At 63.1% G+C, this 43,007-nt stretch carries 33 protein-coding genes and 1 rRNA gene; 18 read left to right on the forward strand and 16 right to left on the reverse strand.

The annotated features are described in order from the left end of the window. Positions 1–103: 103 nt before the first annotated feature. The 9 genes from ACE039_RS16875 to ACE039_RS16915 form a co-directional block, all read right to left on the reverse strand. A complete protein-coding gene (locus tag ACE039_RS16875; protein ID WP_105558523.1) occupies positions 104–778 on the reverse strand; it encodes an amino acid ABC transporter permease in 675 nt (224 codons plus the stop codon). Positions 779–820: 42 nt separating this feature from the next. Further along, positions 821–1,498: an amino acid ABC transporter permease gene (locus ACE039_RS16880; protein ID WP_233214170.1), complete on the reverse strand. Its 678-nt coding sequence runs from the start codon at positions 1,496–1,498 to the stop codon at positions 821–823. A gap of 21 nt (positions 1,499–1,519) precedes the next feature. Continuing rightward, positions 1,520–2,266, reverse strand: coding sequence for an amino acid ABC transporter ATP-binding protein (locus ACE039_RS16885; RefSeq protein ID WP_485822875.1), 747 nt, complete (start codon positions 2,264–2,266; stop codon positions 1,520–1,522). A 29-nt stretch (positions 2,267–2,295) separates the two neighbouring features. Next, complete coding sequence (locus tag ACE039_RS16890) at positions 2,296–3,150, reverse strand: transporter substrate-binding domain-containing protein (protein WP_105558525.1); 855 nt, start codon at positions 3,148–3,150, stop codon at positions 2,296–2,298. Between the two features lie 10 nt (positions 3,151–3,160). Continuing rightward, positions 3,161–4,108 carry an N-carbamoyl-D-amino-acid hydrolase gene (locus ACE039_RS16895; RefSeq protein ID WP_485822876.1) on the reverse strand — a complete coding sequence of 316 codons (948 nt, stop codon included), beginning with the start codon at positions 4,106–4,108 and terminating at the stop codon, positions 3,161–3,163. A gap of 10 nt (positions 4,109–4,118) precedes the next feature. Beyond that, on the reverse strand, positions 4,119–5,609 hold the full coding sequence (gene hydA / locus ACE039_RS16900; RefSeq protein WP_485811870.1) for a dihydropyrimidinase: 1,491 nt from the start codon (positions 5,607–5,609) through the stop codon (positions 4,119–4,121). A gap of 28 nt (positions 5,610–5,637) precedes the next feature. Next, positions 5,638–6,417: an SDR family oxidoreductase gene (locus ACE039_RS16905; RefSeq protein ID WP_448710735.1), complete on the reverse strand. Its 780-nt coding sequence runs from the start codon at positions 6,415–6,417 to the stop codon at positions 5,638–5,640. A gap of 11 nt (positions 6,418–6,428) precedes the next feature. Continuing rightward, positions 6,429–7,355 (reverse strand): dihydrodipicolinate synthase family protein, encoded by a 927-nt coding sequence (locus tag ACE039_RS16910; protein ID WP_448710734.1) that lies wholly within the window; start codon positions 7,353–7,355, stop codon positions 6,429–6,431. A 121-nt stretch (positions 7,356–7,476) separates the two neighbouring features. After that, positions 7,477–8,418: a LysR family transcriptional regulator gene (locus ACE039_RS16915; protein WP_105558529.1), complete on the reverse strand. Its 942-nt coding sequence runs from the start codon at positions 8,416–8,418 to the stop codon at positions 7,477–7,479. 137 nt (positions 8,419–8,555) lie between these two features. Between ACE039_RS16915 and ACE039_RS16920 the strand changes: the two genes are divergently transcribed. The 3 genes from ACE039_RS16920 (at position 8,556) to hrpA (ending at position 14,677) form a co-directional block, all read left to right on the forward strand. Beyond that, positions 8,556–9,236, forward strand: a complete 681-nt coding sequence (locus tag ACE039_RS16920; RefSeq protein WP_448710733.1) for an aspartate/glutamate racemase family protein — start codon at positions 8,556–8,558, stop codon at positions 9,234–9,236. A gap of 7 nt (positions 9,237–9,243) precedes the next feature. Next, positions 9,244–10,653 (forward strand): FAD-binding oxidoreductase, encoded by a 1,410-nt coding sequence (locus tag ACE039_RS16925; RefSeq protein WP_485822877.1) that lies wholly within the window; start codon positions 9,244–9,246, stop codon positions 10,651–10,653. Positions 10,654–10,744: 91 nt separating this feature from the next. After that, positions 10,745–14,677 (forward strand): ATP-dependent RNA helicase HrpA, encoded by a 3,933-nt coding sequence (gene hrpA, locus ACE039_RS16930; RefSeq protein ID WP_485822878.1) that lies wholly within the window; start codon positions 10,745–10,747, stop codon positions 14,675–14,677. 39 nt (positions 14,678–14,716) lie between these two features. Here hrpA and lpxO read toward each other — a convergent pair whose 3' ends face one another. Then, entirely contained in the window at positions 14,717–15,616 is a 900-nt protein-coding gene (lpxO, locus tag ACE039_RS16935) for a lipid A hydroxylase LpxO (RefSeq protein ID WP_485822879.1), read from the reverse strand. Positions 15,617–15,744: 128 nt separating this feature from the next. Here lpxO and dnaE point away from each other — a divergent pair, with 128 nt between their 5' ends. The 7 genes from dnaE to ACE039_RS16970 are packed head-to-tail and all read left to right on the forward strand — an operon-like array spanning position 15,745 to position 24,909. Further along, positions 15,745–19,236 (forward strand): DNA polymerase III subunit alpha, encoded by a 3,492-nt coding sequence (gene dnaE / locus ACE039_RS16940; RefSeq protein ID WP_485822880.1) that lies wholly within the window; start codon positions 15,745–15,747, stop codon positions 19,234–19,236. Next, positions 19,236–20,336: a glycosyltransferase family 4 protein gene (locus ACE039_RS16945; protein ID WP_485822881.1), complete on the forward strand. Its 1,101-nt coding sequence runs from the start codon at positions 19,236–19,238 to the stop codon at positions 20,334–20,336. Before dnaE ends, ACE039_RS16945 begins: the two co-directional genes overlap by 1 nt. Continuing rightward, positions 20,333–21,181: a polysaccharide deacetylase family protein gene (locus ACE039_RS16950; RefSeq protein ID WP_485822882.1), complete on the forward strand. Its 849-nt coding sequence runs from the start codon at positions 20,333–20,335 to the stop codon at positions 21,179–21,181. The genes ACE039_RS16945 and ACE039_RS16950 overlap by 4 nt, the downstream gene beginning before the upstream one ends. Continuing rightward, on the forward strand, positions 21,178–21,930 hold the full coding sequence (locus ACE039_RS16955; RefSeq protein WP_310032349.1) for a glycosyltransferase family 2 protein: 753 nt from the start codon (positions 21,178–21,180) through the stop codon (positions 21,928–21,930). The genes ACE039_RS16950 and ACE039_RS16955 overlap by 4 nt, the downstream gene beginning before the upstream one ends. Continuing rightward, entirely contained in the window at positions 21,927–23,051 is a 1,125-nt protein-coding gene (locus tag ACE039_RS16960; protein WP_485822883.1) for a glycosyltransferase, read from the forward strand. The genes ACE039_RS16955 and ACE039_RS16960 overlap by 4 nt, the downstream gene beginning before the upstream one ends. 9 nt (positions 23,052–23,060) lie before the next feature. After that, positions 23,061–23,786 carry a polysaccharide deacetylase family protein gene (locus ACE039_RS16965; protein WP_485822884.1) on the forward strand — a complete coding sequence of 242 codons (726 nt, stop codon included), beginning with the start codon at positions 23,061–23,063 and terminating at the stop codon, positions 23,784–23,786. Further along, positions 23,761–24,909 (forward strand): glycosyltransferase family 4 protein, encoded by a 1,149-nt coding sequence (locus tag ACE039_RS16970; protein ID WP_310032343.1) that lies wholly within the window; start codon positions 23,761–23,763, stop codon positions 24,907–24,909. The genes ACE039_RS16965 and ACE039_RS16970 overlap by 26 nt, the downstream gene beginning before the upstream one ends. A gap of 12 nt (positions 24,910–24,921) precedes the next feature. On the opposite strand, the gene ACE039_RS16975 is transcribed toward ACE039_RS16970, so the two are convergent. Genes ACE039_RS16975 through ACE039_RS16985 form a run of 3 tightly spaced genes read right to left on the reverse strand, consistent with a single transcriptional unit; the run spans position 24,922 to position 26,961 of the window. Beyond that, positions 24,922–25,218: a YkgJ family cysteine cluster protein gene (locus ACE039_RS16975; protein WP_485822885.1), complete on the reverse strand. Its 297-nt coding sequence runs from the start codon at positions 25,216–25,218 to the stop codon at positions 24,922–24,924. Next, positions 25,209–25,973: a YdcF family protein gene (locus tag ACE039_RS16980; protein ID WP_105558542.1), complete on the reverse strand. Its 765-nt coding sequence runs from the start codon at positions 25,971–25,973 to the stop codon at positions 25,209–25,211. Before ACE039_RS16980 ends, ACE039_RS16975 begins: the two co-directional genes overlap by 10 nt. A gap of 16 nt (positions 25,974–25,989) precedes the next feature. After that, a complete protein-coding gene (locus ACE039_RS16985) occupies positions 25,990–26,961 on the reverse strand; it encodes a glycosyltransferase family 9 protein (protein WP_485822886.1) in 972 nt (323 codons plus the stop codon). A 106-nt stretch (positions 26,962–27,067) separates the two neighbouring features. Between ACE039_RS16985 and msbA the strand changes: the two genes are divergently transcribed. The 4 genes from msbA to ACE039_RS17005 all read left to right on the forward strand — a co-directional run bounded on the left by msbA (position 27,068) and on the right by ACE039_RS17005 (position 32,873). Then, positions 27,068–28,843, forward strand: a complete 1,776-nt coding sequence (gene msbA, locus ACE039_RS16990) for a lipid A export permease/ATP-binding protein MsbA (protein WP_105558544.1) — start codon at positions 27,068–27,070, stop codon at positions 28,841–28,843. 117 nt (positions 28,844–28,960) lie between these two features. Next, positions 28,961–30,766: a monovalent cation:proton antiporter-2 (CPA2) family protein gene (locus ACE039_RS16995; protein ID WP_485811874.1), complete on the forward strand. Its 1,806-nt coding sequence runs from the start codon at positions 28,961–28,963 to the stop codon at positions 30,764–30,766. 136 nt (positions 30,767–30,902) lie between these two features. After that, positions 30,903–31,133: a hypothetical protein gene (locus ACE039_RS17000; protein ID WP_105558546.1), complete on the forward strand. Its 231-nt coding sequence runs from the start codon at positions 30,903–30,905 to the stop codon at positions 31,131–31,133. A 273-nt stretch (positions 31,134–31,406) separates the two neighbouring features. After that, a complete protein-coding gene (locus ACE039_RS17005; RefSeq protein ID WP_485822887.1) occupies positions 31,407–32,873 on the forward strand; it encodes a sensor domain-containing diguanylate cyclase in 1,467 nt (488 codons plus the stop codon). A gap of 19 nt (positions 32,874–32,892) precedes the next feature. On the opposite strand, the gene ACE039_RS17010 is transcribed toward ACE039_RS17005, so the two are convergent. Beyond that, entirely contained in the window at positions 32,893–33,594 is a 702-nt protein-coding gene (locus ACE039_RS17010) for a DUF3053 domain-containing protein (protein WP_310032325.1), read from the reverse strand. A 173-nt stretch (positions 33,595–33,767) separates the two neighbouring features. After that, positions 33,768–34,370, reverse strand: coding sequence for a hypothetical protein (locus ACE039_RS17015; protein WP_448709856.1), 603 nt, complete (start codon positions 34,368–34,370; stop codon positions 33,768–33,770). 1,021 nt (positions 34,371–35,391) lie between these two features. On the opposite strand from ACE039_RS17015, the gene ACE039_RS17020 reads away from it, so the two are divergent. The 3 genes from ACE039_RS17020 to ACE039_RS17030 are packed head-to-tail and all read left to right on the forward strand — an operon-like array spanning position 35,392 to position 38,604. After that, on the forward strand, positions 35,392–36,384 hold the full coding sequence (locus ACE039_RS17020) for a glycosyltransferase family 2 protein (protein WP_485822888.1): 993 nt from the start codon (positions 35,392–35,394) through the stop codon (positions 36,382–36,384). Next, entirely contained in the window at positions 36,381–36,719 is a 339-nt protein-coding gene (locus ACE039_RS17025; protein WP_485811877.1) for a DMT family transporter, read from the forward strand. The genes ACE039_RS17020 and ACE039_RS17025 overlap by 4 nt, the downstream gene beginning before the upstream one ends. A gap of 31 nt (positions 36,720–36,750) precedes the next feature. Continuing rightward, positions 36,751–38,604: a hypothetical protein gene (locus ACE039_RS17030; RefSeq protein ID WP_485822889.1), complete on the forward strand. Its 1,854-nt coding sequence runs from the start codon at positions 36,751–36,753 to the stop codon at positions 38,602–38,604. Positions 38,605–39,001: 397 nt separating this feature from the next. On the opposite strand, the gene rng is transcribed toward ACE039_RS17030, so the two are convergent. Continuing rightward, positions 39,002–40,465 (reverse strand): ribonuclease G, encoded by a 1,464-nt coding sequence (gene rng / locus ACE039_RS17035; RefSeq protein WP_485811879.1) that lies wholly within the window; start codon positions 40,463–40,465, stop codon positions 39,002–39,004. A 1,103-nt stretch (positions 40,466–41,568) separates the two neighbouring features. On the opposite strand from rng, the gene ACE039_RS17040 reads away from it, so the two are divergent. Further along, a 16S ribosomal RNA gene (locus tag ACE039_RS17040) occupies positions 41,569–43,007 on the forward strand; the annotation flags it as partial.

Here is a 43,007-nt window from a genome sequence, read left to right on the forward strand (position 1 = left end):
GCTCGCGCCGCCGGGGGCGGCGCTACGCGGAATTATATGGCCGCAAGGCCCCCTCACCGTTGCAACGCGTGACAGGATTTGTTGCGTGACGCCCACGCCGCCCTCAGTGGCCGGGCAGGTGCCGGTGCTCCAGCCGGCTCAGCAGGCGTACCACCGGCCACAGCAGCACCAGGTAGAACAGGGCGGCCAGCACGATCGGCGACGGGTTGTAGACCAGTGACTGGGCGTCCCGCGCCACCCGCAGCAGCTCGGGCAGCGCGACGGCGCTGGCCAGCGTGGTCAGCTTGACCACTTCAAGCGTGTTGCTGATCAGATCGGGCATGACGTTGCGCGTGGCTTGCGGAATCTGCACATGCCAAAGCGTTTGCCAGCTGGACAGCCCGGTCGATCTGGCCGCTTCGATCTGGCCGCGCGGCACGCTTTCCAGGCCGGCCCGGAACACCTCGCCATAATAAGAAGAATTATTCAGCATGAAGCCGATGGCCACGGCGAGCAGCTTGGGCAGGTCCATGCCCAGGAACGGCGCGCCGAAGTAGATGAAGATCAGCAGCACCAGCGGCGGCAGCGCACGGAAAAAATCGATATAGACCGCCAGCAGCACCCGCGCCCAGCGCCGCTTGAGCGTGATCGACAGCACGCCGATCAAGAGGCCCGAGGCCAGCCCCACCGGAATCACCATTGCCGACAGCAACAGCGTGCGGCCCAAGCCTTGCAGCAGGTAGGGCGCGACATTCTTGTAGATATTCAGATTGAAAAAATTCTGCAGGATTTCATCCATGCCATTCCCCTTGGTCCGTGTAGCCGGCTCGGTGCTTCGACTTCAGTGCTTCCACTTGAAGCGCGTTTCGGTCCATCGTCCCAGAATCACCACGGGCAAAAAGATCAGCAGGCAGGCGATGGCCGCCAGCGTCAGCGGCGTGGCGTTGCCCGCGTTGCTGCTGGCCGATTGCGCGTTATTGAGCACCTCGCTCAAGCCCACCACCGACCCCAGCGCCGTGCTCTTGGTGATGGCGATGACACGGTTGGTCAGCGGCGCGACCGTCAGCCGCATGGCTTGCGGCATCACCACATACACCATGCTTTGCAGCCAGTTCAGGCCCGTCGAGCGGGCGGCTTCGGCCTGGCCGCGCGGCACCGACAAGATGCCGGCCCAGAAGATCTCTTCGGCAAATGCCGCCAGCACCAACGACAGCGAGAGCCAGCAGGCCATGAAGGCCGACATCGACAGGTTGATGTAGGGAAACGCAAAGAACAGCAGCATGATGACGACCAGCGGCGGCAAGGCGCGCAGGATGTCGGCAAAGCAGATGATCAGGAAGTTCAGCGGCCGGATGCGCAGCGCGCGCACCACGGCCAGCACCAGGCCCAGCGCCACGCCGGTGGCCGCCACCGCCACCCCCAGTTGCAGCGTGATCCACATGCCGGACAGGATGTCCGGCAAATACCGCCAGGCGACTTCCGCGTTGAAGAAAGAAAACAGCAGGGCTTTCAGATCCATGGAATGCGTACCGGATGCGCGCTAGGCGGCATGTTCCGCCATGCGGGCAAGGAATGCCTGCGTGCGGGGTTGACGGGGGGCGCCAAAGACGTCCTGCGGCGGGCCTTGCTCGACGATCACGCCGCCGTCCATGAACACGACGCGGTCGGCCGCCGCTTTGGCGAATCCCATTTCGTGGCTGACCACCATCATCGTCATGCCGTCGTTCTTCAATTCGCGCATGACGTTCAGCACACTGCCCACAAGCTCGGGGTCCAGTGCGCTGGTGGGTTCGTCAAACAGCACCACCTTGGGCCGCAGCGCGAGCGATCGTGCAATCCCCACACGCTGCTGCTGGCCGCCGGACAGTTGGTCGGGAAACGACAACGCCTTGTCGGCCAGGCCGACGCGGTCCAGCGCCTCCATGCCGCGCCGGTCCGCTTCGGCCCGCGCCAGCTTCTGCACCTTGCGCAGCGCCAGCGTGATGTTGGACAGCACCGACATGTGGCGGTACAGGTTGAAGTGCTGAAACACCATGCCGATGTTCTGGCGGATGCGGTTCAGCGGCGCGGCGGGCGCGGTGATTTCGTCGCCATCGACATGGATGCTGCCGGCCGTGGCCTCTTCCAGCCGGTTGCAGCAACGCAGCAGGCTGCTTTTACCCGAGCCGGACGGACCGATCATGAAGACCAGTTCGCCCCGCTTGACCTCCAGGTCGATACCCTTGAGCACCGCGTTGTCGCCGTAGGACTTGTGCAGGCCGGCGATTTTCAGGATGGGAGTGTCCATCGTGTGGCTCCTGGTTTGCGGGCGTGGGTTCAGCTGCAACGCAGTTCGACGGGCGTGGCGTCGTAGCCGGGCAGATCGGGCACGCCCTGGCCCGGCGTGACGGTCACGGCGGCGGCGCCGGCCGGAGGGGTGAAGCCAAACCACTTCTGCGCAAGCTTGGACACGGTGCCGTCCTGCTTCAGGCACTTCAGCGCGGAAGACACGCGGTTGCGGCCTTCCTTGTCATCCAGCCGGAACGCCAGCGCCCAGACCAGGCCCGTCTTGATGGTGTAGCTGGTGCGCACGGCGGGGTTCTGCTTGGCCGCCCACGCCGCGACGGTGTTGCCGGCCAGGTTGGCGTCGGCGCGGCCGGACTGCACCGCCTGCACGGCATCGGCGTTGGACGCATAGACGTCGTACTTGAAGCCGTATTTGGCGGCGTTGTCGCGTGCCCAGTTCTCGTAGGCCGAGCCTTTGTTGACCGCCAGCTTGCGGCCCTTCAGGTCGTCCAGCCCGGCAATGTCCTTGCCGGACTTGGCGATCACGAAGGTGTAGTCCGTGTTCAGGTAACCCTCGGAAAACAACAATGCGCGGGCGCGCTCCTCGGTGGCCGTGGTGGGCGCCAGCACGAAGTCGTACTTCTTGGCGTTCAACCCCGGGATCAGCGCGGCATATTCGGTGCCTTCTATCGTGATGGTGGTGCCCAACTGCTTGGCAATCGCCTGTCCCAGTTCGATGTTGAAGCCGTCCAGGCCGCCGCCCAGCTTCGGCATGGCGTGGGGCGCAAAGGTAGCGTCCACGCCTGTCGTCAGGGGTTTGGCGGCATGGGCCAGGCCTGCGCCGGCCAGCAACAGGGTCAGGCCACAGCGGCTGGCGAATGAAAGGATACGGATGTTGCGGTTCATGGCGGGTCCTTTAGGGAAGAGGCGTCTTGCCCAGCGCCGGCCCGGCCCCCACGCGCTCAAGAATCAAGCCGTAGTGTTCCGGGCGCCGATGGGCGGCGAAGTTGAAGATGTGCTGCTTGAAGGTGTCTCCCAGGGCCAGGTCGGCCTGGCAAAAAATCACCTCATCCTCCTCCCCCTGCGCCTGCGCCACGATCTCGCCCGTGGGCGCGACGATGGCCGATCCGGCGATCAGGTGGCTGCCGTCTTCCACGCCGGCCTTGCCTGCCGCCGCCACCCACACCGCGTTTTGATACGCGGCGGCCTGCAAACTGAGCAGATGGTGGAACATGCGCAAGTGGACCGGTTCATTCCAGTGGATATTCAATGACGGCGTGTTGTATCCCAGCGCCACGACTTCGGCGCCTTGCAGCGCCAGCACGCGCCAGGCTTCCGTCCAGCGGCGGTCGTTGCACAGGCACATGCCGATGCGTGTGCCCAGGGTTTCCCAGACGTTGAAGCCGTCGTTGCCGACTTCAAAGAACTTCTTTTCCAGGTGCTGAAACGGCGCCTGCGGCTTGTGGTCGCTGTGTCCGGGCAGATGGATCTTGCGATAGCGCCCGACGATGCGCGCGTTCGTGTCGACCAGGATGCTGGTGTTGAAGCGGCGTCCATCCGACGCGATTTCGGCATAGCCCAGGTAGAAGCCAATACCCAGCTCGCGCGCCGTGTCGAACAGGATGCGGGTATCGGGACCCGGCATTTCCTTTTCGAAGTAGCGCGCCATGGCTTCTTCCTCGGTCATCCAATAGCGCGGAAAGAAGGTCGTCAGCGCCAGCTCCGGGAACACCACCAGCTTCGCACCGCGCGCATGGGCCTCGCGCATCATGGCCAGCAGCCGGGCCACGGCCTGACGCCGGGTTTCTTCGGGCTGCACCGGACCCATCTGCGCGACCGCCAGGCCAAAGGGACGTTTGCTCATCGTGTGTTCCTTAGTCGTGGGAAGGGGCGGGGGCGGTATTGCTGAAGTACTTGCGCACCAAAGCGTCCGGGTTGCCGTTCAGGCGCTGGCGCAGCACGGGTTCCGGCGTGCCGCGCTTGATGAACTGGCCGCTGCCGCGCGCCACGTGCAATTCGCCGTTTTCAACCGCGATGCGCCCACGGCTGATCACCACTTCCGGCCAGCCGCGCACCGTCTTGCCTTCATAGGGCGTGTAGCCCACGTTGTCGTGCAGCATGGCCGTGCCGATCGTGACGGTGCGCTCCGGGTTCCAGATGGCGATGTCTGCGTCCGCGCCGACCGCGATCGTGCCTTTCTTGGGGTACAGGCCATAGGTACGGGCATGGTTCGTCGAGGTCAGCGCGACGAAGCGCTCGATGCTCAGGCGTCCGCTCAGCACGCCTTCCGAAAACAGCAGCGGCATGCGGACTTCCAGCCCCGGCACGCCATTGGCTACGTCCTTGAACGTGGTGTCCTCGCCCTTGGGCAACTTGCCGCTGGCGTCGAACCGGTAGGGAGCGTGGTCGGACGAATACAGTTGCAGCGTGCCGTTGATCAATCCTTGCCATACGGCTTCTTGCGACGCCGGATCCCGTGGCGGCGGGCTGCAGCAGAACTTGGCGCCTTCCAGCCCGGGCAGGTCGATGTCGTCGGCGGTCAGGAACAGGTATTGCGGGCAGCTTTCCGCATGAATGGGCAGCCCCAGCGCCTGCGACGAATGCACGACGCGCACCGCCTCCTGGCCCGCCACGTGCACGATCAGGATCGGCACATCCATCATGCGCGCCAAGCTCACGGCACGGTTCGTCGCTTCGCTTTCGGCCAGCGGCGTGTGGGCCACGGCATGGTACTTGGGCGCGGTCATGCCGCGTTCTGCCAGGCGGCGCGCCACCCAGCGGATCATGTCGTTGTTTTCGGCATGCACCATGACCAGCGCGCCCTCGCGGTCGGCCACTTCCAGCACGTCCAGCAGCTGGTAGTCGTCCAGCTTCAGCCGGTCATAGGTCATGAAGACCTTGAACGAGGTGATGCCGTTGCGGATCAGTTCAGGCAGGTCGTGGCGCAGCGCCTGTTCGGTCGGGTCCGACAGGATCAGATGGAAGCCGTAGTCGATGACCGCCTTCTCGGCGGCGCGGCGCGCATAGTCGGACACGACCTCGGGCAAAGCGTTGCCGCGGTGCTGGGCCGCGAACGGAATGATGGTGGTGGTGCCGCCGAACACGGCCGACACGGTGGCGCTATGGAAATCGTCGGCGCACATGATGCCCATGCCGGACAACTGTTCGACGTGGCAATGGCTGTCAATGCCGCCGGGCAGCACCCAGCGGCCGGCCGCGTCGATGTCTCGCGCGCCGGGCGCCAGGCCCTGGCCCAGCGCCGCGATGACGCCATCGCGCACGCCGATGTCGGCATGGAAAGTGTCGGTGGCCGTGCTGATGCGGCCGTTGCGTATGGTCAGGTCAAAGGGGGCGACGTGGGTCATGGGGCAAGGGGGCAAAAGGAAGAAGGGATCAGAGCGTGCCGGGGTAGATGCCGCCATCCAGCACCAGGTTCTGCCCGGTCATGAAGCCGGCGCGGGCGCCGCACAGGAACGCGCAGGCATCGCCGAATTCGGCCGGATCGCCGTAGCGGCCGGCTGGCACCGTTGCCAGTCTTGCCGCCAGAACGTCATCCACCGTTTTGCCGGTGTCGCGCGCGGCACGTTCGGCGGTCTGGCGTAGCCGGTCGGTCAGGAACGGGCCGGGAAGCAGATTGTTGATGGTGACGTTGTGCCGCACCGTCTGGCGCGCCAGGCCTCCCACGAAACCGGTCAGTCCGGCGCGGGCGCCATTGGACAGGCCAAGAATGTCGATGGGCATCTTCACGGCGGCCGACGTGATGTTGACGATGCGGCCGAACCGGCGCGCGATCATGCCGTCCACCGTGGCACGGATCAGGGCGATCGGCGTCAGCATGTTGGCGTCCAGCGCCGCGATCCAGTCTTCGCGTGACCACTCTCGAAAGTCACCCGGCTTGGGGCCGCCCGCATTGGTGACGAGAATGTCGGGTTCGGGGCAGGCCGCCAGCAGTGCTTGCCGGCCGGCCTCGGTGGTGACGTCGGCGGCCACGGTGACGATGGTCGCGCCCGTATCCTTGCGTATGGCTTCGGCTGCGGCATCCAGCGTGGTGGCGGTGCGCGCGGCCATCACCACGTCCACGCCTTCGCGCGCCAGCGACCATGCGCAGGCCAGGCCCAACCCTTTGCTGGACGCGCACACAAGCGCGCGCTTGCCCCGGATTCCCAGATCCATGTCGAACCTCCTCAGTCTTGAACGGTTTGACGGCCGGTGGCGGCCAGCGACAGGCCCACGCGCGCGACGGTGGCTTCCAGCTCGGCGGCGGTCACCGGGTCGATGCGCATGCCGGGCGAACGCAAGGCGTAGCTCTTGATGGCGCCACGGCGCTGGTACACATACTTGCGCAACGCCAGGCCGATCTTGGGCTGGAATTCGTAGCGGATCAGTGGGCAGTAGCGGTCGAAGATGGCGGCGGCGCCGGCCTTGTCGCCACGCGCATAGCGTTCATAGATGGCCACCAGGATTTCGGGAAAGGCAAAGCCCGTCATCGTGCCCACCGCGCCGCGTTGCAGCTCTTCCAGGAAGTACACGCCGCCCAGCCCGCCGAAGATCAACATGTCCTCGTCGGGCACCAGTTCGCGGATCCGGCTGATCTTCTGCGCGACGGGCGGCTCTTCCATCTTGATCATGTGCACGCCGCCTTCGCGGCCCAGCCGCGCCACGACTTCAGGGCGAATCTCGGTGCCGAACGAGTCGGGAAAGTCATGGATGACGACCGGAATCCGCACAGCGTCGGCCACGGCCTTGTAGTAGTCGAACAGCAGCGCGTCGTTGGCGTTGTCCAGCGGCGCGGCGAACACGGCGGCCGCGCCCAGGTCCTGGGCTTCCCGCGCCTGCTCGATGGCGCCCGCGATGCCGTGGGCGCGCACGCCCACCCACACCGGCACGCGGCCGTCGGTATGGTCGACGAAGGTTTTCAGCACCTGTCGGCGTTCTTCATTGGACAGCTTGTGCAGCTCGCCCAGGAATCCCAGGATGGCCAGGCCGGTGACGCCCGTTTCCAGCAGGAAATCGACCAGGGTGCGGATGCTGTCGGCATCCACCTTCAGGGCGTCGTCAAAGGGCGTGGGGCAAATGGTGAAGACGCCTCGGGCGTCAATGGAACCAGCCATCATTTCTCCGTCAGGATGCGTGAAAACCGAAAGCGAAAACAGCGTTTCGGATGTCATCCTAATGCGGATGTTTTAGGACTCCACTTGCTTTTTTATTGCCTTGGTATAACACCGAGTTAAGTCAAGGTTTACCCTTGGCAGGGTTTGTCTGGACGGAATTCGAGAGCTCGAAACCCTGTTCCTGCAGCGTGTGCCGCAACACATCCGCGAAGGCTTGGGCCAGCTGCGATAGCGGTTCGAAACGCGATTGCACCAGGTTCGCTGTCAGGATCTTCGCCTGGTTGATCGGACGCACGACGAAGTCCCCCTGGGTACGGCTCTTGACCGAGAATTCGTCCACGATGGCGATGCCGGCGCCGGCCTGCACGAGCGAACACGCGTTCTGCGGCGAGCTGACCTCCACCGCCACCCGGCGCGTGTGTCCGGCCTCTTGGTACATCTGTTCGACCAGCGTGCCAAAGGGGGTGTCGCCGCCATACGAAATCAGCGGATAGGGCAGCAGATCGGCGATGGACAAGAGCGAGCGGTGCGCCAGCGGATGGTTGTAGGGGCAGATGCAGACCAGCCGCGCCTGGCCGATGGCTTGCGTGAGCAGGTTGGGGTGCTGGACAGGCAGGATCACCACGCCCAGCTCCGCGCGGTTCTCCAGCAGCATCTGCGTCAGCGGCTGCTGTGTCAGCGGGTGGAACGTGATCTTCACGTCGGGATGCGTTTCGCGAAAGCGCGTGATGGTCATCGGAATCAGCATGTGGCCGATGCTGGGGCTGGACACCAGATGCAGGATGCCGCTGCGCCGTTCGGCCAATTCCGCGGCCAGCTCGCCCACGCGCCGCACGCCGGCATACACCGCTTCAACCTCGCGGAACAACTGCCGCGATTCGGGCGTGGGGTAGAGCCTGCCCTTGATGCGTTCGAACAACGCGAATCCCAGTCGCTGTTCGGTATGTGACAAGAGGCGGCTGACGGCGGGCTGGGACACGAACAACAGCTTGGCTGCCCCGCTGATGGTGCCGGTCGTCATGACTGCACGGAAGACCTCGATTTGTCGCAGATTCAGTTGCATGGTGCGCACGCTGGGGTGGGGTCGAAAAAAGCATAACAAAGAGTTAAGGGAAACGCACAAATTGACAATGGATGCTTATGTGGCGGCGCAGCTAGACTGGCGCCGTATCGTGACCAATCCCTTACCCGGACAGACAAATGGAACAAACCCTTTTTGTCATCAATCCCAATTCCACCCAGGCCGTGACCGATGCGTTCGATGCGGCCCTGGAGCCGCTGCGCGTGGCGGGGGGGCCCCGCATTCAATGCCTGACGTTGGCCGAAGGCCCGGCGGGCGTGCAGACGCAGATGGACGTGGAAAGCGTGACCTTGCCGCTGGCCCGGCGCGTGCGCGAACTGGATGCGGAGCATGGCGCCGCCGCGGCGGGCTACGTCATCGCCTGCTTCAGCGACCCGGGTCTGCACGCGGTGCGCGAGGTTACGGCCAAACCCGTGTTGGGCATCAGTGAATGCGGCATGTTGACGGCGCTGACGCTGGGCCAACGGGTGGGCGTGATCGCCATCCTGCGCCAGTCGCTGCCGCGCCATGGCCGGCTGTTCGGCGCGGCCGGCCTGTCGGGCCGCGTGGCCGCCGAGTTGCCTTTGGACCTTGCCGTGGTGGAGTTGTCGGACGTTGCCCGCACACGCGAACGGCTGCTGCAGGTGGGCCGCCGCCTGCGCGACGAGCATCTGGCCGACGTGCTGGTGCTGGGCTGCGCCGGCATGGCCGACTACCGGGGCTGGTTGCAGGCCGAACTGGGGGTGCCTGTCGTGGAGCCGACGCAGGCGGCGGCGGCCATGGCCATCGGCCGCATCCAGCTCAATTGGCACGGCGCCTGAGGCCGCCATGCGCAAACCGGAATTGATCGAACGCTTATCGCATCTGGTGGGTGATGCCGGACTGGTGCTGGATGCCGAGGGACAGGCGCCTTACGTGCGGGACTGGCTGGGCAAATGGCAAGGCGGCACGCCCGTGGTGGTGCGCCCGCGCAACGCCACCGAGGTTTCGGCAGTGATGCGGCTGTGTCATCAAAGCCGTACGCCGGTCGTGCCGCAGGGCGGCAACACCGGCATGAGCGGCGGCGCCACCCCGGACGCCAGCGGCGCGCAGGTGATCCTGAGTTTGAACCGGATGACGCGCATCCGGGAGGTGGACCCGGTCAACAACACGCTCTGCGCCGATGCCGGGGTACTGCTGGCCGACGTGCAGCAGGCCGCGCGCGAAGTGGCGCGGCTGTTCCCGCTTAGCCTGGGCTCCGAGGGCAGTTGCACCGTCGGCGGCAACCTGGCCACGAATGCCGGCGGCACGGCGGTGCTGCGTTATGGCAATACGCGCGATCTGGCGCTGGGCCTGGAAGTGGTGCTGCCCGATGGCCGGGTCTGGAACGGCCTGCGCGGTCTGCGCAAGGACAACACCGGCTACGACCTGAAAAGCCTGTTCATCGGCTCTGAAGGCACGTTGGGCATTATCACGGGCGCCATGCTGAAGCTGTTTCCCGCGCCCGCTGGCCGCGCCACCGCGTGGGTCGGGGTGGAGTCGCTGCCGCAGGTGGTCAGCCTGCTGACCCGTATGCAGGCAGCCTGCGGAGACCGTCTGACCGCGTTCGAAATGATGTCGGCGCGTTGCCTGGACCTGATCGTGGCCCATGTTGACGGCGCCGCCAATCCGCTGTCGGCGCGCCATCCGTACTACGCGTTGCTGGAACTGTCCGACACCGAGCCATCCGGTCTGCCCGCCATGCTGGAATCCGCGCTGGGCGGGGCGCTGGAGGCTGGGCTGATTCAAGATTGCGTGATCGCCATGAACGACAGGCAGGCGCAATCGATGTGGCGATTGCGCGAAGGCATTTCGCAGGCGCAGATGCGGGCGGGCAAGGCGGTCAAGCACGACATCGCCGTGCCCATTTCGCGGCTGGCGGCCTTCGTGGACGAGGCCGACCTGGCGCTGATGTCCGAGTTTCCCCATTTGCCCATCGTGAACTTCGGCCATATCGGCGACGGCAACCTGCATTACAACGTGCTGTTGCCGCTGGACGTCGCGCCCGCGGAGTACGCCCGCCTGACGGCCGCCCTGAACCGCCGCGTGCACGATCTGGTGGCGCAGCGCGGGGGCAGCATCAGCGCGGAACACGGGGTGGGGCAGCTGCGCCGCGACGAGCTGCGGCGTTACAAGTCGCCCGTGGAAATGGACCTGATGCTGATGATCAAGCGTGCGCTGGACCCCAACCAGCTGATGAACCCGGGCAAGCTGTTGTAGCGGTGGCGGCCGGGCTCGGACCGCGAGTGGCCGGGCCCGGGCGCGAAATCGCCAGAAATTTATAATGTCGGGCTAATTGGATAAATCCTACATGCCTGAATCCTCCCGCCCGCGGGCGCCTGCCAAGCCTGCGCCGCAATCCGGGGGCCAGAAAGCGCCCCGGAACGAGCCCCGTAGCACGCCCCGGCCCGAGCGCCCCATCCCCGTGGTGACCTACCCCGAAGACCTGCCCGTCAGTGCGCGGCGGCAGGAGATCGCGCGCGCGATCGCCGGCCATCAGGTCGTGATCGTCAGCGGGGAAACCGGCTCGGGCAAGACCACCCAGTTGCCCAAGATCTGCCTGGAACTGGGCCGCGGCCGTCAGAAGATGATCGGCCATACCCAGCCGCGCCGCCTGGCGGCGACTTCGGTGGCCAAGCGCATCGCCGAAGAACTGAATACGCCGATGGGCGAAGTCGTGGGCTATCAGGTGCGGTTCAACGACCGCACCGGCCCCAACGCGTCCATCAAGCTGATGACGGACGGCATCCTGCTGGCCGAATCGCAGCGCGACCCGCTCTTGCGCCGCTACGACACGATCATCATCGACGAGGCGCACGAACGCAGCCTGAACATCGATTTCCTGCTGGGCTACCTGAAGCAGCTATTGCCGCGGCGTCCGGACCTGAAGTTGATCATCACGTCGGCCACGATCGACGCCGAGCGATTCGCCCGCCACTTTGCCGCCTCCGAGGACAAGCCCGCACCCGTCATCGAGGTGTCGGGACGGCTGTATCCGGTCGAAGTCCGCTACCGCCCCGTGCGCGAGGAACTGCCCGAAGACGCCGCCGCCCCGGCCGCCAAGCCCGGGCGCGAGCGCGAGCGCATGTCCGGCGACGAAGAACGCGATCTGATCGACGCCATCGTGGATGCCGTGGACGAATGCGCCCGCCATGGCCCGGGCGACGTGCTGGTGTTCCTGCCCGGCGAGCGCGAAATCCGCGAATCCGCCGAGGCCCTGCGCAAGCGTCATCCCGCCGGCACCGAGGTGCTTCCACTGTATGCGCGCCTGTCGCAGGCCGAGCAGGAACAGATATTCCATCCGCGCACCAATGCGCGGCGCATCGTGCTGGCCACCAACGTGGCGGAAACCTCGCTGACCGTGCCCGGCATCCGCTTCGTGGTCGACAGCGGGCTGGCGCGCATCAAGCGCTATTCCTGGCGCAACAAGGTCGAACAGCTGCGGATCGAGCCGATCAGCCGGGCCTCGGCCAACCAGCGCGCCGGCCGTTGCGGCCGCGTGGGGCCAGGCCTGTGCATCCGGCTCTACGACGAACTGGACTTCAATAACCGCGCCGCCTTCACAGATCCGGAAGTGCTGCGGTCATCGCTGGCATCCGTCATCCTGCGGATGAAGTCGCTGAAGCTCGACGATATCGAACAGTTTCCCTTCGTCGAGGCGCCGCCTGGGCGCGCGGTGGCCGACGGCTACCATCTGCTGCAGGAATTGGGCGCGATCGAGCTCGCCTCCGCGTCGGACGACGACGCCGAGGCCACGCGGACCGGCGCATCCTTCGTGTTGACCGAGACCGGGCACGAACTGGCCAAGTTGCCGGTGGACCCGCGCATCGGCCGCATGATCCTGGCCGCGCGCGAACACCAGTGCCTGGGTGAAATGCTGATCATCGCCTCGGCCCTGTCGGTGCAGGACGCGCGCGACCGCCCCATGCAGGAACGCGAGGCGGCCGAGGCGGCGCACGCCAAGTTCGCCGACGACAAATCGGAATTCATCTCCTTCCTGAAACTGTGGCGCTGGTATGGCGAGCAGGTGCAGCACAAGGCCTCCCAGCGCAAGCTGGTGAACCTGCTGCGGCAGAACTTCCTGTCGCCCATCCGGCTGCGCGAATGGCACGATGTCCATACGCAGCTGGCGGCGCTGGTGGGCGAGCAAGGCTGGCGCGTCAACCAGGTGGAAGCCACATACGAACAGCTGCATCTGGCGCTTTTGTCTGGCCTGTTGGGCAATATCGGCTTCAAGAGCGACGAGGGTGGCCATTACCAGGGCGCCCGCGAGATCCGTTTCCACATCCATCCGGGCTCGCGCCTGGTGAAGAAGGCCGGGCGCTGGATCATGGCGGCCGAACTGGTCGAGACCACGCGCTTGTACGCGCGCTGCGTGGCGCGCATCGATCCGGTGTGGCTGGAAAAAGTGGGCGCCCACCTGATCCGCAAGAACTGGTCGGACCCGCGCTGGGAAAAGAAGGCTGGGCAGGTCGTGGCCAACGAGCGCGCCACGCTGTATGGGCTGACCATTTACACGGGCCGCCGCATCCACTATGGCCGTGTGAACCCGACTCACGCGCGCGAATTGTTCATCCGCCAGGCGCTGGTGCCCGGTGAGATCGATACGCGGCTGCCCTTCGTGGCGCACAACCGCAAGCTGATCGCCGGCATCGAAAAGCTGGAGCACCAGACCCGCCGTCCGGACATCCTGGTGGACGACGAGCTGATCTTCGCCTTCTACGACCGCCAGCTGCCGGCGGATATCTCGCAGACGGCGTCGCTTGAGAAATGGGTATCCGGCCTGGACAAGGCGGCGGCCAGCAAGTTGATGCTGACCCGCGACGAACTGATGCGGCACGAAGCCGCCGGCGTGACGACCGATGTGTTCCCCAAGAAGGTGGAATGGCAAGGCGTGTCGATGGCGCTGGACTACCACTTCGAGCCCGGTTCCCCCCGGGACGGCGTGACGCTGTCGGTGCCGTTGTTTGCGCTGAACCAGATCGACCCGGAACGTTGCGAATGGCTGGTGCCGGGCATGCTGAAGGAAAAGGTGCATCTGCTGCTGAAGTCGCTGCCGCAAAAGCTGCGTCGCCATTGCGTGCCGCTGCCCGATTACGCCGCTGGCTTCTACGAGCGCTGGTTCGATCGGCAGGCCGATCCGCGGCAGGGCCTGGTGGATGCCATCATCACCGACATGTGGGAGCAGGTGCAGGTGCGCCCGGCCGTGGGCGACTTCAAGCTTGAAACGCTGCCGCCCCACCTGTTCATGAATTTCCGCGTGGTCGATGAGCACGGCCGCATGCTGGCCGCGGGGCGCAATCTGGCGCAGCTGCGGGCGGAATTCGGCAAACAGGCGCAAGCCACCTTCCAGCAATTGGCGGCCAGCGATACGCAGGTGGCCCAGGCGCTGGCGCACGAGAATCTGACGACCTGGTCGTTCGGACCGCTGCCGGAAATCATGGAAATCAAGCGGCGCGGCCAGTCGGTCATCGGCTATCCGGCGCTGGTGGACCGGGGCGCGCATTGCGACCTGGACGTGTTCGACGATCCCGACGAGGCGCGCAAGCATCACCGCGCGGGCCTGTTGAAACTGTTCCGGCTGGGGCTGCGCGAGCAGGTCAAGTTCCTGGAAAAGAACCTGGCCGACCTGACCAAGATCAGCATGCTGTACATGACGCTGGGCACGCAAGAGGAACTGCGCGACCAGATCATCGATTGCGCGCTGGGGCAGGCCTGCCTGGCCGAACCCTGGCCGGTGAATGAACAGCAATTCGATGCGCGCCGCACGGAAGGCAAGGGCCGGCTGGGCCTGCTGGCGCAGGAAGTGGCCAGGCTGGCAGGCGCGGTGCTGACGGAGTACGCGGCGTTGCAACGCAAGCTGCCGCAAGCAAAACCGCATGCGGCGGCGTACGCGGATTTGCAGCAGCAGCTAGGCGCGCTGATGCCGAAGATGTTCATCCGCGACACGCCGTATTCGCAGCTTTCGCACTATCCGCGTTACCTGAAGGCAGCCGCGGCCCGCATCGACAAGTTGCGGGCGGACCCGGGGCGCGATGCGAAGCTGGTGGCGGAAATGGCGCCGCTGGTCACGCAGTATCAGCGCGCGCGGGCGGCATTGAAGGGGGCGCCCGATCCCCGGCTGGACGAATTCCGATGGTTGCTGGAAGAGCTGCGGGTGGCGTTGTTCGCCCAGGAACTGCGGACGCCCATGCCGGTTTCGGTCAAGCGGCTGATGAAGAGTTGGGAGTCGCTGAAGCGTTGAGGCGGTGGCCCCGCGCCTCTTGGGCGCGGCCCGGCCGCATTACAGGGCGAGAAAGCCCAGGATGACCAGGGCAATCAAGGCGTACTTGGTGGCCTTGTAGGCCGTCCGGTTCCAGGTCTTGAACGCTTTGCGCTTCTGGTCGATGACCCAGTGCGCGTGCGTCAGCCGGTTGATGGCGCCGGTCTGGTCGCCGCCATCGTTGGGCGAGCTGGCGGCTGACATGACCACGCGGCCGAACCAGCGGTTGAACGCTTCAGCCCAGCCCCACTTCAGCGGGCGCTCCACGTCGCAGAACAGGATGATCCGGTTTTCATCGGTGTGGTTGTACGCCTCGTGCACATAGGTTTCGTCGAACACCACGCTTTCGCCATCGCGCCAGCTATAGGGTTCGCCGTCGACGATGATGTGGCAGCGGTCGTCGTTCGGCGTCACCAGGCCCAGGTGATAGCGCAGCGAACCGGCGAACGGGTCGCGGTGCGGGTTCAACTGGCCGCCGGGGGGAAGCTCGGCGAACATCGCGGCCTTGACCTTGGGCAGGGTCTTCAGGATGGCGACGGTCTTGGGGCACAGTTCTTCGGCCGACGGGTGGCGGGCGTCATACCACTTCAGGTAGAAGCGTTTCCAGCCGTACTTGAAGAAAGAGTTGAAGCCGATGTCGTTATGGGCGTCGGCCGCCTTGATGCGCTGCAATTCGGCCATTTGCACGGCTTCCTCGCGGATGGTCTCCCAGTTGTCGTCCAGCACCTTGAGTTCGGCGATTTCACTCGTGGTCAGGTAGGGGGTGGACGGCACGCGAGAGGCCAGCACCATGAACGCGTTGACCGGAGCCAGGAGCACCGAGTGGTCCAACATCTGCCGACCCAGCGGCAGTCTTACTCGGCCTCGGAAGTGCGCAAACAGGATGGCGGCCAGCCAGATCCCGGGTATTAACCATTTCATACGTAATCGTTGTCCTGCGACAGATGGGTCATGTCTACCTATATTGTTACACAAGGTCCGTGGCGCCCCCCTTTGCGGAATCGCGGGCGCATCGGCTTGGACCGGGATCCCTAGGTACAATTCCCGCTATGTCCGAAGCCGTAACAACCCCGACCCCTTTTGTGCATCTCCGCGTCCACTCCGAGTTTTCGGTGGTGGACGGCATCGTGCGCATCCCCGACCTCATCAAACGCGTCGCCAAGCTGGGCCAACCGGCCGTGGCGCTGACCGATCTGTCGAACCTTTTCGGTCTGATCAAATTCTATAAGGGCGCGCGCGGCGCGGGGGTGAAACCCATCGCTGGCTGCGATGTCTGGCTGAGCAACGACGACGACCCGGCCAAGCCGTTCCGTCTGCTGTTGCTCGTGCGCAACCACCAGGGTTACCTGAACCTGTGCGAACTGTTGTCCAAGGCCTTCCTGACGAACCAGGGCAAGGGCCGCGCGGAAATTCGCCGTGAATGGCTGCAAGGCCAGCAGGGCCTGATCGCGCTGTCCGGGGGGCGCATGGGCGACGTGGGCCAGGCGCTGGACGCCGGCAACGCCGTGTCCGCGCTGGCCTTGGCGCGCCAATGGGCGCTCCTGTTTCCCGGCAGCTACTACATTGAATTGCAGCGGGCCGGCATGGACGGCGACGAGGCCTATACGCAGGCGGCCATGCGGCTGGCCGGCGAGGCCGGGCTGCCGGTGGTGGCCACCCATCCGGTGCAATTCCTGGATGAATACGAGTTCCAGGCCCACGAGGCGCGCGTTTGCATCGCCGAAGGCGAAATCCTGGCAAACCCGCGCCGCGTGCGCCGCTTCACCAAGGAACAATATCTACTCAGTTCCGAGGAAATGGCCCGGCGTTTCGCCGATGTGCCTTCGGCCCTGGCCAACACGGTGGAAATCGCCAAGCGCTGCAACCTGAGCCTGGTGCTGGGCAAGCCGCGGCTGCCCAATTTCCCCACGCCCGAGGGCGTGACGCTGGACGATTACCTGGTCCAGCTGTCGGAAGAAGGCCTGGAAAAACGCATGGCGTTCCTGTTTCCCAACGAGGCGGAACGCGAGTCCAAGCGCGAGCAATACTACGAACGCCTGCGCTGGGAATGCAAAACCATCATCCAGATGGGGTTCCCCGGTTACTTCCTGATCGTGCAGGACTTCATCAACTGGGGCAAGAACAACGGCGTGCCCGTCGGCCCCGGCCGCGGTTCGGGCGCGGGTTCGCTGGTGGCCTATGCGTTGGGCATTACCGACCTGGACCCGATCCGCTATGACTTGCTGTTCGAGCGCTTCCTGAATCCCGAGCGGGTCTCCATGCCCGACTTCGATATCGACTTCTGCCAGGACAACCGCGAACGCGTCATCGACTACGTCAAGGAAAAATACGGCCGCGCCGCCGTCAGCCAGATCGCCACGTTCGGTACGCTGGGCGCCAAGGCCGTGGTGCGCGACGCCGGCCGCGTGCTGGACATGCCCTACATGTTCTGCGACGGCCTGTCCAAGCTGATCCCGTTCAACCCGATGGATCCCTGGACGCTGGAGCGCACCCTGAAGGACGAACCCGCCTTCAAGGACCGCTACGAGCAGGAAGAAGAAGTGCGCGCGCTGGTCGACCTGGCCAAGCCGCTGGAAGGCCTGACCCGCAACATCGGCATGCACGCCGGCGGCGTGCTGATCGCGCCCGGCAAACTCACCGACTTCTGCCCGCTGTATTGCCAGCCGGGCCAGGAGAACAGCGCGGTCTCGCAGTTTGACAAGGACGACGTCGAAGCCGCCGGCCTGGTGAAGTTCGACTTCCTGGGCTTGCGCAACCTGACGATCCTGGACTGGGCCGTGCGCTACGTGCGCCAGTTCAACGAGGACAAGCGCGACTTCGATGTCATGGCGCTGGAACTCGACGACCCCGCCGCCTACAAAATCCTGTGCGACGGCAACACCACCGCCGTGTTCCAGCTGGAATCGCGCGGCATGAAGGAATTGCTGAAAAAGCTGCGGCCGAACACCTTCGAAGACATCATCGCCATGCTGGCCCTGTATCGTCCGGGGCCGCTGGAGTCGGGCATGGTGGACGACTTCGTCAACCGCAAGCACGGCCGCGCCGCGGTGGACTACTTCCACAACGACCTGGAAGGCACCCTGAAAAGCACCTACGGGGTCATCGTCTACCAGGAACAGGTGATGCTGATCTCGCAGATCATCGGCGGCTACTCGCTGGGCGGCGCCGACCTGCTGCGCCGCGCCATGGGCAAGAAAAAGCCCGAGGAAATGGCCAAGCACCGCGAATTGTTCGAGCAAGGCGCCAAGGAAAAGGGCCACGACCCGGACCTGGCGGTCAAGCTGTTCGACCTGATGGAAAAGTTCGCGGGCTACGGCTTCAACAAGTCGCACTCGGCCGCCTACGCGCTGATCTCCTACCAGACCGCGTGGCTCAAGGCCTATCACCCGACCGAATTCCTGGCCGCCACCATGTCGTCCGATATGGACGACACGGACAAGGTCCAGATTTTCTGCCGCGACGCCCAGGACAACGGCGTTGAAGTGCTGCCGCCCGATGTCAATTTTTCGGGCTACCGCTTTGAACCCGTCAAGGACAAGTACACCGAAAAAGGCAAACCGCCGCGCACCATGCGCTACGGCCTGGGCGCCGTCAAGGGCACCGGGCAGGGCGCCGTCGAAGACATCCTGCGTGCCCGCAAGGAAGGCGGCCCGTTCCTGAACCTGTTCGACTTCTGCCGCCGCGTCGGCAAGCAGGCGGTCAACCGCCGCACCATCGAAGCCCTGATCAAGGCGGGTGCCTTCGACACCATTGAACCCAACCGCGCCGCCATGCTGGCGTCGGTGCCTACCGCGATGGAAGCCGCCGAACAGGCGGCGCGCAGCGCCAACCAGGCCTCGCTGTTCGGCGACGATAGCGGCGACGTGGTTGCGGGCGAACTGGCCAAGGTCGCGCCGTGGGATCTGCACAAGAAGCTGACGGAAGAAAAGTCCGCGCTGGGCTACTACTACAGCGGCCACCTGTTCGACGCCTGGCGCGACGAAGTCCGCCGCATCGTGCCGATGCAGCTGGCGCGCGTGGAACCGCAGCGAGACCTGCAATGGATGTGCGGCGTGCTGGCCAGCGTGCGCGTCATGATGACCCGCCGTGGCAAGATGGTGTTCGCCGTGCTGGATGACGGCACCGCGCAGGTGGAGATCTCGGTATTCAACGAACTCTACGAGAAGCACCGCAACCGGTTGCGCGAAGATCAATTGGTCATCGTCCAGGGCAAGGTCAGCAACGACGACTATTCCGGCGGCATGCGCATCGTGGCCGAACAGCTGTACGACCTGCAGTTGGCCCGCGAAGCGCGCGCCAAATCCTTGCGGGTCAAGCTCAACGGGTCAGCCGACGCGGCGCGCCTGCGCCAGATGCTGAACCCGTTCCGCGCCGAGCCCGAAAACGGCATCCCCGGCGTGCCGATCGATATTGTCTATACCAAGAACAGTTTCCTGTGCACGGTCCGGTTGGGCGAGGAGTGGCGGGTTCGCATGGCGGACACGCTGCTTGAAAACCTGAATGCCTGGACCAAGCCGGACGGAGTCGAGGTCACCTATTGATGCGAAATCTGCGTATCGTGCATTCGGAAGCCGCCACCAGTTTTGGCGGCCAGGAAGGGCGGATCTTCAAGGAAATGACAGCCATGCGCGCGCGCGGCCATCATCTTGAAGCCATCTGCCAGCCCAAGGCCTTGCTGGCTGAACGTCTGTCCGATGCCGGCTTCACGGTGCACAAGATCGAGATGGACGGGCCCGTGAACTACCTGAAGGGTGTGGCGGCCGTCCGCGGCATCCTGAAGGAAGGGCGCTTTGACGTGCTCAACACCCATAGCCGGCGCGATACCGTCATCGCGGCGGTCGGCGCCAGATTGGCGGGCACTGCGCTGATCGTGCGGACCCGCCACCTGTCGAACAAGGTGGGCTCCCTATGGTCCTATACCTGTCTGCCGCACAGGGTCACGACGGTCAGTGATCATGTGCGCAAATACCTGATCGAACGCGGCGTGCCCGCCAACAAAGTGGCCACCGTTTATTCGCCCATCGTGCTGCCGCCGCCCGTCGAGCACTCGACGCTGCGCGACGAACTCGGCCTGGCCGAAGACGATATCGTCGTGGGCTGCGTGGCCGTCATGCGCGCCACCAAGGGCCACAAGGACCTGATCGACGCGATGGCGCCGCTGATGGCAAGCCGGCCCAAGCTTCACCTGGTGTTCGTCGGCGGCGGGTCGCCCGTCTTTGAGCAGACCCAGGACTACGTGGCCGAACTCGGCCTGCAAGACCGCATCCACCTGATGGGCATGCGCCGCGACGTGCCAAATCTGCTGGCCGGATTCGACCTGTTCGCACTGGCCACGCAGCAGGAAGCGTCGGGCACCGTCTATGTCGAAGCCCAGGCCAGCGGTTTGCCTGTGATCGGCACCGACGTGGGGGGTGTTTCCGAGATGCTGCGCAATGGCGATACCGGCATCCTGGTGCCTCCCAAGGATCCCCAGGCGCTGACCGACGCGCTAGCGCGCCTGATCGACGACCCGGCCCTGCGGCGACGCATGGGCGAAGCCGGCCGCAAGATGGTCTGGGAAGAGGCCGTGTTTTCGCCCGCCCGCCTGGCCGAAACCACCGAAGCCGTCTACCTCAAGTGGCTGGCGGAGCGGGCGGGATGAACGCGCCCAACGTCCCCGTGCTGATGTACCACCATGTCACGCCCGCGGGCGGCATGATCGCGGCGACACCCGACGTATTCGATGCCCAGATCTCGCGCCTGGCGCGGGCGGGATACCAATCGCTGTCCGCCAGCCAGTTCGCGGCGTATCTGGCGGGCGGCCCGGCGCCTGAACGGTCCGTGCTGATCACCTTCGATGATGGCTATCTGAACAACTGGGTGCACGCGCATCCCGTGCTGGCGCGCCACGGCATGCATGCCGTGCTGTTCACCATCACGGACTGGATCGGCGACGGTCCCGTGCGGCCGCATGCGGGGCAGGGCGGCCCGTTGCCGGCCACGCCGGACCACGACGCCTGCAAACAGCTGGTGGCTGCGGGTCGCGCCGACGAGGCCATGCTGCGCTGGAGCGAAATTGAAGCCATGCAGGCGGCGGGCACCTTCGAGTTCCATTCCCACACGCACACCCATACCCGCTGGGACAAGGTCTGTGGCGCCGACGTGGAAGCCAAGCGTGACCACATCGCACAAGAGCTGCACGACTCCCGCCAGACCCTGCTGCAGCGCCTGGGCGCCGTCAGCGACCATCTTTGTTGGCCGCAGGGCTATTTCGATGCGGATTATGTGGCCGCCGCCCGGCAGGCAGGCTTCGCGCACTTGTACACTACCGACCCTTTCGGGCAGAACACGCCTGGCGCCGACCCCGGACACATCTTTCGTTTCGCGGTGCGCAACCAGGGCGGAACCTGGCTGAACCGGCGCATCTGGCTGTCGCGCGACCCCTTCTGGGGGCCTCGCTACCATGCCTGGAAAGCCTGGAAAAAGCGTCTTAGGAATCGCGGATGAAGCTATCAGTCATCATCATCACCAAGAACGAAGCGGCGAACATCGCCGCCTGCCTCAAATCCGTGGCTTTCGCCGACGAATTCATCGTGGTGGATTCGGGTAGCACCGACGGCACCGTCGAGCTCGCGCAAGCGCTGGGCGCACGCGTTGAAATCACGTCCGACTGGCCCGGCTTCGGGCCCCAGAAGAACCGGGCGCTGGACTTGGCGACGGGCGATTGGGTACTGTCCATCGATGCCGACGAGCGCGTCACGCCCGAACTGGCCCGCGAAATCCAGGAAGTGCTGGCGAATCCGCGCGCCGACGCCTACGAGATCGCCCGGCTGTCGAATTTCTGCGGCAAGGACATCCGGCATAGCGGCTGGTGGCCCGATTACGTGCTGCGCCTGTTCAAGCGCGGCACGGCGCGCTTCACCGACGCCGCGGTGCATGAGCGTGTCGTGCCGGCCAACGGCCAGCCGTTGAAAATGCAGGGCTACTTCAATCATTACCCCTATGACAACCTGGACGCGCTGATCAACAAGGTCAACCGCTATTCCTCGGATGCCGCGGCGATGATGTACGCCAAGGGGCGCCGCACGTCGATCTTCGGCGCGTTGGGCCATGGTTTCTGGACCTTCGTGCGCATCTATCTGATCCGGCGCGGCTTTCTGGATGGCAAGCACGGCCTGGTGCTGGCGGTGACGGCGGCGGCAGGCAGCTTTTTCCGCTATTCCAAGCTGATGTTCCTGGCCGAGAAACAGAAGTGAAGATCCTGTACACGAACTTCCACGCCGGCAACGGCGGGGGGCACGTCACCTACATCATCAACCTGGCGAAAGCGCTGGCGCGCGATCACGAAATCACCGTGGCGGCGCCCGCCACCAGCCGGCTGCACCGCTACGCCCGCGCGATTCCCGGCGTGACGGTGGTAGACATGCAGTACACGACGCGTCCGTCCTCCTGGTTCAAGGACCGCGCGCAACTGCGCCGCCTGATCAAGGCAGGGCGCTTCGACATCATCCATGTCAACGGTTCGGCCGACCACAAGCAGGTGATGCTGGCCACGTTGGGCATGGCGCTCCGTCCGCGCATCGTCTTCACCAAGCACAACGACCATCCGCTTACCAGCTTCGGTCACAAGCTGCGCGTCGCGCTGGCAACCGACCACGGCATCGCCGTCAGCGATTACGTGCATGGCCTGATGCAGCGTTCGCCCTACAGCAAGCGCCCCATCACGACCATCCGGCACGGCATCGACACGAATTTCTTCGCCCCGCCTCCGCCCGAAAGCCTGGACAAGCTGCGCGCGCTGATCTTCGGCCCCGAGTGGGAAGGCAAGCTGCTGCTGGGCAGCGCGGGGGGCACCGACTACGACAAGGGCTGGCTGGATCTGGTGGCGGCGGTGGCGGCATTGCCACCAGCCGACAAGGCGCGCGTGCTGCTGATGGTGGCGGGCGATCCGCCCTCCGAGGCCAAGCTGGCCCGTGTGCGCGAGCTGGGCATGATCGACCAGGTGCGGTTCCCCGGCCTGCTCGACGATGTGCGCGCCGCGCTGGCGTCCTGCCACGCGGGCTTCGTGCTGTCCTATCGCGAAGCGCTGTCCTTCGCCTGCCGCGAGATCATGGGCCTGGGGCTACCCGCGCTGGTGACCGATGCGGGCGGGCTGCCCGAAAACGTGACCGACGGCGTGGACGGCTGGATCGTGCCGGTGCGCGATGTGCCCGCGATGACGGCCAAGCTGCGGTTCATGCTCGAGCATCCGGATACGGTTCGCGCCATGGGCGTCCGTGCCCGGGAAACCAGCCTGCGCGACTTCAATATCGACCGTTTCGCTGCCGCCACAGTCGACGTCTACCAGCGTACGCGGGATGGACGCCGGGCCCTATAATCCGGTCCTATGTCTATCCCCATTCTCATGTACCACCAGATCGGCGAGCCCAACCCCAAGGGCACGCCGTTTCGTGGGCTGACCGTACATCCCGACAGCTTTGCCCGCCAGATGCGCTGGATGCGCCGGCTGGGTTACCGCGGCCTGTCGATGCGCGACGTCATGCCCTATGTGCGCGGCGAGCGCCAGGGCAAGGTGTTCGGCATCACATTCGACGACGGCTACCGCAACGTGCATCGCAATGCGATGCCCGTGCTCAGTGAACTGGGCTTTACCGCCACGAACTATTTCGTGGCGCATCAGTTCGATGGCGGCAATGTCTGGGACCATGAAAAAGGCATCCCGTTTTCGGCCCTGATGACCGTGCAGGAAATGCGCGAATGGGCCCAGGCGGGCAATGAGGTGGGCTCGCACACGCTGGACCACGTGCACCTGCCCCAGATGACGCCCGATGAAGCCAGGCGCCAGATCGTCGAATCCAAGGACGAACTGGAGCAGGCGCTGGGAGCGCCCGTGACGGCCTTCTGCTACCCCTACGGGGACCACGGGCAGGAACACCGCGACATGGTGCGCGAGGCCGGCTACGACAACGCCACGCTGACGCAGCGCGGTCTGGCGGCGGCGTCCGACGATCCCTTCGGGTTGCCCCGGGTGACGGTGGCGCGTTCCACCAACATCATCCGCTTCCTGCAGAAGTGCCTGACCCGGTATGAAGACACCCGCCGGCGCCGCTGAGCGGCGGCTTCGCATCGCGCTGCTGGTCGACCGCTTCGGCAATCGCTTCGGGGGCGCGGAGGCCTATGGCGTCGAGCTGATGCGCGTCCTGGGTCAGCGCCACGAAATCTCCATCGTGGCGCGCGACTTCGACAGCGACCTGCCGTTCCGTTTCCTGCCGGTGCGCTTTCCCGGCTGGCTGCCCAGCTGGATGCGCGTGCTGTACTTCGCCTGGCGGGCCGACCGGCTTACGCGGGGCAAGTTCGACATCGTGCACTCACACATGAACGGGTGGGCCGGAGAGATCCAGGTCATGCACGTGACGCCCGTGCGTTACAACCGCGTCACCCGCGTCAGGCCGCTTGCCCGGGTGACGGCCTGGCTGAGCCCGCGCCTGGCGACCTACCTGTTGCTGGAAAAGCTGCGCGTGCGCGGTGCGCCGCTGCGGCGCGTGGTGGCCGTGTCCGGCCTGATCATGGATCAGCTGCACCGCAGCTACGGCCAGCAACTGCCGGTGGACATCATCGCGCCCGGCGTGAAATTGCCGTCTGCCGAGGATGCCCTGGGCCGCGAGGCCACGCGGGCCCGCCTGGGCTGGGACGCCGGCACCATCGGCTGCCTGCTGGTGGCTCGCAATCCGCTGCGCAAAGGGTTGCCGGCCTTGCTGGATGCGCTGTCGCAGTTGCCGGCCCATTACAAGCTGCTGGTCGTGGGGGCGGACGATCCCACCCGCGACCGCGTCCGCGCCGCCAGTGGCATCGCCCACCGCATCTCGCTCGTCGATCCCACCCCGGACGTGGCGCAGTATTTCAGCGCGGCCGATATCTACGCGCATCCCACGCTGAACGACAGCTACGGCATGGCGCCACTCGAAGCCATGTCGCATGGTTTGCCGGTCGTAGTCAGTTCTCCGGCATATTGCGGTTTCGCGCAATACCTTTGCGCCGGCAAGGATGCCCTGATCCTGCAAGATCCGCGCGACGGAGCCCAGTTGGCGCAGGCGCTGGAACGGCTGGGTTCGGAACCCGAGTTGCGGGCGGCATTGACCGAACGCGGCCTGGAGATCGCGCGCGATCAAAGCTGGGAAACGGTCGCCTCAAGGTACGAGGAACTGTACGAAAAGGTGCTGGAAGCCCGCTGCTGAAAAAGCGGCCGTTCAGTGGCCCGGGGCGGTCGCTCGTTCCAGGTCCCCCAGCCACCGGATCGCGTGCTCGCGGTCGGGGCCACACATGTCGTGCTGGGGTTGCAGGCCGCCGCAGAAGTCCGGCCGCGAGGGCTGGCCGAAGATGGCGCAACGCATGTCCGGCAGCAACTGGATACAGGGCACGCCCGCCGGTTTGCCGTCAGGCATGCCCGGAATCGGCCGGGTGATCGATGGCGCGATGCAACAGGCGCCACATCCCGCCCGGCAGTCCAGCGCCGGCGCGGGCCGCGCGGCCTGGCTCACACCCATCCGCGCAGCCAATACACGAACAGGCCGGCGTATTCCTTGATGATGGAACGGCTGGCGTCAAAGGTGCGCTGGTCGGGCAGCCACAACGGCAGCGAGCCATCCGCGGGTGCCACGATCTGGGGCGGGGCGGGGGCGGCAATGGCTTCCACGCCTTGCTTGGAAAAGGCCGCCATGGCGCGCGGCATGTGCAGCGCCGACGTCACCAGCAGCACCTTGCCGATGCCACGCGACTTCAGCGTATCTTCGGTCAGGGCGGCATTTTCGTAAGTGGTGCGGCTGGCGTTTTCCAGGATCAGCGCGGTTTCAGGCACCCCCTGTTGACGGATCGCGTGCGCCATCCCGCGGGCTTCGCTGACATCACCCTCCAACGCGCCGCCCGACAGCAGCACCTTGGGGGCTCGGCCAGCCAGATAAAGGCGGGCCGCCGTATCGATGCGCACGATGGCGGTGTCCTTGTCATAGGGCAAGAACCAATTGGCCCGGCCATTGGCCGTGTTGCCGCCCAGCACCACGATCGCGTCGGCCGTTGGTGATTCCGCCGGGGGAAGATGCGGGTAGCGGTTTTCCAGTGCGCCGCCCAGCCACAGCGAAGTCACCGGAAGCGACCAAACCAGCGCCCACAGCAAACCCGTGGCGATGATGGCGCCGCCGGTCTTGCGCAGCCGGAACCAGCCTAACGCGAGACCGATGATGACTAAGGTCACGCACAGGTTGTAGGGAATGATCAGATTCGTGAGGTAGCTGGAAAAGGTCATGTCAAAACTATCCTGATTACTTCGTCCTGCCCAACAGGGTGACGGCCTGCTGTTCAACTTCTTCGACGGACGGCCACGCTTGATCCGATCCGACGCAGACCGCCTGCGGCGACCACGGGCCGGTCCGTCCCGGACGGGTCACGCCAAACAGCGCGAGTTCCCGGGCGGAAGCCGCCGCGGCAACGTGCGAGACGCCGGAATCGTTACAAATCACCAGTGCCGCCCGGGCCGTCAGCGCGGCAAACGCGCCCAGCGACAACGGCGGCAGCAACTGCGCCGTCGGTGCATTGCGCCGCGCCTCGTCGGTTTCGGCCGGAGGGGGGCACATTACCACGGTATGGCCGCGTGCCTGCAAGGCGCGGGTGAGTGTATCGAATCCCGGCCAGACCTTGATCTTGCCCTTGTGCAGGCCGGTGGCCGTGGGAGCGATCAGCACGAATCGGTCGGCGGTCAGCCCGGCGGCCTCCAGCGCCTGGCTGGCGGCCTGCTGGTGGGCGGGCGTCAGGGGCAAATCCAGGGTCGGACCCGGCTGAGCAGGGCCGGACGGCAGGCCCCAGCGGGTCAGGGCCGCGCGGGTCAGGTAATGCCACGACTGAACGGCGTGCAGCGATTCATCGGGCTTGGCGATCGGCCAGCGCAGCAGGAAGCTGCGCCCGTCGTCCCGATAGCCGGCCGATGGCAGGCCCGCCAGCCGGAAGACCAGCGCGCTGGACAGCGAATCCGGCAGCAGCAGTCCGCGGGCGCGCCGGCCCAGGGCGCCCAGGCTGCGCCGGTGGGCGCTGACGGCGGCCCGATCGGGGCCGACCTTGCCCCGCATGGGGATGAAATCCTGCTTGGCCACGCCATCCAGCAGGTCGCGGGCCCACGGGCGGGCGCAGATCACCAGGGGCAGGCCGCTGTCCTGGAGGGCGCGCAGGCTGGGCAGGCTCATGCAGACATCGCCCACCCAATTGGGTAACCGGACGTACAAGCAACTGATTTCGGACATGGGCGGGCGAGGGGAAAATGGGGCTGAAATGAGGGTGGGCGCTACAGCGCGGCGGCGCGTAGCCGGTACAATCCGGGGCACAATTGTATAAAAGCGAGTGTTCCCTTTGAATTCTGCCGCACGCAACGCACCCGCGGATTCCAACCCCGTGAAGTCTGAACTCTGGAGCCGGATCTACAGCCGCGTGGGTTCCTACTGGAAGGGCTTGCTGCTGGCTGTCCTGCTGATGGCGGGCGCGGCGGCCACGCAACCCGTCCTGGCCGTCATTATGAAGCCGTTGCTGGATGGCGGCTTTTCTGGGGCCAAACCCTATTATGTCTGGGCCTTGCCGCTGGCGGTCGTGGGATTGATCCTGTTGCGCGGGATCTGCAACTTCTTCAGTGACTATCTGCTGGCCTGGGTGGCCAACAATGTGTTGCTGGGCATGCGCCGCGACATGTTCGAACGCCTGCTTGGCCTGCCCGATTCCGATTTCAAGCGCGGCGACACCGGCCGGCTGCTCAATCGCTTCACGATCGATGCCGGCAACGTCACGGGATACGCCACCGACGTCATCACGGTGCTGGTGCGCGAAACGCTGGTGGTGCTGGCCCTGATTGGCGTGCTGCTCTACATGTCGTGGGTATTGACGCTGATCATCCTGATCATGCTGCCGGTGTCGGTGCTGATTTCGCGCTTCTTCATCAAGCGCCTGCGCCGCATCAACCGCGACACCGTCAACATGAACGCCGAGCTGACCCGCGTGGTAGGCGAAGGCATCGATGGCCAGCGTGTCATCAAGCTGTTCGATGGCTATGAAGTCGAGCGAGGCCGTTTCGATTTCGTCAGCCGCCGTCTCCGCCGCTTCGCGATGCGCACCGCCACGGCGGATGCCGCGCTGACGCCGCTGACGCAGGTCTGCATCTCGATTTCCGTCGGTGCGGTCATCGCCGTCGCGCTCAGCCAGGCCAACAGCGGCGCGCTCACCGTGGGCAGCTTCGCTTCCTTCATGGCCGCGTTGGCGCAGATTTTCGACCCCATCAAGCGCCTGACCAACGTCGCGGCGCGCATGCAGAAGATGCTGGTGTCGGCCGAAAGCGTGTTCGCGCTGATTGACCAGACGCCCGAAAACGACACGGGCACCAAGGAACTGCCGGAACCCGTGCGTGGCAAGGTGGAGTTCCGCAACGTCAAGCACCGTTTCCCCGATGCCGATCGCGACACGGTCAACGACATTTCCTTCGTCGTGGAACCCGGTCAGACCGTGGCCCTGGTGGGCCGATCAGGCAGCGGCAAGACCACGCTCGTCAACATGCTGCCGCGCTTCGTGCTGGCCGACGGCGGAACCATCCTGGTCGACGACACACCGATCAACGACCTGACCTTGCGCAGCCTGCGATCGCACCTGTCGCTGGTCAGCCAGGACGTCGTGCTGTTCGACGACACCATCGCCGCCAACGTCGGCTATGGCGCGTTGGGCAATTCCAGCGAACAGAAGGTGCGCGACGCCCTGGCGGCCGCCAACCTGCTCGAGTTCGTGGAAGGGCTTCCGCAGGGCATCAACACGCCGGTCGGCGAAAATGCCGCCCGCCTGTCGGGCGGCCAGCGCCAGCGCCTGGCGATTGCCCGGGCGCTGATCAAGAATGCGCCCATCCTGATCCTGGACGAAGCCACCTCGGCGCTCGACAACGAGTCCGAACGCCAGGTCCAGGCCTCGCTGGAACGCCTGATGAAGGGCCGCACCACGCTGGTCATCGCGCACCGCCTGTCCACCGTCCAGAACGCCGACCGCATCATCGTGCTGGATGCCGGCAAGATCGTCGAACACGGCCCCCACGCCGAACTGCTGGCCGCCAATGGCCTGTACGCCTCGCTGTACAAGATGCAGTTCCGCGACGACTGACCGAACTTCCCCCCTTCGACCGCCGCCCATCGCGGCGGTTTTTTTGTCTCCAGCTTGCCAATCCCCCGGATTGCCGGAAAATGGGGCAGGCCCCCGCCGCATAACCTGGAGCGCCACATGGCTCTGCCCATCGAAGGCAATCAACTCGTCAACGTCGTCGTCTTGCTGGGCGCGGCCGTCATCGCTGTTCCGATCTTCAAGCGGCTGGGGCTGGGCTCCGTGCTGGGATACCTGGCCGCCGGCCTGGCCATCGGTCCCTTCGGGATCGGCTTCTTTTCGGATCCCAAATCCATCCTGCACGTCGCTGAACTGGGCGTGGTGATGTTCCTGTTCATCATCGGGCTGGAAATGCAGCCCTCGCGCCTATGGAAGCTGCGGGGCGAGATCTTTGGCCTGGGAGTGGCCCAGGTGCTGACGTGCGGCGGCCTCTTGACGGTCGTCGGCCTGTTGGCCGGCCTGTCGGGCCCGGCCGCCTTCATGGCAGCGATGGGTTTCGTGCTGTCCTCCACCGCCATCGTGATGCAGATCCTGGGCGAACGCGGCGACAGCGCCACTGCGCAAGGTCAACGGATCGTCTCCATCCTGCTGCTGGAAGACCTGGCCATCGTGCCCCTGCTGGCGCTGGTCGCCTTGCTGGCCCCGGCGGGCGGCACCGAGCAAAGCGATCCGTGGCTGCAGTCCGCCATCGCAATAGGGTGCATCCTGGCCCTGTTGGCCGCAGGCCGCTGGCTGTTGAATCCGCTGTTCCGGCTGCTGGCGGCTGCCCATGCCCGGGAAGTCATGACCGCGGCCGCCCTGCTCGTCGTGCTCGGGGCCGCGCTACTGATGGAACTGGGCGGCCTTTCGATGGCGATGGGGGCTTTCCTGGCGGGTGTCCTATTGTCCGAGTCCACGTTCCGTCACCAATTAGAGGCCGAGGTCGAGCCGTTCCGCGGGATCTTGCTGGGCCTTTTTTTCCTGGGCGTTGGCATGTCGCTCGACCTGTCCGCCGTGGCCCGGGAATGGCCCCTGATCCTGGCGGCCGTGCTGGTGTTCATGCTGGTGAAATCGGTGGGTGTCTACGTGGTGGCGCGGTTGCTACGCGCGTCCCACGCTGAAGCCATGACGCGCACCGCGCTGCTCGCCCAAGGCGGCGAGTTTGCCTTCGTGCTCTATGGCGCGGCGGCTGCTGCCGGCATTTTCGATGCCCATACGGGGGCCGTGCTGACGGCCGTCGTCATTATTTCGATGGCTTTGACGCCGCTGTGCGTGCTGGCGCTACGCTGGCTACTACCCAAACCCACGCCCTCCATGGACGGCGTGGACGTCGCCAAGGATTTGGACGGCTGCGCCCTGATCGTCGGTTTTGGCCGTTTCGGGCAGATCGTCACGCAGGCGATGCTGGCCCGCGACCTGACAGTGTCCATCCTTGACACCGACACCGACGCAATCCGCGCAGCGGCCAAATGGGGGGTCAAGGTCTATTACGGCGACGGCACCCGCATCGACATGCTGCGCACCGCCGGTGCCGAACACGCTTGCGCGATCCTGATCTGCATCGACAATCCCCAGGCCGTGAATCACATGGTCAAGCTGATCAAGGCCGAATTCCCGTTGGTCCAGGTGGTCGTGCGGGCATATGACCGGATCCATTCCCTGGCGCTGGCCAAGGAAGGCGTGGATTATCAGGTGCGCGAAACCCTGGAATCCGCGCTGGTATTCGGCGAGGCCGCCTTGCGCGCCATCGGCGTGCCGGCGGACGAAGCATCACAGGTTGTTGAAGATGTCCGCAGGCGCGACACCGAGCGGTTCGACCTCGAAGTGGCGGGCGGGCTGTTTGCGGGCCGATCGCTGCTGTACGGGAACATGGTGGGCCCGGCGGATGGCAGAAATGACAAGCCCGACCGCGAAACCGCCCAGGCGGCTGCTAACCCATTGGCATGACAGCCTTATTTCGTACGCTATATTTCCGCATCTTTGCATTACTTTACGTATCATTTCACGCGCAAAACTAAAAGACTGCGGTAGTCTCATTTGCACTGACTCTTCACTGACGAAGAGCATTTGCCAGGGGGCTGCCATGCTGCAATCGGATCGTAGTTTCGCGACGCCGCACGCTGTGGGTGTTGAGCTTGCCCGGCGCCAGGCCTTGGCCTTGCAGTGCGGGTTTTCGGCCGGCGCGATGCGCCAGCTGATGTCGTCTTCTGGCGGGGCTGGGCCTGCCTGGGCGATCAACGCGCAACGCGAGACCGACAAGGTACGGGGCGTCCGCGCCTTTCCCTTCCGCATCGCCGCCACGGCGGTGTCGTAAAGGGCGACTCCGGGCGCAGAGCGTCCGGAGTTCAAGACTAAGCCATCGCCTTCCGGCGATCACCGGCGAATTTCGCCGGTAAAGCACCCGTTCCGCGGCGCGCGCTCCGCGCATTCTCGAATCCCGCAAGTAAAGCCGAGGGCCCTCCTTGATCGTGCCCCCCGAGCCCGTCGCGATCTTGCGCAGGGGGCGGGGGCCCGGCATTATCTCTCCGGACATGAAGCCCGCGCGGCAGCCACCGCGTCCGGGCCGCCATTGCGAAGGAGTGCCGCATTGAAATCCCGTGGATTTTTGCATCGCATCCTGTATGCACTGGCCGGGCTGGTCGCCATCGGCATCTGTGCCGCCGCGGTCGCGTTGCTGTGGATCGACAGGCGCCTGACGTGGGAGGCCGCCTATACCGCGGGGCACAACGTCACGAGCGTGCTGGCCGCCGACATCAGCCGTACGCTGCACCTCTACGACTTGTCGCTGCAAGGCGTGGTCGAACGCCTGCGCGAACCCGGGATCGAACACGTCAAAGGCGAAGCGCTGCGCCGTTTCCTGTTCGACCGATCGTCCTCGGCGGAATACCTGGGCGCCATCGGCGTGCTGGACGAACATGGCAACGTGCGCTACGCCTCGATGGACATCGACGAGGCAGACCGGAATTTCTCCGACTGGGACTATTTCCTGGTCCACCGTGACGCCGACGATGTCGGCATGTATGTCAGCCGCCCGTATCAGAGCCCCTTGCGCGGCGGAGACGAGAGTATCGCCATCAGCCGGCGGATTTCCCATTCCGACGGCAGTTTCGCGGGCGTCGTCGTCGGGTCGCTTCGGCTGGCGTACTTCCGTGACCGCTTCGCCACGCTGTCGATTGGCGAGCGCGACGCCATCACGGTTTTCCGCAATGACGGCGTGGTGTTGGTTCGCAATCCCTACTCGCTGTCGGACATGGGCCGCGAAGTCGATTTCCCGCAGGACTTCCAGCAATTTCTGATCCGTCGCGAGGGCGCATTCGTTGGCACGTTGTCGCCGGATGGCGTCAAGCGCTTGTACACGTTCGAGCCAATAGAAGATACGCCGTTGGTGATTAACGTGGCGCAGGCCGTGGACGATATCCTCGAGCCCTGGGCCAGGCGCGCCGCATTGGTCGTGCCCGTCACACTGGCGTTGTTCCTGTCGGTCATCGCGCAGATCGTGCTGTTCCGGCGAGAGATGCGCTTAAGGCGCGCTTTCGAGGCGCAACTTGAAAGGCAAGCGCAGACGGACGGCCTGACCGGCATTTCCAACCGGCGTGCGTTTGACGAGGCGCTCGCTCGCGAGTGGCAGGCCGCCCGGCGCGACGGTCATCCGCTCTCGTTGCTGTTCCTGGATGCGGACCGGTTCAAACGCTTTAACGACCGCTACGGCCATCAGGAAGGCGACGAATTGCTGAAGACGATGGCGGCGATACTGAAAAAAAATGCCCGCCGTCCGCGCGATCTGGCGGCGCGCTACGGGGGCGAAGAATTCGTGGTGCTGTTGCCTGATACCAGCGGTCAGCGCGCAATAGACATTGCCGAAACCATCCGGCGCGCCATGCTGGAATCAGGCGTCCCGCACCCGGACAACGACGGCGGGGTCGTCACGGTCAGCATCGGTGTTGCTACCGTGCTCCCCAAGGCGGGCGATGAATCGTCCGCCTTGGTCGAAGCCGCCGACGCTGCCGTCTACCAGGCCAAGAAAGCCGGTCGAAACCGGGTGGTCGCGCTGTAGCAGCCCGACCCGGGGGCGATCAGCGGCCCAGCATCACCGCTTGCATCCGCGTCTGCGCCTGTTGCAGGTTCTTAGCCTGGGCGTTCAGGTCTTGCAGCAGTTGGTTCAACTCGGCTTGCACTGCCGGATCCTGCACCTTGACCACGGGGCCCGAAATCTCGATCTGCGCCTTGTGGGCCTGGACGTAATCAGCGATCTTCAGGCTGCTGTCGAACGTGGCGTTCAGCTGGGGCAATACATCGCGGAACGTATCGGCCGGCAGGCTCACGGTCTTGTCATAGGCCTTGTCGTACACGGCTTTCAGGTCATCGGGCTGCTTGAGCTGCGCGCGTGCGGCATCCGCCTTCGATTTCTGCGCTTTCAATGCCTCGCCCATGTCGTTCAGCGACGTCTGCACACCCTTCAGGTCGTCGCGGCGCGCCACGATATCGCTCAACGAACGCACGGCGCCCTTCTGCATGATGCTGGACAGCGGCTTGACCGATGCATCCATGCCGGAATTGAAATCGGTGATCACGGCGTAGTGCGCCGCGTAATCGCCAAAAGACTTCTTTTCTTCATCCGTCAATGCGGGCACGCGCACGCCGGGCTTATCGACGATGCGGGTTTGCAGGTACTGCGTGAACGCGGCGCGCTGCTCGGGCTCCTTGTCGCCGCAGGCGGCCAGCACCAGCGGCAACGCCGCGACCAGCAACAGGAACGGACGGAATAGGGACTTCATTGCATTGACCTCCGAAAGCATAAGAAAAAGGCGCGAGGCAGGGTAGACCCCGCAAAGCGCCCGCAGCTTATCGGCTGCATTCTATTGCCGCCATCGGTTTCAAACTTCATTTCAATCGAATTGTTAAGTCACACAATCCATACAGGTTGGGTTGAAAAGAACGTTGCGACCTGCTAGTGCGTGAAGACAGCGGCGGCCTGGCCGACAAACTGGTGCGCCGATATCCCCAAAACAAATCCGCCAAGAATGCAGCCGGCTGCGATAAGGATTAGGAATATCCCCGCCAAGAGAACGAAAGCTGACCGCGCCTTCGTGACTTGCAGCGAATAGTCTGCCGGCAGCGCCGACTTTCGGATCGGCAAAAGCGCGGAGAGCGCCAGCTCGACCTTGGACACGCTCGCGCCTTCCCCAAAGGCGATCGTGTAATCCCCGGCGGGGGCGAAGAATCGGAACAGTTCCATCCGGCCCGTCATTCCGTTATTGACGCTGGGCCGCATCCAGGAAGCACGCAATCGCAAGGGACGGCCCGACGGGCTCGATCGTACTTCCGGGCGAAATTCGCCGACGGGCGTCCTGGCAAGCAACGGTGCCTTCTGCCAGATGGCGTAGGTGCCCGCCGTGGTAATCGAAAATGGGGCTTCTTTTTGCGTATAAGGCAGCTCGGCGACGATCTCCTCCGTGAACACGCCACGGATCAGCTTTATCGCGAACACCAGAAGGGGGATGCCAGCCAGGCTTAAGCCGAACAGCAGAACTCGGGCAAGCGTCAGATCCATGTCTTCAGGGAAAGGCGGCGCGTCAGGACGGAAAACTAAACCAGGATGATGTCGTATTGCCCGGGAGTAAAAGGGTAGGGCCTTTATTCATGCGGGTTTGCGGGGCGTTCTAGTTGTTGATTCTGCCCCTGGCTACCCATTTAGCTACCCATTGGCAGGGTGCTGGCCTCGTCGTCGTTGCCGGCCGGAACCATGCGCGCCAGCATAGCATTGACCGATGCGGCCGTTATGCCCACCGATCGGGTGTTCCCGATCTTCCCCTTGACCAGTTCGCAGCGATTGCACGTCCGATAGACGGGAGCGAGGCGACCGTTGCGTTCAGTTGCCTGTATGCAATCCATGAGGCTGTCGACCAGTTGATGCATGCCGGCCAAGGTGAGCGGCGCGCTAGAGGTGTTCCGTGGGTCAGGCGGCCTATGTCGATGGCGAGGCGCGCCTTGTCGCCGCATACGCCGTCGTGCTGAGGGTTCCCGCACCGCTGGGGCCTGCGGGCGCAATGAGCGGAATTGTGACATTTACGGCGGTACGCATGGTCGGACTCTCTTTAGTGAGGCCCGTTCGGCAAGGAGCAGAGCGTCAGATAGGCTGGTTCCCGCCGCCGGGAGCAATCCAATGTCGGCAGCTTCGGCGAAGGCCCAATTCCGACGCGCATATGAGGGTTGCTCACCGAACCGCGACGCGATAACGGAGGTTACGTGCAAGCCGCCGTCCTAGGTTACAATATGCATCTGGAATTATCAAATTTCCTGGATAGCGCCGACGATATGCCGGGCCTGATTTGTATTCGGCGTTTTCACAGTGAGGCGCTGCAACAGTGGGCGGGCAGAGGGCCAATATCTCACGCGGAGACAGATTTCAATAATGTGAATCCTGACTTTCAAGGAAAGGTCTGAATAACGCCATCCAGGAAAAATCAAAATAAATCAAATCAATGGGTTGTAGCACGAGTTTTGCTGAAATATGGGCTCATTCAGACCTTCTCAGGCCTGGTTCGTCAATCGCGGGTTAGTTGCATGGTGTCATGGATAATATGGGCAATACTGCATCGGGCAGTTTTTTGGTCAAGATCGCTGTCGTTATTCCGTCTTACAAGGTAACGAAGCACATCCTGGATGTTATTGCGGCCATAGGTGAGGAAGTCCATCGAATCTACATCGTCGACGACTGTTGCCCCGATAGGTCGGGGGAATTCGTGGAACAGCATTGTTCCGACAGCCGCGTAGTCGTACTGCGCAACGAAACGAATCAGGGCGTCGGCGGCGCAATGATGGCCGGCTATAAGGCTGCAATTGAAGACGGCATGGACATCATTGTCAAGATTGACGGCGACGGCCAAATGGACCCGGCCCTCTTGCAGGCGTTTGTGTCCCCCATTGTCTCGGGGGAAGCCGATTATTCCAAGGGAAACCGTTTCTTCGATCTTGAAAGTGTTCGAACGATGCCCAAGCGGCGCTTGTTCGGCAACGCCGCGCTGTCATTCATGACGAAGCTCTCGTCGGGGTATTGGAATCTGTTCGATCCGACCAATGGCTACACCGCCATCCATGCAAGTGTGGCCAAGTATCTTCCTTTCGAGAAAATTAGCAATCGATATTTTTTTGAAACCGACATGCTGTTTCGGCTCAACACGCTTGGCGCGGTGGTAGTGGATGTGCCGATGGTGGCCAAGTATGCCGATGAAGTTAGCAACCTGAAGATCACCAAGATAATGGGCGAATTCCTGGTCAAGCATGTCCGGAATTTCTTCAAGCGCCTTTGCTACAACTATTACCTGCGCGGTATGTCCTTGGCGTCCATCGAATTGCCGTTAGGAGTACTTCTGGTGTTGTGCGGTGCTTTTTTCGGCGCTGGCCATTGGATAGAGTCGGCGCAGACAGGCGTCTCGACTGCGGCGGGTACCGTCATGATATCCGCGGTGCCAATAATACTTGGCGTGCAATTCATTCTTTCATTCATTGGCTACGATATCGCATCGGTTCCGACGAGGCCGTTTCATAGAACAAAACTTAAATGACGTATTTACTCGCAATCGCTTGTGTGATCGGGATCGCCATCGGTCAACTGCTATTCAAATTTGGTGCGACGACTCTAAAGAACAGCGGCTCGGTGTTCGACCCCAAGACTTTCATGGTCCTTTCCTTTGCCCTGGGGCTTTACGGATTCGTGACCATTTTGTGGATTTATGTCTTGCAACGGCTGGAGCTCGGAAAAGTCTATCCCTTGATGGCGCTGGCTTTTGTGCTTGTTCCCATAGGTAGCTATTTCCTGTTTGGTGAGAAATTCCAGACCCAATATTTTGTCGGACTGTTCCTGGTCGTGTCCGGAATCATTGTTATAGCCAAGGCGTAAGGCGGCACGGACGCGCCTCGGATAAGACGATATGTTGATCTTGCTTTCCTCGTTGGGCTTCTTGACCTTTTTTGTGCTGCGCCTGCGCATCAAGCTGTCCATTGCGATTTACTTGCATGTTGCGTTGACCGTGCTGTGGCTGTACTGCGCCGGCCTTGCCGGACTGTTGCGCGCCGGGGCGATCATGTCTGTTTTGGCGGGAGGGGGGCTGCTGGTGTACAGCTTGCTTTGGCTCTTCAGGCGGCGCACGGCGCCCGTGCCGCTGGAGTGGAGCGCGGGGAAGCTCTGCCAGTTGCTTTACCTTCTGCCCTTCGTATTTTTCATCTCCTTCGTGCCAGTGGATTTCAAGCTCACGGGGTGGGATGAATTCTCTTTCTGGGGGCTGGGGGCGAAAGTCATCCACGCCACCCATTCACTGTATTTGCAAGATTCGCCGATTGTTGATATTTTCAAGGGGTATCCACCCGCTCAGCAGCTGTTTCAATATTATTATCTGTTCCTAGGTCCATGGTCCGAAAGCGGGCTCGTGTCGGCTCAGATCATATTCATGCTGTCGGCGCTTGCCTGCGTGATAGGCGCTTTTCATGCACGTGCTTCTGTTCTCGAGGTCCTGACCTTTTTTTCGGCGTGCGCAATCCCCTACTTCTTTGGCTTCGACTATAAGCACATATTCGTCGACCCGTTGCTGGCGCTCGTGTTCGCGGCAAGCATTGCTCTGGCGGCGACGGCCAGGGGCATCAGAGGGGCTGTCCTCGTAGCGATCAGCCTTGCTCTGCTGGTGCTGATAAAGCAGATCGGCCTGATATTGGCGCTGCTTGTCATCGCTACCCACTTTTTCTCGTCCATTCTTCAAACCGCCGAAATCAGTGTTTCCGCAAGATTCAAGCGCGCCATTGCCCAGGTGATTCCTGGCAGTCTTGCAACGCTTTTGGCTTTTGGCTCGTGGCACTGGTATTCGAAGATGATAGGCGCTGGCGTGTCCTATCCCATACCCACGCTGAACTCACTGTTCGAGAATCCCCTGTTGGGCCGAATCGGAAGGACGGCGCTCGAATTCATCCAGCGGTTTCAATCAGAGAACTTTGGGCTTTACCCCGGCGCGTGGAAGATCGTGCTGCTGATGTCTCCCCTGAGTGTGATGCTCTGGCTGATGATGCTCAGTGTGATCTGCATCCTGATTAGCCAGCGAAATGAGATCCTGCCTCGGGTCGCGGCGTTCGCGCTGCTTTCCGCAGGGGCGGTGGGCTACCTGTCGTTTCTCCTGCTTTCGTATCTGCTGTTTTTTTCGGAGTACGAAGGCATACGGCTGGCATCCTTCGAACGGTATGCGGGAACCTACTTCCTTGCTTGGGCCCTGATCATATTTGGGGCCTATTCGGGGGCTGTCGACGCATTCAAGATCAAATGGCTGCGCCCGGTTCTTGCCCTCCCCGTACTGGCGGGGTTGCTGTGCTTGCCGATTGAATTATTCGTTCCGCCAGTATCGTCGCCCCAGACCGAGAAGGTTCTGGAGCAGCGCAAGCGGGTTGATGCCTTGGCTGAGCGCGTCAAGAAGCATGCTGCGAAGGGGGAAAAGGTCTATTTCATCGACCAGAATTCCACTGGCTTCGAGAAGTACATGTTCAGCTACAGCGTTAGTCCGTTGGAGACCCAATGGTGGTGCTGGTCCGTGGGCGAGAAATACAATAAGGACGACGTTTGGACGTGCAGGGAAGATCTGCGAAAACTGCTTGAGGGCTACTCGTTTGTCGTCCTATATAACGCTGACGAGCAATTCTGGAGATCCAATTCCGATCTCTTCCCCTTGGATGCCCGAGGGCGGGCATCTGGAGTTTTCAGGGTCGACCACAGGGATGCGCTGCTTGTCTTGACCCCGGTCCAATAGCTGGAAATGTTGGGTCTGTAGGTGGCAGCGAGCGTTACCTCGCCCTTTTTCAATAGCAGCCGAGGCTGCACATATTCGCTGTTGCCTTGTCCACCTTGGCGGCGAACGAGACCACGCCAACGAACCGCTCGGACATTGTGGAAGCGATTCGGATGGCGCTGACTTCGCTGCTGGCGCGCCAGCCTTGTCCAGACCATCGGCTTTTGTCATGGCACTGGTCGGCTCCCCGCGCTGGCAATGGCTTTCCCCGACGTCTTGGTCTTGAAGGTGACCTTGAGCTTGCGGAAGAAGTCGATCACGTCGTCGGGCTCGACTTTTTCTGCGGGCCGCGTCCACCATTCCTTCTGGACCCGCATTTTGCGAGATAGGAGGATAAGCTCGTGAGAAGCTCAGATCATCACACTAGAATGATGTCGTACTTTTCCTGGGAATACGTGCTTTCCACTTCCAGCGACACGCGCTTGCCCACGAAGTCGCCCAGCATCGCCAGGTGCTGACTTTCCTCTTCCAGGAACAGGTCCACCACGTCTTGCGAGGCCAGGATGCGAAACTCTTTGGGATTGAACTGGCGCGCCTCGCGCAGGATTTCTCGCAGGATTTCATAGCAAACGGTGCGCGGCGTGCGCACGTTGCCACGCGATTCGCACATGGGGCAGGGCTCGCACAACTGATGCGCCAGTGAATCACGCGTGCGCTTGCGTGTCATCTCCACCAGGCCCAATTGTGTGAAGCCATTGACGGTCATGCGGGTGCGGTCGCGCGACAGGGCTTTCTTTAGCTCGGCCAGCACGGTATCGCGGTGCTCCTGTTCCTCCATGTCAATGAAGTCCAGAATGACGATGCCGCCCAGGTTGCGCAGCCGAAGCTGGCGGGCGATGGCTTGCGCGGCCTCCAGGTTCGTCTTGAAAATAGTGTCGTCGAAATTGCGGCCGCCCACGAAGCCGCCGGTGTTGACGTCCACCGTGGTCAGCGCTTCGGTCTGATCAATGATCAGGTAGCCACCGGATTTCAAGTCCACCCGGCGCGACAGCGCTCGCGCGATCTCGTCATCCACGTTGGCGGTATCGAACAGGGGGCGCTCGCCGCTGTAGTGCTGGATGCGGTCCACCACCGATGGCGTGTAAACGCGCGCCCACTCCAGCATGGCCGCGCTGGTCGTGCGCGAATCCACCAGAATAGTGCCGGTGCTCGGGCCCACCATATCGCGCAGCACGCGTTGCGCCAGCGTCAGGTCCTGATGAAGCAGGGCGGGGGCGGGCTTGGTGCGGGCCGCGGCCTGGACGCTGGTCCACAGCTTGCGCAGATACTCCAGGTCGGCCGTCAGTTCCTCGTCGTTGGCGCCCTCTGCCTGGGTGCGGACGATGAAACCGCCTTTTTCCTCGGCCGGCATCAGGGCCTGCACACGCTCGCGCAGCTGGATGCGCTCCGACTCGGAATCGATCTTCTGCGAAATGCCGATGTGTGGATCATGCGGCAGGTATACCAGCATCCGCCCGGCCATGCTGATCTGGGTCGACAGCCTCGCGCCTTTGGTGCCCAAGGGGTCCTTGACCACCTGGACCATGATGGTCTGTCCCTCGAATAGCAGCTTCTCGATGGGCGTGGGCGTCAAACCCTGGCTACGCTCCCCCCGGTTCTCGCGCAGATCGGCGATATGGATGAAAGCGGCGCGTTCCAGCCCGATATCAATAAAGGCGCTTTGCATGCCGGGCAGCACTCTGACCACTCGCCCCAGGTAAATATTGCCAACATGGCCCCGCTGGATGCTGCGTTCTACGTGCAGCTCCTGTACGGACCCCAATTCCACCAGCGCGACGCGGGTTTCAAAGGGGGTGACGTTGATCAGGATATCTTCGCGCAGGGCGATGGCTGGGGGCATAGCGTGTTCGTCTCCAATTAGGTACGGCGTACAGGCGAATAGTAAACGTACCCCAAGGGTAGGCAAGCCGGGCAGGGCAACTATATATAGAGGGAGCGGAAAAACCGCCCTTCTATATAGAGCCAGGCATAGGGAAGGCGTGCGGAGGGATGGGGCGATGCCTGCTCCATGCATGGCGCAGCAACTTTCTGGCTTTCGGCGCATGACAGCCCAAAAAGTTGTGCTATAGTCTCGCTCCTTCGCAGTTCAGACAGTTTTTGAACGGCGGGGCCAAGCAAGCACAACAGGCAAAGCAGGGCATCCGGGGCAACCCAACGGACACTCAGCCAAACCTGCCGCGATGGGTTCAGAAATGAGCGCCAGGCGGTTATTGCAAGGATTGCAGCAAATCAGGCAAAAGCCAGTTGCGAAATCTGCAAAAATCGTGCTATAGTTTTGGGCTTGGCTGGTGATGATGATTTAGGGTTTACCCGGATCTAGTTGCTAGCCACCTGAGGTCGTAACCAACCCCTGATTCAGGGCTGCCGCGAAAGTGGCGGGGTTGCAAGATAGGATGCAAGTCAGGCAAAAGCCGGTTGCATAATCTGCAAAAGTTGTGTTATAGTTTCAGGCTTGGCAGTTGCCGAAAACTTAGGGTTAACCCTGATATTTCGATAGCTGCTAAAGAGAGGGTGGGCCTGAAGAGGTCGCAGGCAAGAAAGCGGGGCGCGAAAGCGAACAAGGCTGACTTGACAGGCGATAAAAACTCCTTCATAATCTCGCCTCTCTGCTGCTGAAAACAGCAAGCGACGCAAGGCAAAAGCCGAGCGAAGCGGGTGGGTTCAGCAAGGTAGCAGTAAAGAATTTAGCAGTATCGCTCTTTAACAATTAAACAACCGATAAGTGTGGGCGCTTGATGCGATGCACTGTGATGAGGTTAGGCGTTAAACCCTGGCTTCTTCACAAGCACAATGAAATCAAGTGCTCACTAGAAGTGAAGTACCTTAGACGTCAAGTTTAAGAACATACCTCACTTCCTTTGAGTAGCGACGTATGACCTGGTTCGGATTTATTCGGACCAAGAATACGAAACAAATACAGAGATTAAACTGAAGAGTTTGATCCTGGCTCAGATTGAACGCTAGCGGGATGCCTTACACATGCAAGTCGAACGGCAGCACGGACTTCGGTCTGGTGGCGAGTGGCGAACGGGTGAGTAATGTATCGGAACGTGCCTAGTAGCGGGGGATAACTACGCGAAAGCGTAGCTAATACCGCATACGCCCTACGGGGGAAAGCAGGGGATCGCAAGACCTTGCACTATTAGAGCGGCCGATATCGGATTAGCTAGTTGGTGGGGTAACGGCTCACCAAGGCGACGATCCGTAGCTGGTTTGAGAGGACGACCAGCCACACTGGGACTGAGACACGGCCCAGACTCCTACGGGAGGCAGCAGTGGGGAATTTTGGACAATGGGGGAAACCCTGATCCAGCCATCCCGCGTGTGCGATGAAGGCCTTCGGGTTGTAAAGCACTTTTGGCAGGAAAGAAACGTCATGGGCTAATACCCCGTGAAACTGACGGTACCTGCAGAATAAGCACCGGCTAACTACGTGCCAGCAGCCGCGGTAATACGTAGGGTGCAAGCGTTAATCGGAATTACTGGGCGTAAAGCGTGCGCAGGCGGTTCGGAAAGAAAGATGTGAAATCCCAGAGCTTAACTTTGGAACTGCATTTTTAACTACCGGGCTAGAGTGTGTCAGAGGGAGGTGGAATTCCGCGTGTAGCAGTGAAATGCGTAGATATGCGGAGGAACACCGATGGCGAAGGCAGCCTCCTGGGATAACACTGACGCTCATGCACGAAAGCGTGGGGAGCAAACAGGATTAGATACCCTGGTAGTCCACGCCCTAAACGATGTCAACTAGCTGTTGGGGCCTTCGGGCCTTAGTAGCGCAGCTAACGCGTGAAGTTGACCGCCTGGGGAGTACGGTCGCAAGATTAAAACTCAAAGGAATTGACGGGGACCCGCACAAGCGGTGGATGATGTGGATTAATTCGATGCAACGCGAAAAACCTTACCTACCCTTGACATGTCTGGAATTCCGAAGAGATTTGGAAGTGCTCGCAAGAGAACCGGAACACAGGTGCTGCATGGCTGTCGTCAGCTCGTGTCGTGAGATGTTGGGTTAAGTCCCGCAACGAGCGCAACCCTTGTCATTAGTTGCTACGAAAGGGCACTCTAATGAGACTGCCGGTGACAAACCGGAGGAAGGTGGGGATGACGTCAAGTCCTCATGGCCCTTATGGGTAGGGCTTCACACGTCATACAATGGTCGGGACAGAGGGTCGCCAACCCGCGAGGGGGAGCCAATCCCAGAAACCCGATCGTAGTCCGGATCGCAGTCTGCAACTCGACTGCGTGAAGTCGGAATCGCTAGTAATCGCGGATCAGCATGTCGCGGTGAATACGTTCCCGGGTCTTGTACACACCGCCCGTCACACCATGGGAGTGGGTTTTACCAGAAGTAGTTAGCCTAACCG

The organism is Achromobacter maghribensis, assembly GCF_057334215.1.

Bases quoted from the DNA above. Each gene is read 5' to 3' on its own strand.
- hrpA (WP_485822878.1), top strand. From the start codon at position 10,745: ATGCCTGAATCCTCCCGCCCGCGGGCGCCTGCCAAGCCTGCGCCGCAA.
- ACE039_RS16895 (WP_485822876.1), bottom strand. From the start codon at position 4,108: ATGAGCAAACGTCCCTTTGGCCTGGCGGTCGCGCAGATGGGTCCGGTG.
- ACE039_RS16955 (WP_310032349.1), top strand. From the start codon at position 21,178: ATGAAGCTATCAGTCATCATCATCACCAAGAACGAAGCGGCGAACATC.
- ACE039_RS16875 (WP_105558523.1), bottom strand. From the start codon at position 778: ATGGATGAAATCCTGCAGAATTTTTTCAATCTGAATATCTACAAGAAT.
- ACE039_RS17000 (WP_105558546.1), top strand. From the start codon at position 30,903: ATGCTGCAATCGGATCGTAGTTTCGCGACGCCGCACGCTGTGGGTGTT.
- dnaE (WP_485822880.1), top strand. From the start codon at position 15,745: ATGTCCGAAGCCGTAACAACCCCGACCCCTTTTGTGCATCTCCGCGTC.
- ACE039_RS16880 (WP_233214170.1), bottom strand. From the start codon at position 1,498: ATGGATCTGAAAGCCCTGCTGTTTTCTTTCTTCAACGCGGAAGTCGCC.
- ACE039_RS16950 (WP_485822882.1), top strand. From the start codon at position 20,333: ATGAACGCGCCCAACGTCCCCGTGCTGATGTACCACCATGTCACGCCC.
- ACE039_RS16925 (WP_485822877.1), top strand. From the start codon at position 9,244: ATGCGCAAACCGGAATTGATCGAACGCTTATCGCATCTGGTGGGTGAT.
- ACE039_RS16910 (WP_448710734.1), bottom strand. From the start codon at position 7,355: ATGGCTGGTTCCATTGACGCCCGAGGCGTCTTCACCATTTGCCCCACG.
- ACE039_RS16945 (WP_485822881.1), top strand. From the start codon at position 19,236: ATGCGAAATCTGCGTATCGTGCATTCGGAAGCCGCCACCAGTTTTGGC.
- hydA (WP_485811870.1), bottom strand. From the start codon at position 5,609: ATGACCCACGTCGCCCCCTTTGACCTGACCATACGCAACGGCCGCATC.
- ACE039_RS16980 (WP_105558542.1), bottom strand. From the start codon at position 25,973: ATGACCTTTTCCAGCTACCTCACGAATCTGATCATTCCCTACAACCTG.
- ACE039_RS17015 (WP_448709856.1), bottom strand. From the start codon at position 34,370: ATGGATCTGACGCTTGCCCGAGTTCTGCTGTTCGGCTTAAGCCTGGCT.
- ACE039_RS16965 (WP_485822884.1), top strand. From the start codon at position 23,061: ATGTCTATCCCCATTCTCATGTACCACCAGATCGGCGAGCCCAACCCC.
- ACE039_RS16975 (WP_485822885.1), bottom strand. From the start codon at position 25,218: ATGGGTGTGAGCCAGGCCGCGCGGCCCGCGCCGGCGCTGGACTGCCGG.
- ACE039_RS17020 (WP_485822888.1), top strand. From the start codon at position 35,392: ATGGATAATATGGGCAATACTGCATCGGGCAGTTTTTTGGTCAAGATC.
- ACE039_RS16985 (WP_485822886.1), bottom strand. From the start codon at position 26,961: ATGTCCGAAATCAGTTGCTTGTACGTCCGGTTACCCAATTGGGTGGGC.
- ACE039_RS17025 (WP_485811877.1), top strand. From the start codon at position 36,381: ATGACGTATTTACTCGCAATCGCTTGTGTGATCGGGATCGCCATCGGT.
- ACE039_RS16970 (WP_310032343.1), top strand. From the start codon at position 23,761: ATGAAGACACCCGCCGGCGCCGCTGAGCGGCGGCTTCGCATCGCGCTG.
- ACE039_RS16915 (WP_105558529.1), bottom strand. From the start codon at position 8,418: ATGCAACTGAATCTGCGACAAATCGAGGTCTTCCGTGCAGTCATGACG.
- ACE039_RS17030 (WP_485822889.1), top strand. From the start codon at position 36,751: ATGTTGATCTTGCTTTCCTCGTTGGGCTTCTTGACCTTTTTTGTGCTG.
- ACE039_RS17010 (WP_310032325.1), bottom strand. From the start codon at position 33,594: ATGAAGTCCCTATTCCGTCCGTTCCTGTTGCTGGTCGCGGCGTTGCCG.
- ACE039_RS16995 (WP_485811874.1), top strand. From the start codon at position 28,961: ATGGCTCTGCCCATCGAAGGCAATCAACTCGTCAACGTCGTCGTCTTG.
- ACE039_RS16920 (WP_448710733.1), top strand. From the start codon at position 8,556: ATGGAACAAACCCTTTTTGTCATCAATCCCAATTCCACCCAGGCCGTG.
- ACE039_RS16890 (WP_105558525.1), bottom strand. From the start codon at position 3,150: ATGAACCGCAACATCCGTATCCTTTCATTCGCCAGCCGCTGTGGCCTG.
- ACE039_RS16885 (WP_485822875.1), bottom strand. From the start codon at position 2,266: ATGGACACTCCCATCCTGAAAATCGCCGGCCTGCACAAGTCCTACGGC.
- lpxO (WP_485822879.1), bottom strand. From the start codon at position 15,616: ATGAAATGGTTAATACCCGGGATCTGGCTGGCCGCCATCCTGTTTGCG.
- ACE039_RS16905 (WP_448710735.1), bottom strand. From the start codon at position 6,417: ATGGATCTGGGAATCCGGGGCAAGCGCGCGCTTGTGTGCGCGTCCAGC.